Source organism: Microvirga sp. VF16, from assembly GCF_016864375.1.
Classification (GTDB): domain Bacteria; phylum Pseudomonadota; class Alphaproteobacteria; order Rhizobiales; family Beijerinckiaceae; genus Microvirga.
In genome coordinates this window covers 5,308,922-5,366,592 of sequence record NZ_CP069354.1, presented here as the reverse complement: position 1 = coordinate 5,366,592, position 57,671 = coordinate 5,308,922, and the positions used below count along the sequence as shown (strand labels likewise).

The window sequence follows — 57,671 nt, the reverse complement described above, 5'->3', positions numbered from 1 at the left end:
TCGAGGGCGATGGAAACAGAGGTCAGGATGTTGCGATCGTCATCGACAAGGGCGATCGTTGGCATGAACTCTTCCTTAGCTTGGCACGGACGATTGTCAGCGTTCTGACTCGTCTGACAACGCAGAGGGCCCTAAAATGTCCCCAACTGCGCCTTTCTCGTGGCATAAATATGGTTTTCCCCCAGGCCGCGACCAGGGGCAGGCCTGATAGTGGTGTCTAAGGGCGGTGGGTTCAACTGCGGATGAACGCTCCATTACGGTTCGGACAGAACGCCTTCGCCTCCCTCGACCGGCCCTTCGGCCGATGGCTCTGGCGCGAGGAGGGGCGGACTTGCGGCGAAAATAGCTCGTCAATCATACGAAAGAATTCCGAAAATACCTTAAAATTCTAAGGATTGGAGCCGATGGAGGTCTGGCTCTCGAAAAAATAGAATGCGATGAAACGACCTCAGTTGACGACACCGTCAGCTGACCTAAAGAAGGTTCCCATGTTCAAGCGAGACGGCAAAATTTTGCCAGGATTGTTTGACCCTACCCATGTGACGGCCAGCGGACGGCAGCTCATCCGGCTGCGCGGTGGCCGCCAATCAGGAGAAGTCTTCCGTGGAAAATATCGGCGTCTTCAACAGCGCACAGGGCGCAGAGGCCTCCGGCCTCCGCAATCTCAAACGGGTCTATTGGAATCTTGAGGCGCCCGCGCTCTACGAGCAGTCCCTGACCCGGGGCGAGACCAAGCTCGTCCAGGGCGGTGCGCTTCTGGCCGACACCGGCGTCCATACGGGCCGTTCGCCCAAGGACAAGTTCGTGGTACGCGACGAGACCACGGAAAATACCGTGTGGTGGGACAATAACGGCGCCATCACCCCCGGTCATTTCGATACCCTGCTGGCCGACTTCCTGGCCCATGCCGAAGGCAAGGAACTGTTCGCGCAGGATCTCTATGGCGGTGCCGATCCGGCCTACCGGGTCAAGGCGCGCGTCTTCACGGAATATGCCTGGCACTCGCTCTTCATCCGCAACCTGCTGATCCGTCCCGACCGCGGCGAGCTTGCCGATTACGTCCCCGGGCTCACCATCATCGACCTGCCGTCCTTCAAGGCCGATCCGGCCCGCCATGGCTGCCGCACGGAGACGGTGATCGCCTGCGACTTCAAGCGCAAGATCGTGCTCATCGGCGGCACGTCCTATGCGGGCGAGATGAAGAAGTCGGTCTTCACCTATCTCAACTATGTCCTGCCCGCCCAGAAGGTCATGCCCATGCATTGCTCGGCCAATGTGGGCGACAAGGGTGATGTGGCCGTGTTCTTCGGCCTGTCCGGCACCGGCAAGACGACGCTCTCCGCCGATCCGAACCGCGTCCTGCTCGGCGACGACGAGCATGGCTGGGGTCCGAACGGCGTGTTCAACTTCGAGGGCGGTTGCTACGCCAAGACCATCCGCCTGTCCCGCGAGGCGGAGCCCGAGATCTTTGCCACCACCGAGCGCTTCGGCACGGTGCTGGAAAACGTGACGATCGATCCGGTCACGCGCCTTCCCGATTTCGACGACGCGTCGAAGACGGAGAACACGCGCTGCGCTTATCCGCTCGACTTCATTCCCAATGCGAGCGCCACCGGCCGCGCGGGCATCCCGAAGAACATCGTGATGCTCACCTGCGATGCCTTCGGCGTGCTGCCTCCGATCGCGAAGCTGACGCCGGCCGAGGCCATGTATCACTTCCTCTCCGGCTACACCGCGAAGGTGGCGGGCACGGAAAAGGGCGTGAAAGATCCGGAAGCCACCTTCTCGACCTGCTTCGGTGCGCCCTTCATGCCGCGTCACCCGTCCGAGTATGGGAACCTGCTGCGCGATCTCATCGCCAAGCATTCGGTGGATTGCTGGCTCGTCAACACCGGCTGGACCGGCGGCAAATACGGTGTCGGCCGTCGCATGCCGATCCGCGTCACCCGCCGCCTGCTGACGGCGGCGCTGGACGGCTCGCTCTCCCGCGCCGATTTCCGCCGCGATCCTTACTTCGGCTTCGCGGTGCCGACCTCGGTGCCCGGCGTCGAGCCGCATATCCTGTATCCGGTCAAGACCTGGCAGAACAAGGCGGAGTTCGCCGAGACCGCCAAGCGCCTGATCGACATGTTCAACGAGAACTTCAAGCGCTTCGAGAGCCATGTGGATTCGGACGTGCGCTCGGCTGCGCCGCAGACGTCGATCGCGGCTTAAGTTCGAGTCGATCTTGCCCTAACGGAAGGCGGCCTTTGGGCCGCCTTTTTCGTTTGTTTCTCCCACCAGAACGCTTCCCACCCATGCGCTGCGGGAATTCCGACTCTTGGAAAAGAATGTATGATGACCGGCAACTAAGATGGGGCTGCAGCCTCATGAGCCAGGTGGGATACGCCCGTGACCCGATTGACAGGTGTCCTCTTTGCGATCGCCGCAAACGGGCTATTTGCGACCAGCGACACCTTGGTGAAACTCCTCTCTCTGCGCTACCCCATCTTCCAGATCATCGCCATGCAGGCGAGCGTCGCCTGTATCGTGGTGGGTATCGTCATCTGGCGCGACAAGGCGTACAGACTCTCGGCCATCCGTAATCCGAAGATGCTGATCGGCCGCGGCTTTCTCGCCGGCGTCGGTACGGTGTCCGGCTTCTATGCTTTCTCGCTTCTGCCGCTTGCCGATGTCTATGCCATCACCTTCGGCTCGCCGCTCGTCGTCACGGTTGCGGCCGCGTGGTTGCTCGGCGAGCGCACGGGGCCGGCGCGCTGGATCGCCATCCTCGTCGGCTTCTCCGGCATCCTGATCATGGTGCAGCCGGGATATGCCGCCTTGTCCCTCGGACACCTGGCAGCCTTCATGAACGTCTTCGTGGGCGCCGGCGTCATCCTGATCATGCGCACGATCGGCTCGCAGGAAAACCGCGCCATCATGGTCGCGGCGGTCATGGCAGGACTGCTGACTGCGAGTCTGCCCGGCGTGTTCCTCAGCCATGCTCCCGCATGGAGCGATGTCGGCCTGGTCATCGTCGCGGGTCTCGTGATGGTGTCGGCGCAGTTCCTCATGATCGAGTCCCTGCGCTTGGCTCCGGTATCCAGCGTCGCTCCCATGCAATACACCAAGCTCGTCTGGGCGATCCCTGTGGGGTTCTTCGTGTTCGGCGACGAGCCGAAGCTGCATGTGATGGCAGGGGCTCTCGTGGTCATCGGATCGGTTCTGTACCTGCTCAACCATCAACGCAGGTTTGACAATTCGCTCGCGACGGTCAGAAGATCCGACCCTTCCGTGCGTGTGAAATGCATTGAAGGAGACAAGCTCGGGTGACATATTTCGTGTCCACGACGAGCGAAGCTGTCTCGCCTCAAGCGATAAAGAACGGAATGCGCATGATGTGGCGGTAAGTCTCGCCAGGGCGCAGCACCGCCGAAGGGAAGTGTGGAATGTTCGGCGCGTTCGGGAAGTTCTGGGTTTCGAGCGCGAACCCGGCATGTTTCTCGTAAATGGCGCCACCCTTGCCGATGGCGGAAGCCTTGCCGAAATGATTGGCCGTATAGAACTGGACGCCTGGCTGGTTGGTCCAGATCTCCAATCCTCTGCGCGAGACGGGATCGACCGCGCGCGCAGCGCGGCGCAGAGGCTGCCCATTGTCGTTGAGACAGAAATTGTGATCGTACCCGGCTTCGGGAAGCTGGGTGGTATCGTCGATCATTGTGCCGATGGGCCGTGACGATCTGAAGTCGAAGGCCGTGCCGGAGACCGGCGCTAATGCGCCGGTCGGGATCTTGCCGGGCCCGACCGGGGTGTATCGATCCGCGTCGATCAGGAGATGCTGATCGCGGATATGGCCCGAATCGTGACCAGCCAGATTCCAATAGCCGTGATAGGCCATGTTCATCACGGTCGGACGATCCGTCGTTGCCTCCATGACGATCTCGAGTGCCGGATCATCCGTCAGCCTGTAGGTCACGGAAGCAGTGACAGCGCCTGGATAGCCCTCATCGCCGTCAGGCCTGTGCAAAGTCAGCCGAACAGCGTTGTTCGCCGTGTCGGGCTCGCCCGTCCAGATCCTTTTGCTGAAACCGCCAAAGCCGCCGTGGATGTGGTTGGGCGGCTCGTTGGCCGAGAGGGAATAGGTCTCGCCATCGAGCGTGAATCGTGCATCGGCGATGCGGTTGGCATAGCGGCCGCAGATCGCTCCGGCCGAGCCGCGATTCTGAACATAGGATGCCGGATCGTCGTAGCCTAGGACGATGTCGGCCTGCCGTCCGTCACCATCGGGAACGAACAAGCGGCTCAAGACTGCCGCATAAGTGATGATCGTGGCGTGGATCGAGCCTGTCTCGATGTCGAAAGCTTCGACCTCTTGGTCGTCGATGGTGCCGAAGGCGGTTCTCTTGATGCTCATGAGCGGACACAAAAATGCTGACAACTCCGCCGCAAGGCAGTGCTGTCAGCAGTTGGGGAGAATCAGTAAATTTCGGGCTCCGGTACGCCGCCGGATCCTTCCAGGAAGTCGAAGTCGCAGCCTTCGTCCGCTTGGCGAATGTGCTGGGCGAAGAGCTTGTTGTAGCCGCGCGGATAATCGCGCGGCGGCGGTGACCAGGTGCGCAGGCGATCCGTGATCTGCTCGTCGCTCACATGAAGATGGATCGAGCGGTTCGGCACGTCGACCGTAATCAGGTCGCCTGTGCGCACCGCCGCGAGCGGACCGCCGATATGTGCCTCCGGCGAGACGTGCAGGATGCAGGCGCCGTAGCTGGTGCCGCTCATGCGCGCGTCCGAGATGCGCAACATGTCCCGCACGCCCTGCTTCAGGAGCTTCTTCGGGATCGGCAGCATGCCCCATTCGGGCATGCCCGGGCCGCCGATGGGGCCGGCATTGCGCAGCACCATGATATGGTCGGGCGTGACGTCGAGATCGAGATCGTTCACCGCTTTCGTCATCTCGTCATAGGTGTCGAAGACGATGGCCGGACCCGTATGCTGCAGCAGTCGCGGTTCTGCTGCAGGCGGCTTGATCACGCAACCCTTCGGCGCCAGGTTGCCGCGCAGGATGGCCGTGCCGCCGGAGGCGGCGATCGGCTTGTCGAGCGGGCGGATGACATCATCGTTGTAGACCGCCGCGCCGTCGAGCGCGTCGCGCAGGGTTCCGGTCACGGTGCGTTCGTCGAGATGGAGCAGCGGCGCGAGACGTGAAAGAAGACCGCGGATGCCGCCGGCGATGTGGAAATCCTCCATCAACCATTCGCCCGACGGACGAAGATTGGCGATCACCGGCACCTTCTGGGCGAAGTCGTCGAAATCCTGCAGTGAAACCTCGACGCCTGCGCGGCCTGCCATCGCCACGAGATGGATCATAGCGTTCGTCGAACCGGCAAGCGCATTGTGAACCATCAGCGCGTTCTCGAACGAGCGGCGCGTGAGAATGTCGCTAGGTTTCAGATCGTCCCATACCATCTCGACGATCTTCCGGCCGGTGAGGCTCGCCATGCGCGGATGCGCGGCATCGACCGCCGGAATGGAGGCAGCGCCGGGAAGGCTTAAGCCCAGCGCCTCGACGATGGACGTCATGGTGGAGGCGGTGCCCATGGTCATGCAGGTGCCGGGCGAGCGAGCGATGCCGGCTTCCATGTCGTTCCACTGCTGGTTCGTGATGGTGCCGGCTTCCTTCTCGGCCCAGTATTTCCAGATGTCGGAGCCGGAACCCAGGATCGTGCCGGCATGGTGACCGCGGATCATCGGGCCCGCGGGCATGAAGATCATCGGCAGATTCATGCTGATCGCGCCCATCACTGTCGCAGGCGTCGTCTTATCACATCCGCCCATGAGCACCGCGCCGTCGACCGGGTGCGAGCGCAGCAACTCCTCCACTTCCAGCGCGAGGAGGTTGCGATAAAGCATGGTGGTCGGCTTGACGAAGTTCTCCGACAGGGACATCGCCGGCAATTCGATCGGGAAGCCGCCCGCCTGCCACACGCCGCGCTTCACGTCCTCGACGCGCACACGGAAATGGGCGTGGCACGGATTGATGTCGCTCCAAGTGTTGATGATCGCGATGACCGGCTTGCCCATGAAGTCTTCACGCGCATAGCCCATCTGGAGCGTGCGGGACCGATGCCCGAAGGAGCGCAGATCGGTGACGCCAAACCAGCGGTGGCTTCTCAACTGCTCGGGCGATCGCTTGGACATTCTTGTTTCACTCCCCACGCCTTACGGCACAAAGGCCATATATCATACAACTTACAAAATTCGTCGCCGTTTTGGGGCTGACTGTCAAGTGCGGCAGCCCTTTGAATAACTTGTTCTGGCTTAAGCCTTGGCGGCGGCGCGGGCTTTGACGGCCTTGGGGGCAGGCTTGGCAGAGGCCTTCAGAATCCGGGCCGAGTAGCGGTTGCGGCTGTTGGCGAGATGTGCGCGCATCATGGCGGCGGCGAGGTTCGAGTCGCCCATCGCAATGGCATCTCGGATGGCCCGGTGTTCGCGCTCGATCACGCCGAGATAGTCATGTTGATCGTCACCCATCGGGCTCAAGGGGCCGGCGCGGCGCGGCACGGCGAACTCTCCAAGGAAATCCAGGAAGCGGGCGAAATAAGGGTTCTTGGTCGCGCCCGCGAGAATACGGTGGAATTCGAGATCCGCCGCGATACCGTAATCCTCGCCCTTGGTGATGTTCTCGAGAGCCCGGTCGAGCGCGGCCATTTCCTCGTCCGTTCGGCGCACCGCAGCAAGCGAAGCAGCTTCCACTTCCACCGCCAGGCGCAGTTCCAGCATGGCCAGGATATCGTCGACCTCGCCGCTGCTGAGGGAAGCGAAGAAATCGGATTTCGGCGGAGGTGGCAGCACGAAGGCGCCGGCGCCCTGGCGGGTCTGAACGAGCTTGGCGGCTTTCAGCGCCGCCACGGCCTCGCGCACCACGGTCCGGCTGACGCCAGCGGCCGAAGCGAGCTCCGCCTCGGTGGGCAGACGGTCTCCTGCCTGCAGCCGCCCTTCGGCGATCTCGCGCGAGATCGCTTCCGCCAGATCGCTCACGAGATTGCGCTTGCGAGCGACGGTGTTGAGGGACAGGCCGGAGAGGAAAGAGCTTTCGTTCATGGAACCGTTGCGTGCCTCTTGCAAGGCGCTGGAGACTGAAGTGTTTGATGCTGCTTCCGATCGTTCGGAAGCAATCCGCCAAGCCTGCGCCAGGGTCCGGAGCAGTGGCCGGCCTCACAGGTGATTTGCCCGATCCGGCAGGCCAACTTGTCGTATGTCTCACTACTTGCTGGCATCTCCCAAGTCAAAAGAAAATACCGTTGCAGGCGCATCCTCTGGTGGAAAGGTGCTCTGCGTAAGCTGAGTATGGCCACAACCGAACCGGCTTGTCAAAATTTGTATGTTGCCATACAAGATATGCCGCAATTCCAGCGCCGAAACTCAACAAAATGGAATTAGGGAGAGAACATATGAGGAAGTTTCTCGCGGCGGTCGGCCTCTCGCTCCTTGGGCTCGGCGCCGCGCAGGCGCAAAGCCCGGCCTGGCCGCAGAAGCAGGTGACGATCATCGTGCCCTTCGGCGCCGGCGGGACGACCGATCTGTTCGCCCGCATCGTCGCCGAGCAGCTTCAGGCCAAGTACGGCAAGCCGTTCGTCATCGAGAACCGCCCGGGGGCCGGCGGCAATATCGGCACGACGGCGGTCGCGAAGGCGGCGCCCGACGGGCATACGCTTCTTGTCGGTACGGTCAGCACGCATGCTATCAACCCGTATCTCTACAAGAACCTCCCTCATGACGCCGAGAAGGACTTCATCCCGATCACGGGTCTGGCCAAGCTTCCGAATCTCCTGGTCGTGAACCCGAAGATCCCGGCGAAGACCTTCGCGGAATTCGTCGAATACACGAAGCAGAATCCCGGCAAGCTGAACTACGGCTCGTCCGGTGCGGGAACCTCGCAGCATCTCGCGGCCGAGCTGTTCCAGCTCAAGACCGGAGCGAAGATGACTCATGTGCCCTTCCGCAGTTCGCAGGACATCGTCAACGGCCTGATCGGCGGGCATATCGATCTCGCCTTCGACAACATGACCATCGCCTGGCCTCAGGCGCAGGCCGGCACCATGCGGGCGCTCGCCGTCACCAGCCCCGATCGCAGTCCGCAGGCGCCGGAGATTCCGGCCGTGGCCGAGACGCTGACAGGATTCGATGCGACTTCGTGGAATGGGCTGTGGGCGCCGGCCGGCACGCCGCAGCCGATTGTCGACACCATCGCGGCCGATGTGAAGGTCATTCTCGAAAAGCCCGAGGTCCAGAAGAAGGCGGCCGAAATGGCCTCGACTCCTGCGCCGATGACCCCGAAGCAGTTCGCCGATTACATCCAGGGCGAGCGGCAGAAATGGTCTGAAGTTGTCAAGGCTGTCGGCATCCAGCTCGGTCAGTGACAACCCAATTTTTTAATAACGGTGCCGGGCGAGGCTCGGCTCCTCAAGGAACCGCCCTCCAGACAGCGAGACACATCCATCATGCTGACAAAAATCGAAACCTCCGACCTCGCCCGCTCCGTTCTATCGGTTCCGCCTTTTGCCCTGACGTCGGATTTCGAGGTCAACCGAGAGGCCAATGCGAAGCTGATCCGCCATCTCGAAGCCGGCGGAGTTTCGACGCTGCTTTATGGCGGCAACGCCAATGTTCACAACTGGCCCGTGTCGCGCTTCGCCGACTGGCTCGACAGCCTCGAGGAATCCGCTGCCGAGAAGACGTGGCTGATTCCCTCGGTCGGGCCTGACTGGGGCAAGCTCGTCGACGAGGCGGCGATCCTGAAGTCGCGCCGCTATCCGGTTGCGATGGCGCTGCCGATGATCGCGCCGCAGACGCCGGACGGCGTGGTGCGCGGATTGCAGGATTTCGTCGAGCGCTCCGGCGTGCCGCTGATCGTCTACATCAAGACCGATCAGTATGTCCCCGCCAAGGCGATGGCGAAGCTCGTGCAGCAGGGCGCTGTCTTCGGCATCAAATATGCCGTTCCGCGCACTGACCTGACGCAGGATGCCTATCTGCAGGAGCTGATCGATGCGGTCGGTGCGGAGCGCATCGTCAGCGGCTTCGGCGAGCCGCCGGCCTTCCCGCATCTTACGCACTTCAAGCTCGCCGGCTTCACCGCAGGCTGCGTCTGCATCGCGCCGCATCTGTCGATGTCCTACCTGCATGCATTGAAGCGCGGTGACGAGGCAGAGGCCAAGCGTCTCCTCCAGGTCTTCCTGCCGCTCGAAGCCATCCGCGAGCGCCACAATGCGATCCGTGTCCTCCATACGGCGGTGTCGCTCTCGGGCGTGGCCGATATGGGACCGATCCTGCCGCTCCTCACCGAGGCCGATCCGGCGATCCACGGCGAGATCAAGGACGCCGCCAAGGCACTCCTGGCCGCCGAAATGACCGCTCGACAGCAGGCCGCTGCTGCGTAATGTGATCGGCATTGTCGATCCGCCGGCTCCGCGCCGGCAGCATGCAGGGCGTCCGTGACCTCTCAGCCTGAATCCCACTCTGAACTCCTGGGCGTGCTTGCCGCGCGCCTGGGAGACAAGCACGTCATCGTCGATCCCGCCGAAATGGAGGGCTATCTCGTCGAGGAGCGGAAGCTTTATCGCGGCACTGCGCTGGCCGTGGTTCGTCCCGGCAGTGCCGAGGAGGTGGCCTTCGTCGTTGGCGAATGCGCGAGGGCGAATGTCGCCGTCGTGCCTCAGGGTGGCAATACGGGTCTTGTCGGGGGAGGGGTGCCGCACAAGGGCATCGTGCTGTCGCTTGCCAGGCTCGACCGCATCCGCGAGGTCAATGCCTTCAACGCCACCATCACGGCCGAGGCCGGCTGCATTCTGAAGGCGGTTCAGGATGCGGCGAAGGAGGTGGATTGCATCTTCCCACTGTCGCTCGCCTCGGAAGGCTCGTGCCGGATCGGCGGCAACATCGCGACCAATGCCGGTGGCGTGAATGTGCTGCGCTACGGCAATACCCGCGATCTCGTGCTCGGGCTTGAGGTTGTGCTCGCCGACGGGCGGATCTGGAACGGCCTCAAGGGCCTGCGCAAGGATAACACCGGCTACGACCTGAAGAACCTGTTCATCGGTTCGGAAGGAACGCTCGGCATCATCACCGCGGCCGTGCTGAAGCTCTTTCCGCAACCCAAGACACAGGTCGTGGCTTTCGTCGGCTGTGCTTCGCCCCATGCGGCGCTCAACCTCTTCGAAAGTCTACGCCAGACCATGGGAGACGAGCTCACCGCCTTCGAATTCATGCCGCGCTTCGCCCTGGAGATCGTACTTAAGCACGCCCCTGGCGCCGTTCGCCCGCTGAGCGGCGATCACGCCGCTTACGCCTTGATCGAGGTCTCCTCGCCCGATCCCGAACTCAATTTGCGCGAGCTTTTGGAGAAGGCTCTGGAAAGCGCTTTCGAGAGCGGCACCATCGAAGACGCAACCATCGCTGCGAGCGAAACCCAGAACGCGGCGCTCTGGCACCTGAGGGAAAGCCTCTCCGACGTGCAGGGGCTCGAGGGCGGATCGATCAAGCACGACGTTTCGGTGCCCGTCTCGGAGGTCGCGGATTTCATCGTCACGGCGAGCAGGGTTTGCGAGGAGGTGCTGCCGGGTGTGCGCGTCTGCGCCTTCGGCCATTTCGGTGACGGCAACATCCATTTCAACCTGACCCAGCCCGTCGATATGGAAAAGCCGCTCTTCCTCGCCCAGTGGGAGCGCTTCAACCGGATCGTCCATGACATCGTTCATGCCATGAACGGCTCGATTTCCGCCGAGCACGGAGTTGGTCTCATCAAGCGCGACGAGTTGGCGCGCTACAAGGACCCGGTCGCGCTCGATCTGATGAAGACGCTGAAGAGGGCTCTCGACCCCCAGAACATTCTCAATCCTGGAAAGGTCGTTGCCCTGGACGGAGATCTGCCACCTGCCTTGCCGGTGGCGCGCAAAGCCTGAGCACTGTCTTGGTGCCGTTTCGTTTTGGCCGCGATTGAGGTAACAACATTGAACCCGCACGGTAGACGGACAGCCGTCCCGCCGCAAGAATCTGGATCTTCATGAGCGCCCCCGCAGTCAGCAAGCAAGCCGTTCGAGACGCCGAAGCGACGAAAAGGCGGATCCTCGAGGCGGCGACGGCTGAATTCGCCGGCCATGGCTATGGTGGGGCGCGTGTGGACCAGATCGCCGACGCTGCCCGCACCAACAAGCGCATGCTCTATTACTATTACGGGAGCAAGGAGGCGCTGTTCCTCGCGACCCTCGAGGCCGCCTACGACCATATCCGGGCCGCGGAACGGGAGCTGCACCTGGAGGAGCTTTCTCCCCTGCAGGCGCTGGAAGAGCTCGTGCGTTTCACCTGGAATTATTTCGTCCGGTATCCGGAGTTCATGATGCTCCTGAACGCCGAGAATCAGCACCGCGCCAAGCACCTGAAGAAATCCACGCGCGTGCACACCATGAACTCTCCGGTGATCGAGACGATCGGTGTCATTCTCAAGCGCGGCGAGAAGACCGAGACAATCCGCCCCGGCATCGACCCGGTTCAACTTTACGTATCGATTGCCGGGCTCTGCTACTTCTACTTGTCGAACGTCTACACCCTGTCCGTGGCCTTCGGGCGTGAGCTTCTCTCCGCGCCGGCCATGAAGGAGCGGATCGACCACGTGGTCGACTTCGTCCTGGCGGGCGTGCGCGCCTGAATTTTTCAAACGGCGCTTGACATGTCCGACAACCGGGCATCTAATTAACCAGATAGTTACATAGAGCGGCTGAAGCCGCCCCGACATACCCTTTGGAAACGCTCTTGAGGAAGACGCTTCATGACGTCGAAGCTCGCGCGCGCCAGTCAAAATCTGCTGAATTCCGCCTGGATCAAGCCGTTCGGGCTCCTCGTTCTGACGGTCGTGCTCTGGGATCTCACCGTGCGGATCTTCGCGATCCCGGCCTATCTGGTCCCTCCGCCGAAGGACGTGGCGGTGGCCTTCTGGAACGAGGGCGGCATGCTGCTCAGGGAGGCCATTCCCACCACGACGGCCACGCTCGGCGGGTTTATCCTTTCCGCCCTCTTCGGCATCCCGATTGCGATGCTGATTGCCGGATCTCGGACGGTCGAGTCCTACGTTTATCCGCTGCTCGTCTTCTCGCAGTCGATCCCCAAAGTCGCGGTCGCACCTCTCTTCGTAGTCTGGTTCGGCTTCGGCATGGCTCCAAAGGTGATCTCGGCCTTCCTGCTCGGCTTCTTCCCCGTGGTGGTCGCCGGAGTCCAGGGCTTCAAGTCGCTTGATCCCGAGCTGCGAGATCTCGTGCGCTCCATGAAGGCGTCGCGCCTGCAATCCTTCTACATGGTCAGCCTGCCGCACGCATTGCCGGCGATCTTCGCGGGCCTGAAAGTGTCCGTGACGCTCGCCGTGGTCGGTGCGGTCGTCGGCGAATTCGTCGGCGCCAATTCCGGCATCGGCTTCGTGCTGCAGCGCTCCATCGGGAATTTCGAGCTGCCGACCATGTTCGCGGCCCTCGTGATCCTGGCGATGATCAGCGTCATCCTTTTCTGGCTCATCGATCTTCTCGAGCGTTTCACCGTGCCGTGGCACGCCAGCCAGCGGCACGATTTCGCAGCAACCGCCTAAACAAACCATAAGGGCGGAGCATCAACCGGAGGAAGTCCATGAAGAAACGTACATTCCTGAAAGCTACCCTCTTTGCAGCCACCGCTCTCATGCCCTTCGTGTCGCTGCCGGCTCAGGCCGCGGACAAGGTCGTGCTGATGCTGAATTGGTATGTCTACGGCGAGCATGCGCCGTTCTTCTACGGCAAGGAAAAGGGCCTCTACGCGGCTGAGGGCATCGATCTCGAAATCCAGGAAGGGCGCGGCTCGGCCGTAACGGTCCAGGCGGTGGCGGCCAAGACGGTGGACTTCGCCTATGCAGACGTTCCTACCATGATCCGCGCGGCCGTGAAGGGCGCTCCTGTCATGTCTCCCGGCGTGCTGCTGCAGAAGAACCCCATGTCGGTGATGGGCTTCTCCGAGAAGAATATCCGCAAGGCCGAGGATCTGCGTGGCAAGATCGTTGCAACGACCCCGGGTGATTCCATGTCGCAGATCTGGCCGCTCTTCCTGAAGAAGGCGGGCATGAAGGAAAGCGAGATGCGCATCGTGTCCGGCGACGCGCAGACGAAGCTGAACGCCGTCATCAACGGCCAGGCCGACGTGCTCCTCGGCTACGTCATGGATCAGAGCATGAAGATCAAGGACGCGACGGGCAAGAACGTTACGCCGGTCATGTTCGCAGATTACGGCGTCAACCTCGTCTCCTCCGGCATCATTGCGCACAAGGACACTCTGAAGGACAAGGCCGATCTCGTGCGCCGTTTCATGAATGCCACTACCAAGGCGATCGAGGGCGCGGAGAAGGCTCCTGCCGAAGCAACGCAGGCCGTGCTGAAGGCGCTGCCGAAGGCCGGAAAACCCGACACGCTGCAGGAGGGTTTCGAGCTGACGATCCCGCTCTACCGCACGGAAGAGACGAAGAGCCAGCGTCCGTTCAATGTCTCGGATGCCAACATGGCCGAGACGGTCAATCTGCTCATCGAATATGGCGGCCTCGATCCGGCGGCGAAGAACGACCCGAAGCAGTTCTACAGCCGCGACTTCCTGCCGAAGGCAACCCAGTGAGCAGGTCCGCACACGCCATGGCACATCTGCGTGTCATCCCGAAAAGCGAGGCGTCCGCGCCTCGCAACATGATCGAGATTCGCAACCTTGCGAAAACCTATCGTACGCGGGGCGGCGACGTGCCGTCCCTGCGGCCGATCAATCTCGACATCACGGAAGGCGAGTTCGTTGCTGTGGTCGGGCCGTCGGGATGCGGCAAGTCCACGCTGTTGAAGCTGGTGGCCGGCCTCATCCCGCCGACCGATGGCGAGATTCGGATCGGCGGCGTTCCCGTGCAGGATCCGCCGGATGACGTGGGCATCGTATTCCAGAGCCCGGTGCTCCTGCCCTGGCGCTCGGTTCTGCGCAACGTGATGATGCCGGTCGAGGTGCGCAAGCTCGACCGGGAATCGCATCTTGCTCGCGCCCGAAAGCTCCTCTCCATGGCGGGGCTTGAGGATTTCCAGAACAAATATCCCTGGCAGCTCTCCGGCGGCATGCAGCAGCGCACCGCCATCTGCCGGGCACTGGTGCACGATCCGAAGATCGTCCTCATGGACGAGCCCTTTGGAGCGCTCGATGCCATGACGCGCGAGCGCATGAATCTTGAGCTTCAGCGCATTCACCACGAAACCGGCAAGACGATCCTGCTGATCACCCATTCGATTCCCGAAGCGGTGTTCCTGGCGGACCGCGTGGTCGTCATGTCGGAGCGGCCGGGTACGATTGCTGGGATCTACGACGTGACGCTACCGCGTCCGCGCAATCTGGAGATCATGGGACACCCGACCTTCGTCGATCTCACGCAACGGATCCGCGGCCATTTCTATGCCCGCGGCCATCTGGACTGAAGACCATGTCAGGCGCCCGGCTTCGCATTCGTGACATCCAGACCTTCGAGCGGCCGATGCGCTTCGCGCGGCCGTTCCGCTTCGGCCTCGTGACCGTCGACGAGGCGCCGCAGGCGTTCCTGCGGGTTGAGGTCGAGGTGGAGGGAGCAGGTGTCGCGACCGGCGTCACCGCCGAGATGATGATGCCGAAATGGTTCGACAAGAATCCGGATAAGTCGCCGCAGAATACGATTGCAGATCTGAAAGCGAGCCTCGGTGAGGCGGCGCGCAACTATGCCGAGGCGAAGGACTGGGACACCGCCTTCGGCCATCATGCGCGCGGCTTCGCAGCTCAGAAGATGTGGGCTGCCGATTCTGGATTGCCGGGGCTCGTTGCCTCCTTCGGGCCCGCGCTCGTCGACAAGGCGATTGCGGACGCTGTTCTCAAGGCGCTGAAACTTAATTTCGCTGAGGGATTGCGGCGCAATATCTTCGGCATCGATGCGCGGCAGACGCTGGATCTCAGTGAGGAGCGGATACGGTCCTTCCTCGCAGGCGTTGGGCCGGTCGGCGATGTCCTGCTGCGGCACACGGTCGGGCTGCTGGATTCTCTCGATGGGGCGGGTGGCCTCGAAGATGAAATCCGGCTGGCGAATTTGAGACTCTTCAAGATCAAGATCGGCGGCGACGTCGACGCGGATATCGCGCGGCTGAAGGCGATCCACGATCTCCTGTCGCGGCACGTTCCCGACTATCGAGCAACGCTTGACGCCAACGAGCAGTACGACCCGGAGCGTCTGCAGGTTCTCCTTCAGGAGATGAGCGGTGGCGAGCTGCGCGCCTTCCGCGAGCATCTTCTCTATATCGAGCAGCCGTTCGACCGGGCGGGAACCTTCGCGGCGCCTTTGGGCGATCTTGCCGGCGAGATCCCGTTCATCATCGACGAGGCGGATGGCGATTACGATGCCTTTCCGCGCGCGGTCGAGCTGGGTTATCGCGGCGTATCCTCGAAAGCCTGCAAGGGGTTCTACAAGTCCGTCCTGAATGCCGTCCGGGTCTCGGCTTTGAGCGAGGCGAGGCCGGGTCAGTTCTTCATCTCCGCTGAGGATCTCACGTGCCAGGCAGGGCTTGGGATCCAGCAGGACACGACACTCGTCGCGACGCTCGGCCTGACCCATGCCGAGCGCAACGGACACCATTATGTCGAGGGTTTCGGCCCAGCATCGGATGCGGAAGCGGAGCGCTTTGTAGCCGCACATCCCAATCTCTACCGGCAGCACGCAGGAGGCCGCATCGGTCTCGCTTTCGAGCGCGGGTCGCTCCCGACCGCTTCGCTCTTGTCTGCTCCAGGTTTCGCCAGCGGTGCCGAGCCCGACTGGAGCAATCTTGTTCCGCTTACACAACACCATCTTTGATAGGAGATATTCATTATGGCACAGCGCAGATTAGGCATTGTGATGCATGGCATTACTGGCCGCATGGGCATGAACCAGCACCTCATCCGCTCCGTCGCGGCCATTCGTGCCCAGGGCGGCGTGACGCTGTCGGACGGGTCGCGCGTTCAGCTCGATCCGATCCTCGTCGGCCGCAACGCGGACAAGATTCAGGAACTCGCCAAGACCTACGGCATCGACCGCTGGACCACCGATCTCGATGCCGCGATTGCCGATCCGAAGGACGAGATCTTCTTCGATGCCGCGACGACGCAAATGCGCCCGACCCTACTGGAGCAGGCGATCAATGCCGGCAAGCACATCTATTGCGAGAAGCCGATTTCCACGAACCTGCCGGAAGCCCTGAAGATCGTGCGGCTTGCCCGCGAGAAGGGCGTGAAGAACGGCACCGTGCAGGACAAGCTTTTTCTGCCCGGCCTGCAGAAGCTGAAGATGCTGCGCGATTCCGGCTTCTTCGGTCGCATGCTCTCCGTGCGCGGCGAGTTCGGCTATTGGGTATTCGAGGGCGATTGGGGCCAGCCGGCGCAGCGTCCGTCCTGGAACTACCGCTCCGAGGATGGCGGCGGCATGATCCTCGACATGGTCTGCCACTGGCGCTACGTGCTCGACAACCTGTTCGGCGAGGTGCGCTCGGTCTCCTGCATCGGTTCGACGCATATCCCCGAGCGCGTGGACGAAAAGGGCAAGACCTATCAGGCGACCGCCGACGATTCGGCTTACGCCACCTTCATGCTCGATGGCGGCGTGATCGCCCACATCAACATGTCCTGGTGTACCCGAGTCTATCGTGACGATCTCGTCACGTTCCACGTGGACGGCACCCACGGCTCCGCCGTCGCCGGTCTCACCGATTGCGTGATCCAGCCGCGTCAGGCCACGCCGCGTCCGGTCTGGAATCCGGATCAGAAGCAGACCATCGATTTCTACGACACCTGGCAGCCGGTGCCGGACAATACGGTCTATGACAATGGCTTCAAGACCCAATGGGAGATGTTCGTTCGCCACGTGGTCGAGGATGCGCCCTACAAGTACACGCTCGTCGAAGGCGCCAAGGGTGTTCAGCTTGTGGAATGCGCGCTCGAGAGCTGGCGCGAGCGCCGCTGGGTCGACGTGCCGCCGCTGAACGTGGGTGTCGCGAAGGAGAAGCAGCATGAACCGGCCTGAGACCCTCAGCGCCCTGTCGATCCGCCTGCCGCAGGCGGATCGTAGCCTGGAGATCTATAAGCTCTCCGCGCCGAAATCCTTCCCCGATAGGTTAAGCGGCCCGATGAACCGCATCGCGTTCTCGGCCGCTCACGTGGTGGCCGATCCGCTCGCCGATGCGGATCCGTGGCTGCAGGCCGCCATCGACTGGGACAAGACGATCGCTTATCGCGAGCGCCTCTGGGATCTCGGTCTCGGTGTCGCCGAGGCGATGGACACCGCGCAGCGCGGCATGGGCCTCGATTGGCCGACCTCGCTCAAACTGATCCGCCGTTCCGTCGGCGCCGCCAAGGCACGGGGCGATGCCCTCGTGTTCTCCGGTGCCGGCACCGATCATCTGGCCCCCGAAGCCGCGCGCAGCATTGACGACGTGATCCGCGCCTATGAGGAGCAGTTCGCCGCCATCGAGGGCGTCGGCGGCCGCATCATCCTCATGGCCTCGCGGGCGCTCGCCCGCGTCGCCAAATCCGCCGACGATTACGTCAAGGTCTATGACCGCATCCTCAGCCAGGCGAAGGAGCCGGTGATCATCCATTGGCTCGGCGACATGTTCGATCCGGCCCTCGCCGGCTATTGGGGCACGAGCGATCTCGATGCCGCGATGGATACGTGCGTATCGATTATCAACAGCCATGCGGAGAAGGTCGACGGCGTCAAGATCTCTCTCCTCGACAAGGACAAGGAAATCGCCATGCGCCGGCGCCTCGACAAGCGCGTGCGCATGTATACGGGCGACGACTTCAATTATGCCGAGCTGATCGCCGGCGACGACCAGGGTTATTCGCATGCGCTGCTCGGCATCTTCGATGCCATTGCACCGGCAGCCTCATCGGCTCTCGTGAGCCTTGCGGCGGGCAATCTCGACGCGTTCCACGAAGCGCTCGCGCCGACGGTGCCGCTGTCGCGCCACATCTTCCGGGCGCCGACGCGGTTCTACAAGACGGGCGTGGTGTTCATGGCCTATCTCAATGGCCATCAGGACCACTTCACTATGGTTGGCGGACAGGAGAGCGCTCGCTCGACCCTGCATCTCGCCGAACTCTTCCGCCTCGCGGACAAGGCCGGTCTCCTGCGCGATCCGGACCTTGCGGTGGAGCGCATGCGCCACGTCCTCGCTACGCATGGGGTGGAGGCTTGAACCATGCGTGACTTCACACGCGATCACCGCGCTCTGTCGATCAACACCGCGACGGTGAGAAAGCAGGGCGACCTCGTCGCCATCACGGAGGCTTGCGCCAGAGCCGAAATCAAAGCGATCTCGCCCTGGCGCGACCAAGTGGCCGCGGTCGGGCTAAACCGGGCTGTCGCCGCCGTGAAGGATGCGGGACTCGAACTCTCCGGCTATTGCCGCGGCGGCATGTTCCCGGCCGATGCGGCACGCCTGCAGGAGGCCAACGACGACAACCGCCGCGCGGTGGATGAGGCGGTCGCGCTCGGTGCGCCCTGCCTCGTTCTCGTGGTCGGCGGCCTGCCGCAATATTCGCGGCCGGGCTCTGCAGCCTCGAAGGACATCGACGCGGCGCGCGCCATGGTCGAGGATGGGATTGCCACGTTGCTCGAATATTCCCGCCAAGCCGGTTTGCCGCTCGCTATCGAGCCGCTGCATCCCATGTATGCGGCGGATCGGGCCTGCGTGAACACGATGAGCCAGGCGCTCGACATCTGCGATCGGGTCGACCCGGAACGCACAGGGATGCTCGGCCTCGCGGTCGATGTTTACCACGTCTGGTGGGACCCAGAGCTGAAGGAGCAGATCCGCCGCACGGGCCAGGATCGGCTGCTCGCCTATCACGTCTGCGACTGGCTCGTGCCGACGACCGATCTGCTGCTTGACCGCGGCATGATGGGCGACGGCGTCATCGATCTGCGTGGCATTCGCCAAGAGGTCGAAGCGGTCGGTTTTGCCGGCTATTCGGAAGTCGAGATTTTTTCGGAAAACAATTGGTGGAAAAAGCCGATGGAGGAGGTGCTCGCCACCTGCATCGAGCGCCACCGCACGGTCGTCTGAACAGACGACCGTTCGATCTTTGACATCGTGTCTTGAACATTGGCTCCCGCCCACGGGCGGGAACCACAACCCCTCATGCTGCGAGCGCTGATTTCAACAAATACGGTGCGCCCGCAGCTTCTGCGATCTCTCGCACTTTCAGTTTCAATGTCTCGGGGATCGGAATGCCCGTGACGAGACGCTCCTCTCGGGCGGCCCATTCCGGTTCGCCCGGCACTAGAACCGGCTCGTCGTCGCGCCTCGGCTTCGTAGCGTGCAGAGTGTCGATGACGACCTCCACATCGAATTGAAATTCATCGAAGGGCCGGAAGGCGGCCGGATTCAGGGCCATGAAGAAATGGCCGATATTGTCGGGGTCGGATGATGTCTTCGTCCGGTTCCGGACCGGTGAGAAGGATGCACCGGAGAGGCTTCCCGACAGGATCTGCGCGATCAGGCCGAGGCCATAGCCCTTGTGTCCGCCCATGTCACTGCCGTCACCGCCAATCGGCGTGAGGCCACCTTCATGGCCCTCGAAAATCTGGCGGAAGGCCTGGCCGGAATCGGTGACAGGCTGCCCCTGATCGTCGATTACCCATCCGGCGGGAAGGTCCTTGTCCTGCAGGGCGTAGACCTTCACCTTGTTGGCCGCGACGACGCTGGTGGAGATGTCGACGCAAATGTTCGGATGTGATCCTGCAGGCACCGCGATCGCGATTGGATTGGTGCCGAGCACGCGCTCGACCCCGTTCGTCGGCACCACCGAGATCACGCGGGTCGTGGAGGATACGACACCGATCAATCCACGCTCGGCGGCCATCGTTGCGTAGTAACCGGCAGCGCCAAAATGGTGCGAGTTGAAGACGGAGACGACGCCGACATCGTGCGCCAGCGCCTTCTCGATGGCGAGATTCATGCCCATCAGGGCGGCGGGATGCCCCAATCCGGCGCCGCCATCGATCAACGCCGTGCTCGCGCTCTGGCGGACGATCCTGGGTTCGGCCTGCAACTGCAACTGGCCGGCCTTCTGCATCTGCGCATATTGGGTGAGCATCGAGATGCCGTGCGAGTCGATGCCGCGTAGATCGGTCTCGACCATCACCTCGGCGGTCAGGCGAAGCTTTTCCTCGCTCATGCCCCAGGCCCGCAGGATCGCCTCGATCTGGGCGCGAATCACATCCGCCGAGAAATTCTCGCTCGCGATCATGGCGTGTTCTCTTAGGTTCCTTTGGCTGCTCCAATCTGCGGAGCAGGTGGGGAGGCGGCTGATGCCACCTCCCGTCTTTCGTTAGGCGGCAATCGCCTGCGCCGGATCGAGCAGCTTGGAGACGCTGACCATCTGACCCGTCTTCGAGCTCTGCAGCGCCGCAATGCCGCACAGCACCGACATGGCGCCGGCGCGCGAACCCGCTCGCTGCTTCAGCGGGTCGGGCGTGCCCGGCTTGAAGAGCATGTCCTGCAGCTTCGGATCGCCGCCGAAATGGCCGCCTGGCTCGTGCGGCACCTGGATGGTCTCGACGCCGCCGAAGTTTCTGACGAGCTGGATCTCGTCGTGTTCCGGCGTCTCCCAGGGCTGGCGCTCGTATTGGCGCATCTGGATGCGGCCCTTGGTGCCGTCGAAGGCAATGAAATGGCCTTCGATCGGCATGTAGGTGTTCACCGAATAGGTGACCTGCACACCCTTCTTGTAGCGGATCATCGCCGACATCGTGTCGGGGATGTTGATCTCCTCACGGAACACGCAGGCATCGCGCACATAACCGTCCTCCCGGGACGGATCCTCATAGAGGGCCTCGAGCCAGGGATCCTTGCTGATGTCCACGTAGTAATCGCAGTAGCTGGCATGCTCGCAGGTCTTGCAGCGCTCGCCGCGGAAGGGACCGACCTTGCCGTATTTGCGCAGGCTGGCGAAGGCGAAGACATGCTCCGGATCGTCGTCCAGATACCAGTTCATCAGGTCGAAATGGTGGGTGCTCTTGTGCACGAACAGGCTGCCGGAATTCTCCTCCACCGCGTGCCAGCGGCGGAAATAGTCGGCACCATGCTTGTTGTCGAGAAACCAGTGGAAATCGATGGAGGTGACATCGCCGATCACGCCGGAATTCAGCAGTTCCTTGATCTTCCGGACGGTCGGAGCGTAGCGGTAATTGAAGGTGACGTCGACGCGTCGTCCCGTGCGCTTTTCGGCATCGAGGATGCGCCGTACCTTCTCGGCCGTAGTGGTCATCGGCTTTTCGGTGATGACGTCCACGCCTGCCTCGAGCGCCCGCACGATCATTTCGTCGTGATTCGAGTCCCGGGTGCAGACGATGACCTGATCCGGCTTGACCGCTGCGATCATTTCCTGGGCGTCGGCATAAATGGGGGCATCGATTCCCAGAAAGCCCCGGGCCCGCTCGGCGCGAAGGCGATTCTTGTCGCAGAGGGCGACGATTTCGACGTAGTCGCTGTAGTCCTTGACCACGTTGACCCCCCACATGCCCGTGCCGCGATGGCCGGTGCCGATGAGGGCGATGCGTTTCCTGCTTGAGCGATCCATTATCTTGGGTTCTCCTGCTTCTTCGCTCTTTTAGGTGCTTGAGCGTTGAAATTTGTCAGACAAATAAGGGTTTCGGCCATCGATGAAACATCAGCGGGGCTCGGTCCTCGGTGCGGTTGTCTCTTGAAAAGCTTCTTTATGAGAGCTTAGATCGCCAAATTACATCATACAACTGGTTGACATACAACCATTCTAAATTTTAGCTTCATGTCGGACGGCGACATAAGAAAACCGCTTCCGTAACGTATGGCATGAGGGGACCGAAACCTCGGCGGTACGGATGCCAAAGAAAAAGAGCTGTCGTCGAGAGAGGCAACACATTCGGGCGACCGTCGAAGCGGCGCCTAAGAGGGAGAAACGCCACATGACTCACGACCTTAACCGTAGGACCTTGCTGAAGGCGGCCCTTGGGTCCGCCGGTCTCAGCGCTTTTGGAAGCCTTCCGGCTTTTGCGCAGGATGCGCGCATTCGCCTGTATTGGTGGGGCTCGAAGGAGCGCTCCGATCGCACCCTGAAGGCAGTTTCGCTGTATCAGGAGCGGAACCCAAGCGTGAAGATCGACGGTGAGACCCTGGCCTGGGGCGATTACTGGCCGCGGCTTGCCACGCAGGCTGCCGGCCGCAACGCGCCGGACCTGATCCAGATGGATTACCGTTATGTGGCGGAATACGCCCGCCGCGGCGCGCTGCTGCCGCTCGACGAGTTTTTCGGCAAGTCGCTCGATATCGGCGATTTCGACAAGGCTTCCCTCGACAGCTGCAAGGTCGACGGCAAGCTCTACGGCATCAATATCGGCAACAACTCGAACGCCATGATCTACAACAAGGCCGCATTCCAGAAGGCCGGCGTGGCCGAGCCGATCGACGTGACCTGGGACAAGTTCTTCGAACTCGCGGCTGCGGTCACAAAAGCGCATAACGGCGAGTATTTCGGCTCGTCCGATGCCAGCGGGGAAGAGCCGGCTTTCGAGAACTGGCTCCGGCAGCGCGGCAAGGCGCTGTTTACCGAGGACGGCAAGCTTGGCCTCACGGAAAAGGATGCGGCAGACTGGTTCGCCATGTGGGCCAAGGCGCGTGAAACCAAGGCGTGCCCGCCGGCCGATCTCCAGGCGCTCGACAAGAACAACATCGAGACGAACCTGCTCACGCAGGGCCGTGCAGCCTGCGCGTTCAACCACTCGAATCAGTATGTCGGCTACCAAGTGCTCAACAAGAACCCGCTCGGCATCACCATGTATCCGCAGGGCGCAGGCCCGAATCCCGGCCATTATCTCAAGCCGTCGATGATGTGGAGCATCTATGCCCGCAGCAAGGTGGCCGAGCCGGCGGTGAAATTCGCGAACTTCACCGTGAAGGACGTGGATGGCGCGAAGGCTCTCGGCGTGGAGCGCGGCGTTCCGGCCTCGCCGAAGATCCGCGACGCGGTGTCGGCGGATCTCGATGCCCAGGGCAAGCTCGTCGTGGACTTCATTTCGCACGTCACGCCGAAGGTCGGGCCGATCCCGCCTGCTCCGCCGAAGGGCGCCGGCGAGATCCAGACCATGCTGCGCCGCATCTCCGAGCAGGTCGGTTTCGGACGCGTGTCCACGGCCGATGGCGGCAAGCAATATGTCAGCGAAGCACAGGCTATTCTGAGCCGCGCCTGACGTTAGCGCTTTTTGACTCACCAGGCCGACCCAGCCGAACCGGGTCGGCCTGTCCGTCTATCATGACATTGCTGTGAGCCATACTCTATGACAACAACTGCTCAAATTCCTTTGACGATCATCGAGCCGGAGAAGCGCAGCAAGCGTCGGGGAGGATTTTCCCGTGCGCTCGTCTCCTACTCCTTCCTGGCACCCTGGCTCATCGGCTTTCTCGGGCTGACCCTTGGCCCGACACTGGCATCCCTTTATCTGTCCTTTACCAATTTCGACCTGCTGCAGGATCCGCAATTCATCGGAACCGCCAATTACCAGCGCATCATGACCAGTGATGCGAAGTTCTGGCATTCCATGCAGGTGACGTTCGCCTATGTCATCATGGCCGTTCCGCTGAAGCTCGCCTTCGCGCTCAGTCTCGCCATGGTGCTCAATCGCGGCATCGCCGGATTGCCCCTCTATCGCGCCCTGTTCTATTTGCCCTCGCTTCTCGGCGCGAGCGTCGCCATCGCGGTGCTGTGGCGCCAGCTCTTCGCCAAGGACGGTCTCGTCAACGTGGCGCTGGCTCTCTTCGGTATCGAAGGTCCAAGCTGGATCTCCGATCCGAACTACTCCCTGTACACCCTGGTGCTGCTCAGCATCTGGCAGTTCGGCTCGCCGATGATCATCTTCCTCGCCGGGCTGCGTCAGATCCCGCCGGACGTATACGAGGCTGCCAGCATCGACGGCGCCAACAAGGTGCAGCAATTCATCAAGATCACCCTTCCGCTGCTCACGCCGGTGATCTTCTTCAACGGCATCGTGCAGACCATCGACGCGTTCAAGGCCTTCACCCCGGCCTTCATCATCAGCGAGGGCACGGGCGGTCCGATCGACTCGACGCTCTTCTACACCCTCTACCTTTACCAGGAAGGCTTCGCCTATTTCCGCATGGGATACGCGTCAGCCCTGGCATGGATCCTTCTGATCATCATCGCCTGCTTCACCGCCTTCTCGTTCCTCACCTCTCGTTACTGGGTCCATTACAATGATTGATGCAGCAACAGACGGAACGACGCAGAATGTCAGCGGAGCCCGCTCGCTTCTGTACCACGTGATCCTGTGCGGCGTGTCGCTGCTTATGCTCTATCCGCTCCTGTGGATGCTCGCGAGCAGCTTCAAGCCGGACGACGAGATCTTCGGCAACGCCTCGCTCTGGCCGGACACCTTCACCATCGATGCCTATATCCGTGGCTGGTCCGGCCTGACTGTCAGCTTCGGGACCTTCTTCTGGAACTCGCTGGTGATTTCGGTCTTGAGCGTAATCGGCAACGTGGTCTCGTGCTCGCTGGCGGCCTATGCCTTCGCGCGCTTAAGATTCCCGCTGAAGAACTTCTGGTTCGCGCTCATGCTCGGCACGCTGATGCTGCCCTATCACGTGACGCTCATCCCGCAATACGTGCTGTTCCTCAACCTCGACTGGGTGAACACCTTCCTGCCGCTGGTGGTGCCCAAGTTCCTGGCCGCAGACGCCTTCTTCATCTTCCTGCTCTATCAGTTCTTCCGCGGTATTCCGCGCGAGCTCGATGAGGCGGCGATCATCGATGGAGCCGGGCCCTGGCGTATCTTCTGGAGCGTCATGCTGCCCCTGTCGATGCCGGCGCTGGCCACGGCCGCGATCTTCACCTTCATCTGGACCTGGGACGATTTCTTCGGCCCGCTCATCTACCTGAACGATGCGAGCCAGTACACGGTACAGCTCGGCCTGCGCACCTTCGTGGACTCGACGGGTAAGTCCGACTGGAGCGCTTTGTTCGCCATGTCCGTGGTCGCCCTGATCCCGGTCCTGCTGTTCTTCGTGGTCTTCCAGCGCTTGCTGATCGAAGGCATCGCGACCACTGGTCTGAAAGGTTAAGGACAGGCGAATGTCAGCATCCGGAATTCGCTTCGCCGTCATCGGCATCAATCACAACCATATCCTCGGCCAGGTTGATGCCCTTCTCGGCGCCGGCGGTGAGTTCGTGTCCTTTTTTGCCAAGGAGGACGACCTCGCCGCTCCCTTCGCGGAACGCTACCCGCAAGCCAAGCGCGTCGATGACGCGCGCCGGATCCTGGAGGACGACAGCATCGCTGTTGTCCTCAGTGCCGCGATCCCCAAGGACCGCGCGCGCATCGGCATCGAAGCGATGCGCCACGGAAAGGACTACATGGTCGACAAGCCGGGCATGATCACGCTCGACGAACTGGCTGAGGTGCGCCGGGTTCAGAAGGAGACCGGGCGCATCTACTCGATCTTCTATTCTGAGCATTTCAGCAGCCGCGTCACCGACAAGGCCGGCGAGCTGATCCGTTCTGGTGCCATCGGCAAGGTCGTGAATACCTTAGGTCTAGGCCCGCACCGTCTGAACGCACCCATCCGTCCGTCCTGGTTCTTCGAGCGCGAGGCCTATGGCGGAATCCTGACCGATATCGCATCCCATCAATGCGAGCAGTTCCTGTTCTATGCGGGTGCGAAGGATGCCGAGGTCACCTATGCGCTGGTGGCCAACCGCAACAATCCTCACACGCCGGGTCTGCAGGATTTCGGCGAGATGACCCTCAGGACGCCTGACGCCACCGGTTATATCCGCGTCGACTGGTTCACGCCGGATGGTCTGCCGATCTGGGGCGACGGACGCGTCATGGTCGTCGGTACCGAGGGCACTATCGAGATGCGCAAGTACATCGATGTCGCCGGTCGCGAAGGCAAGGATCACCTCTTCCTCGTGGATAAGACCGGTATGCGTCATCTCGACTGCTCCAACGAGGACCTGCCTTACGGGCGCAACTTCCTCAACGATGTTCGCGACCGCACCGAGACCGCCATGAGCCAGGAACATTGCTTCAAAGCCATGGAACTGACTCTCAAGGCGCAGGCGCTGGCGGAAGCCGCGTTAGCCGGGCAGGGGGCCCGCTGATGCTCGACTTCCGTCTGCTCAAGGATGTTCGCTGCGGAGTTGGTGAAAGCCCCGTCTGGGACGACCGCCGCGAGGTTCTGTTCTTCATCGACATCAAGGCTCCGGCCATTCACTCGATCCGGCTCGACGGTACGGAGCATCGCACCTGGACGATGCCGCGGGTCGTTGGCTCTATCGGTCTCGGGGCCAGTGGTCGTCTGGTCGTGGCGCTTGAGCGCACGATCGCCGTCTTCGACCCGGAGAGCGCGAGCCTGGACATCATCGCGGAGGTGCCGGGCGAGCCAACCTGGCACCGTCTGAACGACGGAAAGGTGGGACCGGACGGTGCATTCTGGGTCGGCTCGATGGATGACCGTCCGCAGAAGGAACCGCGCGGCTCTCTCTATCGCGTCGACGGGCGCGGTCAGGTGACACGCGTGCTGGAGCACGTGTGCCTTGTCTCTAACGGACTGGCCTGGTCTGCCGACGGACGCACCATGTTCCATTCGGATTCCCGTGGGCCCTGGATCGACCGCTACGATTTCGATGCTTCGTCAGGCCGTCTCGCGAACCGGGCTCGCATCGCCACGCTCGATGAAGCCACCGGCCGGCCGGATGGCGGGGCCTGCGATGCAGAGGGATTTTACTGGAGTTGCGGCGTGTCGGCCGGACGTCTGAACCGCATCACGCGGGACGGGGAGATCGTTTCGTCTCATCCCGTTCCGGTGCCGGCCCCTACCATGCCGTGCTTCTGCGGTGACGATCTGAAGACTCTGGTCATCACGTCCCTCAAGCCGGACAATCCCGATGTGCTGGCTTCCGCCCCGCAATCCGGCAGCCTGTTCATCGCGTCTTCCCCGGTGGCCGGGGTACGGATCGAGCGTTGGGCAGACGCCTGACGGTTGCCGTCCCGGTGCTGTCCTGGGGATTCCGACAGATTTTCTGGATTAGTCCGCCGGCAGAAACGGTATGATTCATCATATATCGTATAAATACACCTATCGCCATCAGCACTGCGAACCAGCCATGACCTCGAAACGAATTCTGCTCACCGGAGCCGCCGGCCTTCTCGGAGACGTTCTGCGCCGCTCCTTCGCTGGACAGTTCCAGTTGCTGCGGCTTTCCGACATTGTCTCTTTGGGGACGGCAGGTAAGGGCGAGGAGATCGTCGCCTGCGATCTTGCCGACGCTGCTGCCGTCGAAGCCATGTGCCAGGGGGTAGATGCCATCATCCACCTCGGCGGCATCCCGTATGAAACCGGATGGCCCGAACTGCTCCGGTCCAACATCATCGGCACTATCAATCTGTATGAGGGTGCGAGGCGCGCAGGTGTCGACCGTGTGATCTTCGCGAGCAGCAATCATGCCACCGGCATGCACCCGAACGACAGAATGCTTTCGGGCGAAAGCCCTGCCCGACCCGATTCGAGGTACGGGTTGACGAAAGCTTTCGGGGAGGATGTGGCGGCGCTTTATGCCTACAAGCATGGCATCCGCAGCTTCTGCCTGAGGATCGGTTCGTGCTTGCCCAAGCCGGACGACAAAAGGGCTTTGTCCACGTGGTTATCCCAGGACGATTTCGTGCGTCTGATCCAGGTGGGTTTGAGTGCCGATTACGTGCACGAAATCGTCTATGGCGTCTCCAAGAACACCCGTTCCTGGTGGGACAATTCCGCAGCCTACCGTCTCGGCTACGAGCCGCAGGACAACGCGGAAGTCTATGCGGCGGACGTCGGGGATATCGAGCTCAAGACGGAGCTCGCCCGCCAGTACCAAGGCGGGAATTTCGTAGCGGATGAGTTCGAAGGCCGGAAGGAATGGCTAGGCTGAGGTTCCGTTGAGCGTGTAACGGACTCGCTCAACTGGCTGAACAAAAGTAAAAGCCCGGGGTGCACCGCAAGCACCCCGGGCTTTTCATGAGGTGATGACTAGCGCATCGTGCGGAAAAGTGGATCCGGTTTTCCGCGCCCAACGATGCGCTCTTCAAAGAGTGGAGCATCGGACCCAAAAGTGGATCCACTTTTGGGTCCGATGCTCTAAGCCCGAGCAGCGTAGCGCAGGATGTCGGCGCCTTTGTTGGCAAGGCTCCAGTTTGCGTAACGCGGATGATCGGAACCGACCTGAACGGGCTGCGGACGCTCGGTCTCGATGGACTGATAGAAGGCCGTCAGCAACTCCAGCGAGCGGCGCGCATCGGCCAGGGTGATGGGGAGTTCTCCGCCTGTGACAAGCGCCTCGTGATAGGGGGCGAACAATCCCTCGAAGCGCGTCGGAACGAAATTCCATCCTTCGAAGGCTTGGTCGATCCGGGTCTGCACCTCGGGAGAGGCTGGAATGATCTTCCACGGATCGTCGCCGGGGGCGTAAGGCTTCTGGCAGCTCTCGAAAGTCACGTTCTCGAAGCAGAAACGCAGGCGGCTGATCTCGTCCTGCGAGCCCAGGGTCGCTGCCGTGGAGGCCAAGGCCCCGTTCTGCATCTCCAAGCTGCCGACGACGCAATCCTCCACCTCGATGTTGTTCACGCGCGTGGCAGCGCGCGCAAACACGGATTTCACCGGACCCATGACGAAGGTGAGAAGGTCGTGCAGGTGGATCGCGTGCGTGACGAGAACGCCGCCAAGCTCGGTTTCCCAGCGCCCGCGCCAAGGATTGTCATAGTACTTCGCGGTGCGCTTCCAGAACACCTCGACGGAAGCGAGATAGGGCTTTCCGGCAATGCCATGGTCGATGATGTGCTTGGCCTTCATAATGCCGTTGCCGTAGCGATACTGGAAGATCGGCAGAACTCGGCCTTTGGATTGCTTCTCAGCCTGGATCACCTTGTCCACATCGGCCACGGAGCCCACGAGCGGCTTCTCGCAGACGACGTTCTTGCCGGCGGCGAGAGCCGCCAGGATCTGCTCGAGATGGGCCGCCGGAGGCGTGCAGACATCGACGATATCCACATCGTCCATCCGGAGAATCTCGGCGTAATCCTTGATCCGACGCTCAATGCCGAACTCATTGCCGATGCTCGCCAGACGCTCATCATTGAGATCGCAGATGGCGACCACACGGAACTTGTCCGGATGGGCCGCATAGGATTCGATATGAGTGCGGCCGATTCCGCAGCCAACGACCGCAACATTCTTGATCATGAGCGCTTTTCTCCCTTCGCTCTGAGCCGTGCAGGCTGTTCAGAGCTTGACGATGCAAACCCGGTTCCTGTGTGACGACAGACGATCCGCAAACGGATGGAAGCGACTCATCGTGGCTGAGCGTCAGGAGCCGTAATCTTCGCGATGCAACGGCACTCCGGCTTGCATGTCAAGATTTGTCGTGCAACATGATATGTGCTTAACTTGATCAAGTTGTAGAAACACCTACGATAGCGTAGCCATATCAAGGTTCTAGCAGGGCACCCTGAGAGTGCCGAGAACGCACAAAGTTTTGGAGGAAGCCCCGTGGCCTCAGTCGAGATCCGCAACATCCGTAAGAATTTCGGAACGGTTCCGGTCATTCATGGCGTATCGATAGACATCCAGGACGGGGAGTTCGTCATCCTCGTCGGGCCGTCGGGATGCGGCAAATCCACCCTCCTGCGCATGATCGCAGGTCTGGAGAACATTTCCGGCGGCGAGCTTCGGATTGGCCCGAAGGTGGTGAACGACGTTCCGCCCAAGGAGCGCGACATCGCCATGGTGTTCCAGAACTATGCGCTCTATCCGCATATGACGGTGGCCGACAACATGGCCTTCTCGCTCAAGCTGAAGCGGGCGCCCAAGACCGAGATCAAGGCCCGGGTCGACCGCGCCGCCGAAATCCTCGGCCTCGGCAAGCTGCTCGACCGCTATCCGCGCCAGCTCTCCGGCGGCCAGCGCCAGCGCGTGGCCATGGGCCGTGCCATCGTGCGCGATCCGCAGGTCTTCCTCTTCGACGAGCCGCTCTCCAACCTCGACGCCAAGCTGCGCGTCGCGATGCGCACCGAGATCAAGGCCCTGCACCAGCGTCTCAAGACCACCACCATCTACGTCACCCACGACCAGATCGAAGCCATGACCATGGCCGACAAGATCGTGGTGATGCATGACGGCGTGGTCGAGCAGGTCGGCGCACCGCTCGAACTCTATGACAGTCCGGCCAATCTGTTCGTTGCCGGCTTCATCGGCTCCCCGGCCATGAACTTCCTCAAAGGGCATCTGCAGGGCGGCAGCTTCGTCGCCGAGGGCGGCATCTCCCTGCCGGTGGCCAATGCGCCGGCCGCCTCGGACGGCAAGCCGATCATTTACGGCATCCGGCCGGAGCATTTCATCCTCGATGAAACCAACGGCCTGCCGGCGGAAGTGGCCGTCGTCGAGCCGACGGGATCGGAGACGCAGGTCTTCGCCAAGCTCGGAGGCACCGATATCGTCGGCGTGTTCCGCGAGCGCGTCGATGCCCAGCCAGGCCAGCAGATCCGCGTCACGCCGGATCCGAAGCTGGTGCATCTGTTCGACGAGCAGACCGGCAAGCGCCTCTGATCACAAGTCACCTGATGGCGGCCCGCATCTGCGAGGCCGCCTTTTTTGTGAGACCAGCAGCGCTGTCATTGCTGGGTTGAAATGGCAGCCCTGGATGGCGGTCGAACGCCGTTGTATGCCCCGGCCTGATGAACTCACAGAGTTGGGAGGCGGTCATAGACGTCCTGGTAATTGGCGCAGGAGTCGTCGGGCTTGCTGTCGCGCGCGCTCTCGGCCTTCGCGGTGATAGCGTGATCGTGGCTGAGGCGACCGGCGGCATCGGCAATGGTGTCTCTTCGCGCAACAGCGAAGTGATCCATGCCGGGATGTACTATCCCTCCGGCTCCTTGCGTGCACGTCACTGCGTCAACGGACGACGGATGCTCTACGCCTTCTGCGAGAGCCACGGCGTGCCTCATGCCAAGTGCGGCAAGCTCATCGTCGCTACGAATGATCTCGAGCAGGCCAAGATCGAGGGCATCTACGAGCAGGGGTTGGCGAATGGCGTCGAGGGGCTCGCCTGCCTGACGGGTGAGGAAGCGCGAGCTCTGGAACCGAACCTTGCCTGCACGGGTGCCGTGCTGTCGCAGGAGACGGGGATCGTCGACAGCCACGCCCTCATGCTGGCGCTGCAGGGCGATCTCGAGAACGCTGGCGGCGTGATTGCCTTTCATGCGCCGGTGGAGCGGATCACGCGGAGCGCACAAGGATGGAACGTTCAGGTCGGTGGAGCGGAACCGACTGAACTCACCGTCGATGCGGTGGTCAATGCGGCAGGGCTCGGCGCCCAGGCACTTGCCCGCGCGACGGAAGGCTATCCGGCCGATCGCGTGCCGCCCCTGGTCCTCGCCAAGGGTAATTATTTCGGCTGTCTCGGCAAGCCCGCCTTCTCTCGCCTCATCTACCCCGCGCCCGTCGATGGCGGATTGGGCACTCATGTGACGCTCGATCTTTCCGGCCGCATGCGCTTCGGGCCCGATGTGGAATGGATCGAGCGCGAGGAATACGAGGTCGATCCGCGCCGGGCAGAAAGCTTTTATGCCTCCATCCGCCGTTACTGGCTCGGGCTCCCCGATGGATCACTTGTTCCCGATTATTCCGGCATTCGTCCCAAGCTCACCGGAGCAGGCGAGAAGGCTGCCGACTTCATGATCGATGGACCGGCAGAGCATGGATTATCAGGGCTCGTGCAGCTCTTCGGCATCGAGAGCCCAGGGCTGACCTCATGCCTTTCGATTGCCGACGATGTGGCGGAGAGGCTGGTCGTTTGAAGACGATTGTCATCCCGGGGCTGCGTAGCAGAACCCGGGATCGCATGACGAGAATGGCGCCTTATTCTGCTTGCGATCCCGGATCGCCTGCGGCGCCCGGGATGACGCGTTGGCTATCCCCTGAAGAAGAGCAGCGTGAGCAGCAGGAAAGTCGGAAGCAGGATCGCGCCCGACCAGAGCAGATAGCCGAAGAAGCTCGGCATCTTCACGCCGCCTGCGCGGGCAATCGCGTAGACCATGAAATTGGGGGCGTTGCCGATATAGGAGTTGGCGCCCATGAACACGGCGCCGGCGGAGATCGCCGTGAGTGTCAGCGCGCCCGTCGTCATGAGTTGCTGCGGATCGCCGCCAGCGAGTTCGAAGAACACAAGATAGGTCGGCGCATTGTCGAGGAACGAGGACAGGCCGCCGGAAAGCCAGAAATAGGCGGCATTGTTGGCACTGCCGTCCAGATTGGTCACGAGCGGCGCGAAGGCGCCGTCCGCGCCGGCGCGCAGCATGGCCAGCACCGGAATGATGGCGATGAAGATGCCGGCAAAGAGCTTGGCCACCTCCTTGATCGGGTCCCAGGAGAAGCCGTTCTCGATCCGGTTGGCCTTTGGCGTGGTCTTCAGCGAAGTGATGGTGACCGCAATCATGATGAGATCACGCAAGCCATTGGCGAATTCGATTTCTGTGCCGAACACGGTCATGCGGCCGAGATCGACGGTGGCGCTCATGAGAATGGCGCCGATGATGACGGCGATCAGCAGGACGTTGATGCCGCCCGTGATGCGGACCGGATTGTCCGGCGTCGGATCGGGACGGACGCGGCCTTCCTTCTTGTAGACGATGAAATCGATCACGAAGAAGAGAGCGAGCAGGAGCAAGCCGGCAGTCAGCGCCAAGCTCGGAAGACGAAGCATGTCTTTTCACGTCCCCATGCTGGTCCCACCGGCTCGTTATAGAGTGCTTGCCGATGTTTTTATGAGACTAAGCATGCGCTCGCCAAGAGAAGAAGCATCGGAATTGACCCCAAAAGCGCATTCCGCTTTTAGGTCCGATGCTCTGCCGTTAACCGGCTATTCACCATAAGTCAAAGATAGTACAACAGGGTTACAAAAAACTGCCGCGTTAGGGGGCTGTCCAGTCGATGTGCCGCTTTCTCGCCTATCAGGGGGAGCCGATCTTCCTCGACGAACTCGTCTGCGCCCCGGCCCATTCTCTGGTCCATCAATCGCTTCACGCGGTGGAGGCCAAGACCGAGACGAACGGCGACGGATTCGGCATCGGCTGGTACGGGGAGCGCAGCGAGCCGGGGACCTATCGCGAGGTCCGCCCCGCCTGGTCGGACGAGAATTTGAGAAGCCTGTGCGAGCAGGTGCGATCGCGGCTCTTCTTCGCCCATGTGCGCGCTTCCACCGGCACCTCGACCACGCGGGCCAATTGCCATCCCTTCGCCCATGGCCGTTATCTCTTCATGCATAACGGCCAGATCGGCGGCTACGGGCGCATCAAGCGCCGGCTGGAAGCCCTGATCCCCGACGATCTCTACGACCGCCGCCTTGGCACCACAGATTCGGAGGCGATCTTCCTTCTCGCTCTCGCCAATGGATTGCCCGAGGAACCTGTCACCGCCATGGCGCGGACCCTCAAGCAGGTGCGCGGCCTGATGGATCAGGCGGGCATCGAGGAAGCCCTGCGCTTTACCGCCGCCTTCACCGATGGCGAGAACCTGTGGGCCTATCGCTGGGCCTGCGATGCGAAACCGCCGACCCTGTATTTCCGCGAGGATGACGGTAACCTGCTTGTGGTCTCCGAGCCCATCGACGACAAGACCAGGGGCTGGCGCGAGGTGCCGAAAGGTTGCAGCCTCGTCGCCAAGGCAGGCCACGTCACGGTGGAATGCCTGAACGAGGCCATGGGATGTCTGGCGGCCTGAAAGGGACGCCGGCCAGTGTTCACGAATTCAGGCTATCGGCCGGCCGCGCGATCAGGGACATCAGCGCGCCCTTGAGCGCTTCCATCTGAAGTTCGGTCTCGGTTTGGGCTGACCCGGCATCCGGATTATTAAGGGCTCGTAACCGGGCATTCTCGCTGGCGAGCCGGTCATTCTCGGCCATGAGAATGGCAATCTTCTCTTCGGCGATCCGGAGACGAGCCTGAATTTCGTTCCGCTCCTGTTCGCGCAATTGTGCCCGGTCGCGCCAGAGACGGTTCGCAACGCTTTCAGTTTCCTCACTCATGGCCTGCTCCTGATCCTTCCATAAGATCTATAAGCAGAATGGAATAAATGAGGCGTGTATCAGTCCGATCCATATCTCGGAAGGGATCGGCACCAGCATATCGTGCGGACCTCCGGTTCCGCGCCCAACGATGTGCTCATCAAAGAAGGGAGCATCGGATGGATCCCAAAAGTACAGATCCACTTTTGGGTCCAATGTTCGAGCAGACGAAAGGCCCCTGTATGAGCAGGGGCCTTTCGCTGAAGTCATGATCGGTATGTCGATCAGATCACGAAGAAGTCGCTGTGGGTGAGGCTGAGGCTCTTGTTGAGCGTACCGATCTTCACCTGGGCCTTGGCGCCGGTACCGTCCTGATCGTAATAGAGCGCGCCCGTCTTGTTGTCGTAGACGATCCGGTCCTCCCGGTCCTGCGCCTTGGCGCCCTTGATGAACATGTCGGAGGTGAACTTCTTCGGCTTCGAGGCCGAGCCGGAGCCGAGCTTGGTGAAGACCTTGTTGTCCAGGTAGATGCTGTCATCCCGCACGCTGAAGTCGAAGATCCGGTCCACGTTCGTGCTGTTGTTCGCCTTGGTGTCGAACACGAAGGTGTCCTTGCCGGATCCTCCGCGCAGGATATCGTTGCCGAGGCCGCCATAGATCTTGTTGGCGCCGGCATTGCCGGTGATCGTGTTGATCAAGGCATTGCCCGTGAGAGAGACATTTGCGGCACCGGTGGCGTTCAGCCGCTCGACATCGGTGGTCGAGCCGAGCGCGAAGCTGACGGAGGTCTGAATTGTATCCGAACCGCCTCCCGCGACCTCGGTCACCACATCGTCCGCATTGTCGACGATGTAAGTGTCGTCTCCTTCCCGCCCGGCCATGCGGTCGGCGCCGGCGCCACCATCGATGACGTTGCCCGCTGCCGTTCCGGTGATCGTGTTGACGAAGGCATTGCCCGTCAGATCGATCGATCCGCTGCCGGTGGCCGTGAGCACTTCCACTTCCGTACCCGCGGCAAGCGTGAAGCTGATGCTGGTCCGAACGGTATCGGTGCCGCCACCCATAGCCTCGATAATTCTATCGAGAGCGTTGTCGACGATATAGGTATCGTTGCCGCCGTTGCCCTGAAGGACGTCGGCACCGGCATCGCCATCGATAAGGTTGCTGGCCATATTGCCGACGAGCGTGTCGTTAAAGGCCGAGCCCCGCATGTTCTCGATGGAATTATAGGTGTCGCCTGCAGCCTCGCCGGTATTGACGAGAGGGGCGTCGAGGCTGGCCGTCACGCCCGAAGTCGCGCCGACATAGGAGACATAGTCGATGCCCTCGCCGCCATAGAGGCCGTCCGCGCCTTCGCCACCGAGCAGGATGTCGTCACCAGCATTGCCTTCCAGGTAATCGCGCCCGGCACCGCCAAGCAGCACGTTGGCGCTTCCGGTGCCGATCAGCGCATTGCTGCCGCCATCGCCACCGATATTGGGATTGTTGATCGTCGCGCGCGTGACCTTGAAGGTCGAGCGCGCCACGAGCGCATCGTGGTCGCTCACCTGCTGGTTGGCGTCGAACTCGGAGTTGATGCGCACGATGTCGAAGGCCTCCATGCGGGCTCGCAGGGCGGCCGAGACATAAATGTGGTCGAGAGACTGGGAATTGCCTTCGTAGATGTAATCGGTGCGGTTGCGCGGATCAGCGATGAAGTCCTCGGCCATGTTCCAGAGCACCTGCTGACCGCTGTTGATGGTGCCGTCGAGAGTCTTGAGCGGGTTGCTCCAGGAAAAGTCGTTGAGGTCGCCGAGAACGACGACATTTTGTGTAAGAGGATTTTCCAGAAGCTCATCTACATAGGCATTGATGATCTTCGCCTGCTCGATACGCTGGGCTTGGCTTCTAAGAACAGGGGGTTGAGTCGTGCCAAAGATTCCGCCGTCACCGCTCTTGGAGTTCAAATGGTTATTGATGAAGGTGTAGCGCTCGCCCTGAAAATCGAATTGTGCGACCAGTGGCTTGCGGCTGGCCTCGAATGCGTCGCCATCGACTGTAGGCTGATCGTCGACGATGCGTTTTAATGATCCGGCGACGAAATCCACCACATCATCGTTATAAAGGAAGGCTTGACGGATATTACCACCGGTTTGTCCGCCATCTTTATTGTTCACGGGCTCCAGATAGGCGAACTTGTACTCTGGGCCTCCTGCGGCCTTGATGTAGTCCACCAGCTTCTGCAGAGTTTTGTGGGAAGATGTCACGCCATTGTCGACGGAGCCGGAGTCGTCCTGGACCTCCTGAAGGGCCAGCACAGCCGGCGCACCCAGGTTGTTGACGATTTGGTTGGCGACGGCAGCGAACTGGCCTCCATCGATATCGGCGTCGCCGTCATCATCGTTGATGTCGAGATTCTCTACGTTGTAGTTACCAAAGGTAAGGAAAAACTCGTTAGGCCTTGTGACGCTGGTGACCTCCGGTTGAAGGTTCGAGGTTTGTGTTACGACAGGCGTAGTGCTGATCAAGACCTCATAGTTGCTGAAGCCGTAGGACATGATACCGGTCTGTGCACCCAGCCGGGCACCGACATCGACCATCGGCATGTTGAGCGAATCGCGGATATTATCGAACTGAATCCGCTCTGGATTGAAGTCGCCTTCCTCTGATATCGAGAGCCCGCCACGGTCATTGAGGCTATCGGAGTCGTATGCTCCTTCGATAACCGTATAGACCTCGCCGAAGTTGTTAGTTGCGCCGACGACCCGTGTCGGCTCGACCGTTACGCGCATGCCTTCCAGAGCTTCGTAGAACGCGATTGCATTTGCAACTGTATCGGTCGGGGGCGTTATGCCGTTAGGCCCAATCAGAACGGCCTCAGGAAGCGCGTTGCCTCTGTCGATGAGACTGACGGTAACAGGAATTGTATCGCTGACTTTAGTGATTTGTGTCAGGCCATTAAATTCAGTGACCTTGCCATTAACGAAAACTTCGTCTCCCACCTCGAAGTTTGGTATCCAATCGGATCCCATGAACACAAAGATGCCGTCGGAAGTCGCCGTATTGCCGTCACCTGTTGCATCCTGGATATAGAAACCTCGGCTCTCGCCAATCATCTGGATGCCGGTGATGATACCAGTAGTCATGACCACTTGGTTATTTCTTGCAGCCGTCAGGCCAGAGCCCTGAATATCGTAAATCCGCACCGGATCATCGTTCATGATCGTCGTGGTTGCGGACGACTGTATGACTGTCACGCCGGGGGTGACATTTGACAGAGCAACAGAGAATCGCTCATTCAATTCGTATAGCTTGTCAGTACTAACCGTAACGGTAATGTCGTAGGTGGTTCGGGTTCCCGTAAAGGTAAAGCTTCCGCTGGTAGGCCCTGTGAAATCGTCAGTTGATGCCCAACCATCTTGACCAAGGCCTGCCAAGCTCCAGTCGAATGTAACGTCTTCACCCGGGTTGAAGCGCGTAACTGTGAATGTAACCGTTGTCGTACCGTCGCTGCCTTCGGTGATGGCAGTATCAGCTGAAATTCTAAGACTTTGGCCTGCTGGAAGCTCAAATGTTTGGCCGGTATTCACATCGCCTTTTGTCGCCGTACCGACAGCGCTAAAAGCGGTCCATAAATCGAAATCCTCCGAGTCATAGCCAACTCCCTGGCGCTGGAGCGACCCTGTGGACGAGCCGCCGCCATTTTCGAAAGCTCCGATATTTGTGCTGTCCATTCCAGCTGCAGCGCCGTCAGTGGCTTTAAAAGCTCCCTCATAACTCAAAAACTCGACGACGTTTCCGGCCGCGTCGATCAATGCGATTCCGTCGGGTCCGCCGTTCTGAATGAAATTCGTGCTGGGTGGGTCGATACCGATGAAACCAAAAGCGCTTTCAGACGGTCCTTGGATCGTACCAGTCAGGTCGAACGTATGGTAAACTTGACCATTGCTGCCATTGTAGAGCTGAATCTTCCAACCATTCAGATTGGTGCCCACAAAGCCTGCAATTTCGATAAATTCGTTCGGGTCATTTGCGGCACTATTATCGTAGTGAAACTCGTTGATCCAGACATTAGCCATGACAGGGTCCTCGCATATCGATCAGCGTTCTAGGCTTCCGCGTGAAAGCATTTAGCCATGAAACGATGTATTGTTAGGATGCGCAAGTCCTACGGGTCGGAGATGACAGTCTTATGAAAGGCAAAGGCTGCCCGATGATCGGCCCAGGTGAATTTTTACGAGCGTTTCGAGGCGCTTACCCGTCAAGCTCGGGGTAGCGGCGGAAAATCCCTTCCTCGTTGAAGGGGATGCGCCGGGGGCTTGCGAGATAAGCCTTGATGCGCGGCCTTTCCGCTACGGCATCGTGCAGGGCTGCCACATGGGGAGCGCCCTTCAGGGTCCGCCTCGTCGCCTTGGGGAAGGCGTAGGTCAGCCCTTCGATGACCTGGAACAGGGACAGATCGGCATAGGTGAGGGCGCGGCCGACGAGATGGCCGCCTTCAGGATTGCGGGTGAGGATGGTCTCGAACCAGTTCAGGAATTTCGGAATACGGCTGCCGCGGAATTCTTCCGAGCGCCGGAGCGCCTCTTCCTTCTGATCTTCGTAATAGAGGTCGGCCCCGACCGGATGATGCGTGTCATGCGCTTCAGTGACGAAATCGCCGATGGTGAGCTGAATCTGATGCGTCCAGAGCCCGCCTTCCGGATCCTTAGGGGCAAGCCCATGTCGGGCACCGAGGTAAAGCAGGATCGCTGCCGTCTGGCCGACGATGGTCTCGCCATCCTTGAGAAAGGGCGGCGCAAAGGGCGGCCGCTCCGCACTCCCCATCAGGCGCGCCATGGCGGCCGTGCCCTTGGGCTGCCGCGCCACGTCGACATAATCGGCTCCGGCCTCTTCCAATGCCAGCCGTACGAACTCGCCGCGTCCCTGGATCGTCGGCCAGTAGTAGAGTTCGTAAGGCATGAGGCGTTTCCATTCTCTTCCAACGATGCATCGCCTGAAGAGGGTGGAGCGCGGGGCCTGAATGTCAAAGGGAGGTCTGAGCCAGACGCTCCAGGGCCGCGCCTTCCAGTCGCATATGACGATGATGCAGGTCGTGCATGCCGATGGATTCGTAGAAGCGGATCGCCGGTCGCTCTTCCTCGACGAAGAGTTCGACGCGGATCCAGTCCCGCTCCAGCGCGACCCTTGCAACGGCTGCCATCAATGCGCGTGCCGCACCCGTACGGCGTGCTTCAGGTACGACATACAAGGCATGAACGATACCCATGGGTTTGCCGCGCCAGCCGGCATAGCCGCGAAAGAACGAAACGAAGCCGACAGCCTTTCCGTCGCGTTCCGCAATGAGCGCTTCGAACAGCGGATCAGGCCCGAACCCATCGGCCCTGACTCGCTCGACAGATGTCCAGGGCGTTTGACCGGGACGATGATCGTCGACTGTCGCCGACCGGATCCTGAGAGCGGAATCCTTCATGGTTGTGCAGTCATCCGCCCGCCTAATGCGCCTCGTCCCAGTTCTGCGCGGCCCGCGCTTCCACGGCGAGCGGCACTTTGAGCGTCACGGCAGGGAACGGGGCTTCCGTCATCACGCGCGAGATCACCGGCAGTGTCGCCTCGACCTCGTCGTCGGGCGTCTCGAACACCAGTTCGTCGTGCACCTGCAGCAGCATGCGGGCGGAGAGGCGCTCGGCTTTGAGCGCGTCTTCCATGCGGACCATGGCGCGGCGGATGATGTCGGCGGCAGTGCCTTGAATGGGCGCATTGATCGCCTGGCGCTCCACGCCCGCACGTTCGGACGGGTTCGACGACTTGATCTGCGGATAATGGCAGACGCGCCCGAACAGCGTCGTTACGTAGCCCTTGTCGCGGCAGAACTTCTTGGTTCCATCGATATAGGTGCGGATGCCGGGGAAGCGCTCGAAATACTGCTTGATGAAGGCCGAGGCTTCCGCATTGCCGATGCCGAGGCGCGTGGCGAGGCCGAAGGCGGAGATGCCGTAGATGATGCCGAAATTGATGGTTTTCGCCTGACGGCGTAGATCGCCCGTCATCTGATCGAGCGGCACGCCGAACATGGCAGAGGCGGTGGCGGCGTGAATGTCGATTCCTTCCGCGAAAGCCTCCTGCAATTGCGGAATGTCGGCGATATGCGCCAGGATGCGCAGCTCGATCTGGCTGTAATCGGCCGAGATGATCTTGTGGCCTTCCGGCGCGATGAAGGCGCGGCGGATCTTGCGGCCGGCTTCCGTTCGGATCGGAATGTTCTGCAGGTTCGGATCGGACGACGAGAGACGTCCCGTCGTCGTCGCTGCCAGCGCGAACGACGTGTGCACCCGCTTGGTCTCGGGATGCAAGTGCTCCTGCAGCGTATCGGTATAGGTCGATTTCAGCTTGGAGAGCTGCCGCCATTCGAGAATTTTTGCGGGCAGCTCGTGGCCGGCCTGCGCCAGTTCGTCGAGGAGGGTTGCAGGCGTGGCCCATTGGCCGGACGGCGTCTTCTTCGCGCCGGGCAGGCCCATCTTGCCGAAGAGAATGTCGCCGATCTGCTTCGGCGAGCCGAGCGCGAATTTTTCGCCCGCCATCTCGTGGATCTCGTCCTCGAGCCGCGCCAGCGTCTGCGCGAAATCGCCCGAGAGACGGCTCAGGATCTGCCGGTCGACCATGATGCCGCGCATCTCCATGCGGGCCAGCGTATCGACCATGGGGCGCTCGAGCGTCTCATAGACCGTGGCGCGGTGCTCGGAGACAAGCCGCGGCTTCAGCACCTGCCACAGGCGCAAGGTCACGTCCGCATCCTCCGCCGCATAGGCGGTGGCCTTCGAAATCTCGACCTTATCGAAGGTCACCTTGTTCCGGCCCGTGCCCGCGACCTCCGAGAAGCTGATCGGCGAGTGGCCGAGATGGCGGCGCGAGAGCTCGTCCATGCCGTGCGAGCCCTTGCCGGCATCGAGCACGTAGGAGATCAGCATCGTGTCGTCGAACGGGCGTACGTCGATGTTGTGGCGCTTCAACACGACCCAGTCGTATTTCAGATTCTGCCCGATCTTGAGAACCGATGGATCTTCGAGAAGCGGGCGGATGGTGTCGAGCGCGTCGGTGATCGGGATCTGTCCCTTCACGAGACCGCCGCCGAAGAGATCCGATTCATCACGGTGCTGCAGCGGCACGTAACAGGCCTTGCCGGCCTCAACCGAGAGCGAGAAACCGACGAGATCGGCTCGGTTCGCATCGAGATCGCTCGTCTCCGTATCGACCGCGACAAAGCCCTGCTCGCGCGCCAGAGCGACCCATTCCTTCAGGCGCTCCAGGCTTGTGACGGTCTCGTAAGCCGTGACGTCGAAGGGCGCGGATGAGGCTTCCGTCACGCGCTTTCCCGCAAGCTGCGAGGGCGTGCCGAGACCCTCGACAGATTTGCGCAAGGTGCTGGTCTCCGGCAGGTCGAGACCGGCGAAGGGATCGACCTCGCCCGCTACCGTATCGACCTTCCCGAAGAAGGGCACGGCATCGTCGGTGGGTGCCGTTACGCCGGTGCCGTTGCCGGTCCAGCGGATCGCCTCGCCGCCGGGCATGAGGCGTTGATCCGGCGCGATCGCGGCCGGATCGGCATCGTAGAGCTCCGCCACCCGCCGGGTCAGCGTGTTGAACTCCATGGCCTTCAAAAAGCCGATCAGCGTCTTGGCATCGGGCTCGGGCAGGCGCAGGTCGTCGAGCGGCACCGGCACCGGGGCCTCGCAATCGAGCGTCACGAGCTTCTTCGAAAGACGCGCGGCTTCCGCATTGTTGATGAGCGTCTCGCGGCGCTTGGGCTGCTTGATCTCGGGCGCGCGCTCCAGCAGCGTTTCGAGATCGCCGTATTCCTTGATCAGCTGGGCTGCGGTCTTCAGGCCGATGCCCGGCACGCCCGGCACGTTGTCCGAGGTGTCGCCCATGAGAGCCAGCACGTCGCCGATCTTCTCCGGCGGAATGCCCTCCCACTTCTCGATGACGGCGGCCTCGTCGAGATTGCGTTCGGGCCGGTAGCCGGGCTTGCCCTTGGAGCCCGATTCGAAATCGTAGAAGCAGACCTTGGGCCCCACGAGCTGCATCAGATCCTTGTCGGACGAGATGATGAGCACGTCCGCCCCGCGGACCTTGGCCTGCTGGGTATAGGTGGCGATGAGATCGTCCGCCTCGTAGCGCTCCAGCTCCACGGGCTCGAGCCCGAAGGCGCGGATCGCCTCGCGCATGATCGGCATCTGGACCTTCAGGTCCTCCGGCGCATCCGGCCGGTGGCCCTTGTAATCCTCATAAAGCTCCTTGCGGAACGAGCCTTCGGACTTATCGAGCACGATGGCGAGATGCGTCGGCTTCAACCCCGCCGCCCCGTCGCGCATGAATTGCAGGAGCTTCGACACGAAGAGCCGCACGGCCCCCGACGGCATGCCGTCCGAAGAGCGCGCATTGTACTTCTGGTCCTGGTTCATGGACTGGAAGTAGGCCCGGAAGATGAAGGAGGAGCCGTCGACGAGAAAGACATGGTCGCCGGCTTGGACGGGACGGGAGGACGAGGACATCGGGTCTCGGGGGCTTGAAGGGCTGCTCACGGGGAAGAGATAGCGGGTCCCGGGACGGATGGCTATGGCATCGCCGCTTTGGACCACTCCGAAGGATGCGCGCTCGGTTTCAATCCGGCATGCCCTTGAGACCAGGATGCTTCCATCATGCGGGAACAGATTTCGATGCCTGGATCGCTGAGATCTCGTGGTCACGGAAGTGTTTGAAATTCAATACTATTTTCCCATGACGTAACGAATGCCGGCTCCTGATGGTCGATCTCAAGCTTTGCCATGTGCGTCAACGCACCAGACTACCCCTTTACAAGCTATAACCTTGCATTAAATCTCGCCGCTGCATACTACAACATCACAATGGTCGCCGTGATTCCATTGCAGGGCAGGCCGGGGCGTTGGCAATTTTAGGGAGAAGAATTATGGCGATCGAGAAGTGGGGCAATCCTAAAACGGTTACAGGTCCAAATGGTGCGGATGAGAGCACTGTGGCGGCCCTGCCTAACGGTGGCTACATCGTTGTTTGGGATTCAAGGGGCGTTACCTGCGTGCAGGTTTATGACGGCTTGGGGAATCCTGTCGGTGCCAGACAGGATCTTGCAAGTACGGTCGGGACGCCGAGGGCCCCCAAGGTGACAGTCCTCGACGATGGCAGCTTTATCGTTGGGTGGAGCGGCGCCAATGCAACGGTCCAAGCTCAAAAGTTTTCGGTTACGGGCGCGAAGGACGGTGGGCTTTTTACCATTGCGTCGCCGACCACCACTGGGCTTCCCAGAAATGACTTTCCGTCCTTTGCATCGGACGGTAACGAATGGGTCGCTGTCTGGGCTGCAAGCAATGACACGCAAGATGTCATCCATTTCAAGCGGCAGGATGGCACTCAATTCAACATTGTAACAGGTTCAGGCGTCACCCAGCCCGATGTCACGGAGCTTGCGGATGGCAGGCATGCGGTCACGTGGGAAGAAAGTGGCGTTATCAAGGTCGCCCTTGTAGGGGCCAACAACACAGTCACTGTGCTAACGGGGAATGCCAGCGGTCAAAATGCAAATGAGCCTAAAATAACGGCGTTGTCCAATGGCGGCTTTGTCGTCAGCTGGCAGGAGGGGAATGCAAGAAAGTTTTCCACGCAGGTCTATGATGCCAATGGAGGCAAGGTAGCGACAGGCTCCTTGCAGCAAAATGGAACATGGACGGAATATCCTCCTGAAATCGTTGCCCTGACAAAAGGTGGTTTCGCAGGCGGATACGCCGTCATCTATGAGGATTGGGTCGGGAACGACAACGGCGATATTTATCTGCAACTGGTCAAGGCCGATGGAACAATCGTCGGGCCCAAGCTGATTAATGACGGTGCTCTTCAAAAAGGAGACCAAGGTGGGATCACCTCGGTCACGGAGCTTCCCGACGGGCGCATCTCGATTGTTTGGGATGACGGAACCGATGGCAATGGCGTGATCCGTAATCAGATCATCGACGCTCGCGAAATCGCCGTCACGGTGAACGGAACCTCTCACAACGACATCTATGTCGGAACGGATATCGTGGGCCAGGTCGATACCCTGAATGGGAAGGCCGGCAACGACTCGCTCTATGGCGGCGCCGGAGACGATTTCCTCAACGGCGGCGCCGGTGCGGATCGCCTCGATGGCGGAGCCGGATTCAATTGGGCCGATTACGTTGATGCCGTGGCGGGTGTGACCGCCAACCTCAAGGGCTCAGTGGGAAATACAGGTGAGGCCCTTGGCGATACCTACGTCAACATCCAGGGTATGCGCGGCTCAAGCCACAATGACGTGCTGACCGGGCGTGACGGGGGAACCCAGCTGTCTGGTATGGGTGGCAATGATACGCTGAATGGTGGCACCGGAAACGATCATCTCCAGGGCGCAGACGGGGATGACTGGCTGTACGGCGGAGCCGGTAGAGATATTTTGAGCGGCGGTTTCGACAACTTGTCGCCGTCCGACACCAAGGCCCGCGCCAATGTCGGCGATACGGCCTCCTATCAGGGCGCCGCAGCCGGAGTGACCGCCAGCCTGAGGCCTGGGGATGCCAACGACAATGCCGGCGACGCCGCGGGCGACACTTACGACAGCATCGAGAACCTGGTCGGCTCCGAACATTCGGATGCCCTGACGGGCACCGAAACATACAACTGGATGGCCGGCAACGACGGAAACGATCTGATCAAAGGCCTGGGCGGCGACGACCTGATCTGGGGCCAGGGTGGCAATGACACGCTCGTGGGCGGCGCTGGCAACGACACACTGAACGGAGGTGATCGCTTTGACTATGCATCCTACCAGGACGTCACTGTCGGAGGGGTGGAGGCTTCACTCGATGATTCTACTCAGAATGAGGGCGACGCAGAGGGCGATAGCTACGACTCGATCGAAGGGTTGATCGGCTCGGCGCAGGCTGATGGTCTTACAGGTGATGCGAACAACAATGTGCTGATCGGCGGCGCTGGGGCCGACACTCTCCGAGGGGCTGAAGGTTCCGATACATTGGTAGGCGGCGCTGGAGGTGATACTCTCCGTGGATATGACGGCTTTGACTATGCCAGCTATGCTAATGCGGATGCAGGTGTAACCGCAGACTTGAGCAATCCTGTGATATTTGACCTCGCGCCGGTCGGCTTCGCGAGCGTCGCAGGAACCGGTGAGGCGGCGGGCGATACTTACGAGGACATCGAAGGTCTGATCGGTTCCAACGCTGGCGATACATTGTATGGCAGTAGCATTGACAACCATATCCTGGGCGGAGATGGCAATGACATTCTGACGGGCAGAGCCGGCAACGACACGCTGGACGGAGGTTCAGGCCTCAACACGGCGGTGTTCTCAGGCAGCCGTGCGCAGTCCAGTGTGACCCGCAATGCCGACGGCACCGTCACGGTCACAGGTCCGGATGGCATCGACTTGCTCAAGGATGTCCGGCAGTTGCAGTTCGCCGATGGGACGGAGTTCGTCAATGCCGCGCCAACAGGGCTGACGCTGTCGAACGCCAGCATCCGCGAGAACGCCCCCGGGAACGCGGAGGTGGGCACGCTGGCGGCTACGGATCTGGACGGGGACAGGATCACCTACAGCCTGGCGCCGGGCTCGAGCGGGTCCTTCGGCATCATCGGCAACAGCCTGGTGGTGACCGGGCCGCTCGACTTCGAGACGAGGCCCTTGAACCAGGTGACGATCCTGGCCAGCGATCCCTATGGCGGCGTGGCGAGCCTGACGGTGAACATCACCGTGACCAACTACACGGGCGAGACGACGCCGTTCACGCTCCGCGGCACCTCGCGGGCGGATACGCTCCGCGGCGAAGCCGGCAACGACACGATCTACGGCAGCAACGGCAATGACACGCTCTATGGCGAGTTCGGCAACGACCGTATTTTCGGCGGGACCGGCAACGACAAGCTGTATGGCAGCTCGGGCAAGGACGTGTTCGTGTTCGATACACGGTTGAACAAGAGCACGAACGTGGATCGGATCTACGATTTCAGGTCTTCGGATGACAGCTTCTACCTCGACAACAAGTATTTCACCAAGCTGGGTTCGGGCTCGCTCTCCAAGCCGAAGAAGTTCAAGTCCGACATGTTCATCGAGGGCAAGAAGGCGCAGGATCGCGAGGATCGCATCGTCTACGACAAGAAGACCGGCGCGCTCTACTACGACCAGGACGGCACCGGCTCGAAGGCCCAGGTGAAGATCGCCACCATCTCCAACAAGGTAAAGCTCTACTACCACGACTTCTACGTGATCTGATCGGAGCACGCGGAGGTTTGAGCGAGATGTGCCGCCCAGAGAAGGCCGTGGCGGCACTTTCTTTTGGGATGAGCCTCAGGCGGCCTTCGAGCGTGCGAGATCAAGGTCGAGTTCGCGCAGGGCCTGCATGACGACGCCTTCGGTCAAAAGGTCCATGGAAGATTCCACCACGTGGATGGCGGCGAGCGCTCTCAGCTCGGGAATGGTCTGCGATTCGAGCGCTGCCTCGAAGGAGGGGCGCAGCAGGTCCATGGCGCGGGTGCCGGGACCGCAGATCACGATGTGATCGGGCTCCAGGGTCTGGATCAGGATGCCGACCGCATCGCCCAATACTTCGCCGGCGGCCTGGAAGAGGTTGAGGAGGGCGGGATCGCCCGCTCTCGCCTGCTCGACGATAGAACCCATGGCGTCCTCGCTCGGCAGCAGCAGGGTCGGGGCCGGTCGGTGGTCGATGAGCTGCGCATCCCGATGGAGCGCGTAATCGGCGAGATAGGCCTCGATGCAGCCGCGTCCGCCGCAGCGGCATTGCGGGCCGCTTCGGCGCAGGCGCACATGGCCGAACTCGCTGCCGCCGAAGCGCGCGCCGCGATAGAGCTCGCCCTGGATGAGAAAGCCGAGGCCGACGCCGTCGCCGATCATCAGGCAGGCCGTGCGGCCCGATCGCAGATCCGAGTTCCGCTGCGTGATGGCAAAGGCCATGGCGCTGGCATCGTTCTCGATCAGAACGGGCTTGCCGAGCCTTTCACCAAGCCCGGAGGCCAGAGGCAGATCGCGGGTGCCGAGCACCGGGCTCCAGGCGACGATGCCGTCCCGCGTGTCCACATAGCCCTGGCAGGCGAGGCCTACGGCCTTCACGTTGTGTGCGCCGGTCTCCTCGGCGAAGACGGTGATCGTCTCCGCCAGCACATTCATCAGTTCTTCCGCCCCGAGATTGCGCAAGGGCCGTTCGATGTGCCGGCTGGCCCGGTTGCGTCCCGCGCTGTCCACCAGCCGCAGCTCGATGCGGTTGAAGCCGGTCCAGACGCCGATCACCGATCCCAGGGTTTCCGCAAAGTAAAGGCGCGTCTTGGGACGCCCGCGAATCAGGCTCGAGGCCGGGTCCGTCGTCTCTTCCGCAACCAGGATGCCCTCATCGAGGAGGCTGGCCGTCAGGTCGGAGACGCTCGCCGGACTCATGCCGAGATGCTGGCCGATCTCCACCCGCGCCATGGCGCCTTCCCGGCGCAGAGCATCGAGCAGGCGCCGCCGGGCCGTTTCACGAGGAGAGAGGGAAAGCATGGTCATCGCGTTCATTTGTTCGGTTTATGAATAAAACAATTCCAAGATAGATGGGTATCAGACGAAAATATAAGCCTGAAGGTGCTTGAAGCCAGGAACGGCTGAGATAATTATTTCCGCGCTCGAAATATAAAGCATGGCAGAGCGAGCCATATCGTCGATCCGCCTCGGACCGACAGCCTGTCATGAGCAAGGGACTTGTAAAGGGAACGCAAGGTCCAGGAGGAAGCCGATGCTATCGAAGAAACACGCACTGATCAGTCTTGCCGCTCTGGCTCTGTCCGCCACCGCCGCCTTCGCCCAGAAGGGCCCGGTCGTCGGCGTCAGCTGGTCGAACTTCCAGGAAGAACGCTGGAAGACCGACGAGGCCGCCATCAAGGCCGCCGTCGAGAAGGCCGGCGGCACCTATGTGTCGGCGGATGCGCAATCCTCGCCGTCCAAGCAGCTCACCGATATCGAGAGCCTCATCTCCCGCGGCGCCAAGGCGCTGATCGTGCTGGCGCAGGACGCGGATGCGGTGCGCCCGGCCGTCGAGAAGGCGGTCGCAGAAGGCATTCCGGTCGTCGGCTATGACCGCCTCATCGAAATCCCGCAGGTCTTCTATCTCACCTTCGACAATGTCGAGGTCGGCCGCCTCCAGGCCCGTGAGGTGTTCAAGCTGAAGCCGGAAGGCAACTACGCCTTCATCAAGGGCTCGGGCGCCGATCCGAACGCCAACTTCCTGTTCCAGGGCTCGATGGAAGTGCTTAAGAGTGCGATCGATTCCGGCAAGATCAAGAATGTTGGCGAGGCCTATACGGATGGCTGGCTCCCCGCCAATGCGCAGCGGAACATGGAGCAGTTCCTCACCAAGAACAACAACAAGATCGATGCGGTGATCGCCGCCAATGACGGCACCGCGGGCGGCGCGATTGCTGCTCTCGCGGCGCAGGGCCTCGCCGGTTCCGTGCCGGTCTCCGGTCAGGACGCCGACAAGGCGGCTCTGAACCGCGTGGCGCTCGGCACGCAGACCGTCACGGTGTTCAAGGATGCCCGCGAACTCGGCCGCAACGCAGCAGAGATCGCCGTGCAGCTCGCAGGCGGCAAGAAGCTCACCGAGATCCAGGGTGCAAAGCCTTGGAACCTCGGTCCGAAGAAGCAGAACATGACCGCTCTCTTTCTCACGCCCGTTGCGATCACGAAGGATAATCTCGACGTGGTCATCAATGCCGGCTGGGTCACGAAGGACGTGGTCTGCCAGGGCGTGAAGGCGGGCGCTGCGAAGGCCTGCAACTGATCGGGGCTTGCTCCTTGTCGTCCCCGGCGAGCCTTTAGGCAAGGGAAGGGGATCCATTCAACGCTCTGCGCAATGGATCCCTTCTCCTCCGCTGACACTTCGGCCGGGGATGACATTTTTCATGAGACTTTTCATTCGCCTTTCAGCGTGACGTCATGACTGCACCTGTTGCCACGACTGCCCCGCCGAGCGCCGCTTCCGGCTCGCTCCTGTCGAAACTCGAGATCGATGTCCGCATGCTCGGCATGCTGGCGGCGCTTGCCGTGATCTGGATCGGCTTCGACATTCTCTCCGGCGGCGTTTTTCTCACTCCGCGCAATCTCTGGAACCTGTCGGTCCAGACCGCTTCCGTGGCGGTCATGGCGACCGGCATGGTGCTCGTCATCGTCACGCGGAACATCGACCTCTCCGTCGGCGCGATCCTCGGCGTCGTCGGCATGATCATCGGCGTTGCGCAGGTGCAGTGGCTGCCGGCCTATCTCGGGCTGGAACATTGGCTCACCGCACCGCTCGCCGTGCTGATCGCGCTCGTTGTCGGCGGATCGATCGGCCTTTTCCAGGGCTGGCTCATCGCCTATCTCGGCATTCCCTCCTTCATCGTCACGCTCGGCGGCCTGCTCGTGTGGCGCGGCGCGGCCTGGTGGGTCACGACCGGTCAGACCATCGCGCCCATGGATACCCGCTTCAAGGCCTTTGGCGGCGGTGTGGAAGGTGCGCTCGGCGCGACCGCCACCTGGGTCATTGCCGCGATTGCCTGCGGCGGCATCATCGTGGCTTTGGGCCTTGCCCGCCGCCGCCGCCTGAGCTTCGGCTTCCCGGTGCGTCCCGGTTGGGCGGATGCGGTGATTGCCGGTATCGCCTGCGTCGCCGTGCTCGGGGCCGCCGCCATTGCCAATGCCTATCCGCTGCCCGCTGGCACGGCGCGCCGCTGGGCGGAAGCGAACGGCATCGCGTGGCCCGAAGGCGGATTGTTCATTCCGCATGGTGTCGCATTGCCGGTGCTGATCGCGGTCGTCGTTGGTCTGGTGATGACCTTCATTGCGACGCGCCGACGCTTCGGCCGTTATGTCTTCGCCATCGGCGGCAATCCGGAAGCGGCGGAACTGTCGGGCATCAACACCCGCTGGACGCTGATGAAGGTGTTCGGCCTGATGGGCCTGCTCTGCGGCATCTCTGCCTGCATTTCGACCGCGCGTCTGAACGCGGCGACCAATGCGGCCGGTACCCTCGACGAGCTTTACGTGATCGCGTCCGCGGTGATCGGCGGTACGTCGCTCGCCGGCGGCATCGGCACCATCGCTGGCGCTATGCTCGGCGCGCTCGTCATGCAGTCACTGCAGTCGGGCATGGTGCTGCTCGGCGTGGACACACCGCTGCAGAACATCGTCGTCGGCGCGGTTCTCGTGCTGGCGGTGTGGGTCGATAGCCTCTATCGCCGTCGCATCAAGTAAGGGACGCGCATCATGCACACGAATGGAACGGCGTCTCTCGTCGAGATGCGCAACATCTCCATCGCTTTCGGTGGTATCAAGGCTGTCGACGACGTGTCCGTCGATCTGCGCCCCGGCGAGGTGGTGGGTCTGCTCGGCCATAACGGCGCCGGCAAGTCGACGCTGATCAAGATCCTCTCCGGCGCCTACAAGGCGGATGCGGGCGAGATCTACGTGAATGGCGAGCACGCCGACATCTCGACGCCCCGCGATGCCAAGCGCTACGGCATCGAGACGATCTATCAGACGCTCGCGCTCGCCGATAACATCGACGCAGCAGGAAATATCTTCCTTGGACGGGAAGTCCTCACGCCCTATGGCACCCTCGACGATGCGACGATGGAGGCCGAGACGCGCAAGGTCATGGCGCGTCTCAATCCGCATTTCCGCCGCTTCAAGGAGCCTGTTAAAGCGCTCTCCGGCGGTCAGCGCCAATCGGTGGCGATTGCGCGCGCGATCTACTTCAATGCCCGCGTGCTAATCATGGATGAGCCTACAGCGGCGCTCGGTCCCGCCGAGACGCAGCAGGTGGCCGATCTTGTGCTGCAGCTGAAGAAGGAAGGGATCGGCATCTTCCTCATCAGTCACGACATCCACGATGTCTTCGGCCTCGCCGACCGCGTCAGCGTGATGAAGAACGGCAAGCTCGTCGGCTCGGCCAATGTGCAGGACGTCACGCAGGACGAGGTGCTCGGCATGATCATCCTCGGCAAATGCCCGCCCGGAGCTACGCCAGGACCGGGTGCGATCTGATTCCGTTCGCATCATTCCGGGCCAAGCGTGAGCGGAGGTCCGGGACAGGTCGCAGAACTAAGGTGCCAACCTCGTCAAGCAATCCCGGGTTCTGCTATGCAGTCTCGGGATGACAGCACGTTCATTGGAATAAGGTGAAGATTGATGACCCAGACGATTTACGGCTCCCTGAAGGACAAGGCTGTTCTCATTACCGGTGGCGCGAGTGGTATCGGCGAGAGCATCGCGCGTTCGTTCCATGCGCAGGGCAGCAAGGTCGCCATCCTCGACTACAATGCTGAAGCGGGACAGGCTCTGGCGAAGGAACTCGGCGAGCGCGTGCATTTCGAGCATAGCGATGTGCGCGACATTCCCGCCTTTCAGGCGGCAATCCAGCGCGCCAGCGATGCGCTCGGGCCGATCACGATCCTCGTCAACAACGCCGCGCGCGACGACCGCCACACGATCGATCAGGTCACGCCGGAATATTGGCGGGAGCGCTTCGCCACCAATCTCGATCATCAGTTCTTCGCCGCCCAAGCCGTGCTGCCGGACATGGAGAAGGCGGGCGGCGGCTCGATCATCAATATGGGCTCGACGAGCTACATGGTGAGCGACGATTCCTTTGCCGCTTACAAGACCGCGAAATCCGCCGCCGTTGGTCTCACCCGCGCGCTTGCGCGGGAACTCGGACCAAAGAATATCCGCGTCAATTGTCTCGTTCCTGGCTGGATCATGACCCAGCGCCAGATCGACCTCTGGCTGACGCCGGAAGGCGAGAAGGAACTGCTCAAGCGCCAATGCGTGAAGCGCAAGCTCGTGCCGCAGGATATCGCCAATTTCACGCTTTTCCTCGGCTCGGACGATTCCAGCGCCATGTCCGCCCAGACCTATCTCGTGGACGGCGGGTGGGTTTAATTGCAGTTTCAACGAGCGTCATCCGGATGGCGAAAGCCGATCCGGGATCGTCATCAGGATACTCTTCCGTCATGGCCGGGCTTGTCCCGGCCATCTCACTTCTGAAGGGCACCGAGCCTCATCACTCGGGATCACCGGCACAGGGCCGGTGATGACTTGGAGGGTATCATTACGGACGGCCTTCGTCGGAATGACAGTGCTGGAACGGTTTAAGCGATCCCGGATCTTCGCTTCGCTCCGTCCGGGATGACGTTTGAATTTATGCCCTCGATCCGGCACCGACCGGCGTTCCGGTCATCTCGGCCGCTTCCTCTTTTTCCTCAACCGTCTTCATCGTATCCCGCCGTACGATGAGGCACAGGAAGATCAACGGGATGCCGATGGCGGCGGTGCCGGTGAAGAGCAGCGGGTAGCCGAAGGCATCCACTACCGCGCCTGAGGCGCCGCCGATGAGTTTGCCGGGCAGAGCGTAAAGCGAGCTCAGAAGGGCGTACTGCGTCGCGGCGAAGCCCGGCGAAGTCAGGCCCGACATGTAGGCGACGAGCGCTGCGCCCGCGAAGCCTTGCGCGAAATTGTCGACGCTGATCGTGAGCGTCAGGCCCATGATCGTAGCGTTGCCGGCGGCAAGCCAGGAGAACATCAGGTTGGAGCCGGCGGCGATGGACGCGCCGATGAGTAGGGTCCACCACAAGCCAAGACGGGTCAGCGCGAGGCCGCCGCCGAAGGCACCGATGATGCCGATCCAGACGCCGTAGAGCTTCGATACATTGGCGATGTCGGCCTTGGAGAAGCCGAGGTCGATATAGAGCGGGTTCGCCATGATCCCGGCGACGAAATCGGGCAGGCGGTAGCAGGCGATGAGCGCCAGGATCGGGATCAGCATCATGCCCTTGCGCCGGAACAGATCGGTCAGAGGCTCGATGATCGCCTGGACAAAGGGAAGATGTTTGCGTGCCGGCCCTTCGTCGATGCGCGGGGCGAGCAATGTGCCCACGAGACCGACGCCCATGAGCGCTGTCATGGCGAAATAAGCGCTGGGCCAGCTCGCGAACTGGGCGATGTAGAGCGCACCGGCGCCGGCACAGATGAGGGCGAGGCGATAGCCCAGCAGAAGGCTTGCCGCCATCATGCCCTGGCGTTCCGTCGGCGCGGCATCGATGCGCCAGCCGTCGATCACCACGTCCTGGGTCGCCGACGAGAAGGCGATCAGCACGGCCGCCGCGATCGTGAGCGGCATGCTTATCTGGGGGCCCGTGAGGGCCATGCCGATCAGGCCGGCCATGACGCCAAATTGCGACAGGGCCATCCAGCCGCGGCGGCGACCGAGCAGGCGGGAGAGGCCCGGAACATCGTAGCGGTCGACGATGGGAGCCCAGAGGAATTTCAGGGAATAGGCCAGCGCCACCCAGCTCAGCATGCCGATGATCGTCAGCGAGATGCCGGCCTCCCTGAGCCAGGTTGACAGGGTGCTGAAGACGAGCAGGAAGGGGAGCCCCGAGGAGAAGCCTAGCGGCAGCATGAGCGCGATGCGTCCATCGGTCAGAACATCGCGAAGGGAAAGACGGCGTTTGGTTGAGGCGGCCATGAAGTCATCTTGGAAATGAGAAAGGCGCCACATTGGCACAAGGCCGTGCCGATGCAAAATCAGCCACTGTCCTCCCCCCGTTCAACGGCTTCGCTCAACTTGGCGAGAAATCTCTCAAGCGCCTGCTCTGGTGGGCAGTCCTTCTCCGTCAGGACCTGCAGACCCCATTGCTCCAGAACCGCCTGCTCGACAGGGTTCGGACGCAGCACGAACACATAGGATTGCGGCCTGTCCCGCTCGTATCCGGAATCAGCCCAGGTCTTCCAAAGCCTGTGCAGCAGGAAGCGGATGTTGAGATCCCTCATGCTGTAGCCGATGAACAGGATGGTCTTGCCGAGCGCGTCCGAGCGGAACTTGATGTCGAGGGGCGACTCGAAGGAGAGACGTTCGAGATAGTCGGTCTCCGCGATGACGATGGACCCGTCATCGTCGAAATCGCCATGGTACTTCACGATCTGCGGAATGCCCGAGCGGATCCGGGCGATGTCCTTGGCATTGACGATCTTCACGTATTCCTTGCCCTGCAGCTCGAACGAGGTCTCCAGGTTGCGATCGAAGTTCGTGGTGTAGATGATCGGGAAGTCGAGCTTGCAGATGATCTCGTGGACGCGCGAGCATTGCAGGGCTTCCTCCGGAATGCTCCAGTTCCGGTCCATCCAGCTGCGCAGCGGGCCGATGCTGCCCTGTTTGATGCGATAATATTCCGCAAGCGTCAGATGGTTGAGTTCGGCTCCCCGGAATTCCGACAGATCGATCTTCAGCTCATCGGCAATGTGTTCGATCAGAGTGCTCCATGAGGGCAGGCCGACCGTCATGGAGACCCCGGCGCCGGCGAACAGAATGGCCTGTCGTTTCCGGATGGCGGCTACCAGATCCTCATGCACGCAACTCTCCTCCACCATTGCCTGCCCTTAACGCACGAACCCGCTACTCTGCTTCAAAGAAACCTGCGGAATAACTTGAGCGTTTCGCGGGTTGTCTTAAGCTTTGGAACGTCGAACAGGAGAGAGCAGGACGTGGCAGGCTACCGGATCAAACAGGTCGAAACTCTCTATGAGGGGTGGCGCAAGCTCCTCAAGATCACGGTCCAGATGCCGGATGGCCGAATCATGTCGCGGGAGGTTCTGAACAGCACCGATGCTGCCGCCGTGCTTCCCTACGATCCGGAGCGGCGGACTGTCATCCTGATCCGGCAGTTCCGCGCGCCCGTCATGCATGTGGAGGGCCACGCAGACCTCCTGGAAGCCGTGGCGGGCCTGCTTGATGGAGACGGGCCTGAAGCCTGCGCCAAGCGTGAGACCATGGAGGAAGCGGGCCTCCGCATTGCCAAGCTGGAGCCGGTGGGAATGGCTTGGTCAGCCCCAGGCATGACGACAGAGCGCCTGCATCTGTTCCTGGCGCCCTATACCGCCGCCGACCGGGTCGGCGAAGGTGGCGGGCTCACCGAGGAGCACGAGGAAATCGAGGTGCTGGAAATCAGCGTCGACGAGCTTGTCGGCCTGCTGAATCAGGGCTCCATTGCCGACATGAAGACCCTGGCCCTGATCCAGGCCTTGCAACTCCGGCATCCAGAGCTGTTCGACAGGGCCTGAAGACGGCTTGTTACAAACTAAGCCGTTCGGCATGCCAGCGCAGATGATCCTCGATGAAGGTCGCGATGAAGAAGTAGGAATGATCGTAGCCTTCCTGCATCCGCAGGGTTAAAGGCTGGCCAGCCTTGGCGCAGGCCTCCGCCAGGAGTTGGGGCTTGAGTTGGCTCTCGAGAAAGCTGTCGGTCGTGCCCTGATCGACCAGCAGATCAGGCACACATGCGCCGCCTTCGATTAATGCGCAGGCATCGTATTCGCGCCAGGCGAAGCGATCAGCCCCGATATAGGTCGACAGTGCTTTCTCGCCCCAAGGACAATTCACGGGCGAGGCAATGGGTGCGAAGGCGGAAACGGCCTTGAAGCGGCCGGGATTGCGAAGCGCAATCGTGAGCGCTCCGTGGCCACCCATGGAATGGCCGGTGATGCCCTGGCGGCTCATGTCGGCGGGCAGGTTCTCGGCGATGAGAGCCGGCAGCTCGCGCTCCAGATAGGAGCGCATGCGGTAGTTTCGTACCCAGGGCTCCTGCGTCGCATCGACATAGAAGCCAGCCCCGAGACCAAAATCGTAAGCTCCCTCGGGATCATCCGGCACACCTTCGCCGCGCGGGCTCGTGTCCGGAGCCATGAGCATCAGGCCGAGCTCCGAGGCCACCCGCTGCGCGCCCGCCTTCACGGTAAAGTTCTCCTCCGTGCAGGTGAGCCCGGAGAGAAACCACACCACCGGCACCTTAGCGTTCCTTGCCTGCGGCGGCACGAAGACCGCCACGCGCATGGGCGTGCCAGTCTCTTGTGAGGCATGGCGATAGACGAACTGCGTGCCGTTAAAGCAGCGCGATTGCGAGACGACCTCGAAACTCAACGATCCGCTCCTTGATCAGTAGACGATGACCGAGCGGATTGACTTGCCTTCATGCATCAGGTCGAAGGCGGTGTTGATCTCGTCGAGCGGCATCTTATGGGTGATCAGATCGTCGATGTTGATCTTGCCCTCCATGTACCAGTCGACGATCTTCGGCACATCCGTGCGGCCACGCGCACCGCCAAACGCCGTGCCCTTCCAGACGCGGCCGGTGACGAGCTGGAACGGACGCGTGGAGATCTCCTTGCCCGCTTCCGCCACGCCGATGATGATGCTCTCGCCCCAGCCGCGGTGGCAGCATTCGAGGGCCTGGCGCATCACGTCCACATTGCCCGTGGCATCGAAGGAGAAATCCGCGCCGCCGCCGGTGAGATCGACGATCGCCTGCACCACCTTGTCGGTGCCGATCTCGTTCGGATTGATGAAATCCGTCATGCCGAATTTCTTGGCCATTTCGACCTTGGCCGGGTTGATGTCGACGCCGATGATCTTGTCGGCACCGACCATGCGCGCACCCTGGATCACGTTGAGGCCGATGCCGCCGAGACCGAACACCACCACATTCGCGCCGGGCCACACCTTCGCGGTGTAGATCACTGCGCCGATGCCGGTGGTGACGCCGCAGCCGATGTAGCAGATCTTGTCGAAGGGCGCGTCCTCGCGCACCTTGGCGAGCGCGATCTCCGGCAGCACGGTGAAGTTCGCGAAGGTCGAGCAGCCCATATAGTGGAACACCGTCTCGCCGTCGCAGCGGAAGCGGCTGGTGCTGTCCGGCATGAGGCCCTGTCCTTGCGTGGAACGGATGGCGGTGCAGAGATTGGTGCGGCGCGACAGGCAGGATTTGCAGTTGCGGCATTCGGGCGTGTAGAGCGGGATCACGTGATCGCCAGGTTTCAAGGTGGTGACGCCGGGGCCGACCTCGCGCACGATGCCCGCGCCCTCATGGCCGAGGATCGCTGGGAACTTACCCTCAGAATCAAGACCCGACAGCGTATAGGCGTCCGTGTGGCACACGCCGGTTGCCATTACTTCCACGAGCACCTCGCCGGCCTTCGGGCCCTCGATGCGAATGGTCTCGATGGTGAGCGGCTTGCCAGCCTCCCACGCCACGGCGGCCCTGGTTTCCATGCTCGTGTCCTTACCTCATGATTCGGTGAGGGGACTATGTGAAGCCGGGCTCCGTCAGGTCAATAGAGGCATGCCTTTCCAGGAACCTCCGCAACGCCTATGTGTGGATGCGACAGATGAAGGAATCTCCTGTGCCAGACGTCCGCGCCACCCTCATTCCCGTGACGCCTTTCCAGCAGAACTGCACATTGCTGTGGTGCGAGAAAACGAAAAAGGCTGCCGTGGTCGATCCCGGCGGCGATCTCCCCCATATCCGCGAAGCTATCAAGCAAGCAGGCGTGAGCGTGGAGAAGATCATCCTCACGCACGGCCATATCGATCATGCTGGCGGAGCAGCCGAGCTGCGCGAGGAGCTCGGTGTCCCCATCG

46 protein-coding genes and 1 pseudogene (2 of these 47 running past the window's edge) are annotated in these 57,671 nt (G+C 61.5%); 29 read left to right on the top strand and 18 right to left on the bottom strand.

All coding sequences use genetic code 11. The features are described from left to right. Positions 1–65 carry the 5' portion of a response regulator transcription factor gene (locus JO965_RS25210; protein WP_036354150.1) on the bottom strand. The gene continues 634 nt to the left of window position 1, outside the view, so 65 of the gene's 699 nt are visible here — the first part of the coding sequence; the start codon lies at positions 63–65; its stop codon lies off the left edge, out of view. 538 nt (positions 66–603) lie between these two features. On the opposite strand from JO965_RS25210, the gene JO965_RS25205 reads away from it, so the two are divergent. Continuing rightward, positions 604–2,214: a phosphoenolpyruvate carboxykinase gene (locus JO965_RS25205; RefSeq protein WP_203441658.1), complete on the top strand. Its 1,611-nt coding sequence runs from the start codon at positions 604–606 to the stop codon at positions 2,212–2,214. A gap of 177 nt (positions 2,215–2,391) precedes the next feature. Beyond that, on the top strand, positions 2,392–3,312 hold the full coding sequence (locus JO965_RS25200; RefSeq protein WP_203441657.1) for a DMT family transporter: 921 nt from the start codon (positions 2,392–2,394) through the stop codon (positions 3,310–3,312). Between the two features lie 37 nt (positions 3,313–3,349). On the opposite strand, the gene JO965_RS25195 is transcribed toward JO965_RS25200, so the two are convergent. The 3 genes from JO965_RS25195 to JO965_RS25185 form a co-directional block, all read right to left on the bottom strand. Beyond that, positions 3,350–4,393, bottom strand: a complete 1,044-nt coding sequence (locus tag JO965_RS25195; protein ID WP_203441656.1) for an aldose epimerase family protein — start codon at positions 4,391–4,393, stop codon at positions 3,350–3,352. A 62-nt stretch (positions 4,394–4,455) separates the two neighbouring features. Further along, on the bottom strand, positions 4,456–6,177 hold the full coding sequence (gene araD / locus JO965_RS25190; RefSeq protein WP_203441655.1) for an L-arabinonate dehydratase: 1,722 nt from the start codon (positions 6,175–6,177) through the stop codon (positions 4,456–4,458). A gap of 120 nt (positions 6,178–6,297) precedes the next feature. Then, positions 6,298–7,080, bottom strand: a complete 783-nt coding sequence (locus JO965_RS25185; protein ID WP_203441654.1) for a FadR/GntR family transcriptional regulator — start codon at positions 7,078–7,080, stop codon at positions 6,298–6,300. 350 nt (positions 7,081–7,430) lie between these two features. On the opposite strand from JO965_RS25185, the gene JO965_RS25180 reads away from it, so the two are divergent. The 11 genes from JO965_RS25180 to JO965_RS25130 all read left to right on the top strand — a co-directional run bounded on the left by JO965_RS25180 (position 7,431) and on the right by JO965_RS25130 (position 19,130). Then, on the top strand, positions 7,431–8,399 hold the full coding sequence (locus tag JO965_RS25180) for a tripartite tricarboxylate transporter substrate binding protein (protein WP_203441653.1): 969 nt from the start codon (positions 7,431–7,433) through the stop codon (positions 8,397–8,399). Positions 8,400–8,480: 81 nt separating this feature from the next. Beyond that, the gene (locus tag JO965_RS25175) at positions 8,481–9,419 is read left to right on the top strand and encodes a dihydrodipicolinate synthase family protein (protein WP_203441652.1); all 939 of its coding nucleotides are present in this window, start codon (positions 8,481–8,483) and stop codon (positions 9,417–9,419) included. 54 nt (positions 9,420–9,473) lie between these two features. Continuing rightward, a complete protein-coding gene (locus tag JO965_RS25170) occupies positions 9,474–10,940 on the top strand; it encodes an FAD-binding oxidoreductase (protein ID WP_246776686.1) in 1,467 nt (488 codons plus the stop codon). Between the two features lie 101 nt (positions 10,941–11,041). Continuing rightward, complete coding sequence (locus JO965_RS25165) at positions 11,042–11,683, top strand: TetR family transcriptional regulator (RefSeq protein WP_203441651.1); 642 nt, start codon at positions 11,042–11,044, stop codon at positions 11,681–11,683. 120 nt (positions 11,684–11,803) lie between these two features. Then, the gene (locus tag JO965_RS25160) at positions 11,804–12,610 is read left to right on the top strand and encodes an ABC transporter permease (protein ID WP_203441650.1); all 807 of its coding nucleotides are present in this window, start codon (positions 11,804–11,806) and stop codon (positions 12,608–12,610) included. Between the two features lie 38 nt (positions 12,611–12,648). Continuing rightward, a complete protein-coding gene (locus JO965_RS25155) occupies positions 12,649–13,656 on the top strand; it encodes an ABC transporter substrate-binding protein (protein ID WP_246776685.1) in 1,008 nt (335 codons plus the stop codon). Between the two features lie 17 nt (positions 13,657–13,673). Continuing rightward, a complete protein-coding gene (locus JO965_RS25150) occupies positions 13,674–14,486 on the top strand; it encodes an ABC transporter ATP-binding protein (protein ID WP_203441649.1) in 813 nt (270 codons plus the stop codon). 5 nt (positions 14,487–14,491) lie between these two features. Next, on the top strand, positions 14,492–15,880 hold the full coding sequence (locus JO965_RS25145; protein ID WP_203441648.1) for an enolase: 1,389 nt from the start codon (positions 14,492–14,494) through the stop codon (positions 15,878–15,880). Between the two features lie 15 nt (positions 15,881–15,895). Beyond that, the gene (locus JO965_RS25140) at positions 15,896–17,083 is read left to right on the top strand and encodes a Gfo/Idh/MocA family protein (protein WP_203441647.1); all 1,188 of its coding nucleotides are present in this window, start codon (positions 15,896–15,898) and stop codon (positions 17,081–17,083) included. Continuing rightward, positions 17,070–18,260 carry a dihydrodipicolinate synthase family protein gene (locus tag JO965_RS25135; protein ID WP_203441646.1) on the top strand — a complete coding sequence of 397 codons (1,191 nt, stop codon included), beginning with the start codon at positions 17,070–17,072 and terminating at the stop codon, positions 18,258–18,260. The genes JO965_RS25140 and JO965_RS25135 overlap by 14 nt, the downstream gene beginning before the upstream one ends. Before the next feature lie 3 nt (positions 18,261–18,263). Then, positions 18,264–19,130 (top strand): sugar phosphate isomerase/epimerase, encoded by an 867-nt coding sequence (locus tag JO965_RS25130; RefSeq protein ID WP_203441645.1) that lies wholly within the window; start codon positions 18,264–18,266, stop codon positions 19,128–19,130. Between the two features lie 73 nt (positions 19,131–19,203). Here JO965_RS25130 and JO965_RS25125 read toward each other — a convergent pair whose 3' ends face one another. Beyond that, entirely contained in the window at positions 19,204–20,316 is a 1,113-nt protein-coding gene (locus JO965_RS25125) for an Ldh family oxidoreductase (protein ID WP_203441644.1), read from the bottom strand. A gap of 81 nt (positions 20,317–20,397) precedes the next feature. Next, the gene (locus JO965_RS25120) at positions 20,398–21,648 is read right to left on the bottom strand and encodes a Gfo/Idh/MocA family protein (RefSeq protein WP_203441643.1); all 1,251 of its coding nucleotides are present in this window, start codon (positions 21,646–21,648) and stop codon (positions 20,398–20,400) included. A gap of 364 nt (positions 21,649–22,012) precedes the next feature. On the opposite strand from JO965_RS25120, the gene JO965_RS25115 reads away from it, so the two are divergent. The 6 genes from JO965_RS25115 (at position 22,013) to JO965_RS25090 (ending at position 28,032) form a co-directional block, all read left to right on the top strand. Continuing rightward, positions 22,013–23,293, top strand: a complete 1,281-nt coding sequence (locus JO965_RS25115; protein ID WP_203441642.1) for an ABC transporter substrate-binding protein — start codon at positions 22,013–22,015, stop codon at positions 23,291–23,293. 87 nt (positions 23,294–23,380) lie between these two features. Beyond that, positions 23,381–24,322: a carbohydrate ABC transporter permease gene (locus JO965_RS25110; RefSeq protein ID WP_203441641.1), complete on the top strand. Its 942-nt coding sequence runs from the start codon at positions 23,381–23,383 to the stop codon at positions 24,320–24,322. Then, positions 24,315–25,181 (top strand): carbohydrate ABC transporter permease, encoded by an 867-nt coding sequence (locus JO965_RS25105; protein ID WP_203441640.1) that lies wholly within the window; start codon positions 24,315–24,317, stop codon positions 25,179–25,181. The genes JO965_RS25110 and JO965_RS25105 overlap by 8 nt, the downstream gene beginning before the upstream one ends. Before the next feature lie 10 nt (positions 25,182–25,191). After that, positions 25,192–26,223 carry a Gfo/Idh/MocA family protein gene (locus JO965_RS25100; RefSeq protein ID WP_203441639.1) on the top strand — a complete coding sequence of 344 codons (1,032 nt, stop codon included), beginning with the start codon at positions 25,192–25,194 and terminating at the stop codon, positions 26,221–26,223. Continuing rightward, positions 26,223–27,101 carry an SMP-30/gluconolactonase/LRE family protein gene (locus JO965_RS25095; protein ID WP_203441638.1) on the top strand — a complete coding sequence of 293 codons (879 nt, stop codon included), beginning with the start codon at positions 26,223–26,225 and terminating at the stop codon, positions 27,099–27,101. The genes JO965_RS25100 and JO965_RS25095 overlap by 1 nt, the downstream gene beginning before the upstream one ends. 127 nt (positions 27,102–27,228) lie before the next feature. Further along, positions 27,229–28,032, top strand: a complete 804-nt coding sequence (locus tag JO965_RS25090; protein ID WP_203441637.1) for an NAD(P)-dependent oxidoreductase — start codon at positions 27,229–27,231, stop codon at positions 28,030–28,032. 206 nt (positions 28,033–28,238) lie between these two features. Here JO965_RS25090 and JO965_RS25085 read toward each other — a convergent pair whose 3' ends face one another. Next, complete coding sequence (locus tag JO965_RS25085) at positions 28,239–29,339, bottom strand: Gfo/Idh/MocA family protein (protein WP_203441636.1); 1,101 nt, start codon at positions 29,337–29,339, stop codon at positions 28,239–28,241. A gap of 306 nt (positions 29,340–29,645) precedes the next feature. Between JO965_RS25085 and JO965_RS25080 the strand changes: the two genes are divergently transcribed. Both JO965_RS25080 and JO965_RS25075 read left to right on the top strand, forming a co-directional pair. Next, positions 29,646–30,701, top strand: a complete 1,056-nt coding sequence (locus JO965_RS25080) for an ABC transporter ATP-binding protein (protein WP_203441635.1) — start codon at positions 29,646–29,648, stop codon at positions 30,699–30,701. A 155-nt stretch (positions 30,702–30,856) separates the two neighbouring features. Then, positions 30,857–31,951, top strand: coding sequence for an NAD(P)/FAD-dependent oxidoreductase (locus JO965_RS25075; RefSeq protein ID WP_203444348.1), 1,095 nt, complete (start codon positions 30,857–30,859; stop codon positions 31,949–31,951). Positions 31,952–32,064: 113 nt separating this feature from the next. Here JO965_RS25075 and JO965_RS25070 read toward each other — a convergent pair. Then, a pseudogene (locus tag JO965_RS25070) lies at positions 32,065–32,832 on the bottom strand (sodium:proton antiporter); the annotation flags it as partial. A gap of 251 nt (positions 32,833–33,083) precedes the next feature. Here JO965_RS25070 and JO965_RS25065 point away from each other — a divergent pair. Further along, positions 33,084–33,872, top strand: a complete 789-nt coding sequence (locus JO965_RS25065) for a class II glutamine amidotransferase (protein WP_203441634.1) — start codon at positions 33,084–33,086, stop codon at positions 33,870–33,872. 19 nt (positions 33,873–33,891) lie between these two features. Here JO965_RS25065 and JO965_RS25060 read toward each other — a convergent pair whose 3' ends face one another. The 5 genes from JO965_RS25060 to polA form a co-directional block, all read right to left on the bottom strand. Beyond that, positions 33,892–34,176, bottom strand: coding sequence for a hypothetical protein (locus JO965_RS25060; RefSeq protein WP_203441633.1), 285 nt, complete (start codon positions 34,174–34,176; stop codon positions 33,892–33,894). Between the two features lie 263 nt (positions 34,177–34,439). Then, positions 34,440–38,213: an endonuclease/exonuclease/phosphatase family protein gene (locus tag JO965_RS25055; protein ID WP_203441632.1), complete on the bottom strand. Its 3,774-nt coding sequence runs from the start codon at positions 38,211–38,213 to the stop codon at positions 34,440–34,442. A 175-nt stretch (positions 38,214–38,388) separates the two neighbouring features. Beyond that, positions 38,389–39,096, bottom strand: coding sequence for a glutathione S-transferase (locus JO965_RS25050; protein ID WP_203441631.1), 708 nt, complete (start codon positions 39,094–39,096; stop codon positions 38,389–38,391). Positions 39,097–39,160: 64 nt separating this feature from the next. Beyond that, positions 39,161–39,607, bottom strand: coding sequence for a GNAT family N-acetyltransferase (locus JO965_RS25045; protein WP_203441630.1), 447 nt, complete (start codon positions 39,605–39,607; stop codon positions 39,161–39,163). Positions 39,608–39,629: 22 nt separating this feature from the next. Then, positions 39,630–42,686: a DNA polymerase I gene (polA, locus tag JO965_RS25040; protein WP_203441629.1), complete on the bottom strand. Its 3,057-nt coding sequence runs from the start codon at positions 42,684–42,686 to the stop codon at positions 39,630–39,632. Positions 42,687–43,102: 416 nt separating this feature from the next. On the opposite strand from polA, the gene JO965_RS25035 reads away from it, so the two are divergent. Next, positions 43,103–46,447, top strand: coding sequence for a cadherin domain-containing protein (locus JO965_RS25035; protein WP_203441628.1), 3,345 nt, complete (start codon positions 43,103–43,105; stop codon positions 46,445–46,447). Positions 46,448–46,522: 75 nt separating this feature from the next. On the opposite strand, the gene JO965_RS25030 is transcribed toward JO965_RS25035, so the two are convergent. Next, positions 46,523–47,731 (bottom strand): ROK family protein, encoded by a 1,209-nt coding sequence (locus JO965_RS25030; RefSeq protein WP_203441627.1) that lies wholly within the window; start codon positions 47,729–47,731, stop codon positions 46,523–46,525. A gap of 226 nt (positions 47,732–47,957) precedes the next feature. Between JO965_RS25030 and xylF the strand changes: the two genes are divergently transcribed. The 4 genes from xylF (at position 47,958) to JO965_RS25010 (ending at position 52,141) form a co-directional block, all read left to right on the top strand. Beyond that, positions 47,958–49,001 carry a D-xylose ABC transporter substrate-binding protein gene (gene xylF, locus JO965_RS25025; RefSeq protein WP_203441626.1) on the top strand — a complete coding sequence of 348 codons (1,044 nt, stop codon included), beginning with the start codon at positions 47,958–47,960 and terminating at the stop codon, positions 48,999–49,001. A 155-nt stretch (positions 49,002–49,156) separates the two neighbouring features. After that, on the top strand, positions 49,157–50,452 hold the full coding sequence (locus tag JO965_RS25020; protein ID WP_203441625.1) for a sugar ABC transporter permease: 1,296 nt from the start codon (positions 49,157–49,159) through the stop codon (positions 50,450–50,452). Positions 50,453–50,464: 12 nt separating this feature from the next. Then, positions 50,465–51,244 carry an ATP-binding cassette domain-containing protein gene (locus tag JO965_RS25015; RefSeq protein WP_203441624.1) on the top strand — a complete coding sequence of 260 codons (780 nt, stop codon included), beginning with the start codon at positions 50,465–50,467 and terminating at the stop codon, positions 51,242–51,244. Between the two features lie 144 nt (positions 51,245–51,388). Next, a complete protein-coding gene (locus JO965_RS25010; protein ID WP_203441623.1) occupies positions 51,389–52,141 on the top strand; it encodes an SDR family NAD(P)-dependent oxidoreductase in 753 nt (250 codons plus the stop codon). A 259-nt stretch (positions 52,142–52,400) separates the two neighbouring features. On the opposite strand, the gene JO965_RS25005 is transcribed toward JO965_RS25010, so the two are convergent. Then, on the bottom strand, positions 52,401–53,726 hold the full coding sequence (locus JO965_RS25005) for an MFS transporter (protein ID WP_246776684.1): 1,326 nt from the start codon (positions 53,724–53,726) through the stop codon (positions 52,401–52,403). 59 nt (positions 53,727–53,785) lie between these two features. Further along, complete coding sequence (locus JO965_RS25000) at positions 53,786–54,610, bottom strand: SIR2 family protein (RefSeq protein WP_246776683.1); 825 nt, start codon at positions 54,608–54,610, stop codon at positions 53,786–53,788. 132 nt (positions 54,611–54,742) lie between these two features. On the opposite strand from JO965_RS25000, the gene JO965_RS24995 reads away from it, so the two are divergent. Then, entirely contained in the window at positions 54,743–55,318 is a 576-nt protein-coding gene (locus JO965_RS24995) for an NUDIX domain-containing protein (RefSeq protein ID WP_246776682.1), read from the top strand. A 10-nt stretch (positions 55,319–55,328) separates the two neighbouring features. On the opposite strand, the gene fghA is transcribed toward JO965_RS24995, so the two are convergent. Together fghA and JO965_RS24985 are read right to left on the bottom strand one after the other, a co-directional pair. Then, positions 55,329–56,174, bottom strand: a complete 846-nt coding sequence (gene fghA / locus JO965_RS24990) for an S-formylglutathione hydrolase (RefSeq protein ID WP_203441620.1) — start codon at positions 56,172–56,174, stop codon at positions 55,329–55,331. Between the two features lie 15 nt (positions 56,175–56,189). Continuing rightward, entirely contained in the window at positions 56,190–57,302 is a 1,113-nt protein-coding gene (locus JO965_RS24985; protein ID WP_203441619.1) for an S-(hydroxymethyl)glutathione dehydrogenase/class III alcohol dehydrogenase, read from the bottom strand. A 116-nt stretch (positions 57,303–57,418) separates the two neighbouring features. On the opposite strand from JO965_RS24985, the gene JO965_RS24980 reads away from it, so the two are divergent. Beyond that, on the top strand, positions 57,419–57,671 hold the 5' portion of the coding sequence (locus JO965_RS24980; protein ID WP_203441618.1) for an MBL fold metallo-hydrolase. Its footprint extends 413 nt past the window's final position; 253 of the gene's 666 nt are visible here — the first part of the coding sequence; its start codon is at positions 57,419–57,421; its stop codon lies off the right edge, out of view.

What these genes read in the sequence shown, in the direction of transcription:
- JO965_RS25020 (WP_203441625.1), top strand. Translation starts at nt 49,157, where the DNA reads ATGACTGCACCTGTTGCCACGACTGCCCCGCCGAGCGCCGCTTCCGGC.
- JO965_RS25155 (WP_246776685.1), top strand. Translation starts at nt 12,649, where the DNA reads ATGAAGAAACGTACATTCCTGAAAGCTACCCTCTTTGCAGCCACCGCT.
- JO965_RS25065 (WP_203441634.1), top strand. Translation starts at nt 33,084, where the DNA reads ATGTGCCGCTTTCTCGCCTATCAGGGGGAGCCGATCTTCCTCGACGAA.
- JO965_RS25010 (WP_203441623.1), top strand. Translation starts at nt 51,389, where the DNA reads ATGACCCAGACGATTTACGGCTCCCTGAAGGACAAGGCTGTTCTCATT.
- JO965_RS25060 (WP_203441633.1), bottom strand. Translation starts at nt 34,176, where the DNA reads ATGAGTGAGGAAACTGAAAGCGTTGCGAACCGTCTCTGGCGCGACCGG.
- polA (WP_203441629.1), bottom strand. Translation starts at nt 42,686, where the DNA reads ATGTCCTCGTCCTCCCGTCCCGTCCAAGCCGGCGACCATGTCTTTCTC.
- JO965_RS25110 (WP_203441641.1), top strand. Translation starts at nt 23,381, where the DNA reads ATGACAACAACTGCTCAAATTCCTTTGACGATCATCGAGCCGGAGAAG.
- JO965_RS25140 (WP_203441647.1), top strand. Translation starts at nt 15,896, where the DNA reads ATGGCACAGCGCAGATTAGGCATTGTGATGCATGGCATTACTGGCCGC.
- JO965_RS25090 (WP_203441637.1), top strand. Translation starts at nt 27,229, where the DNA reads ATGACCTCGAAACGAATTCTGCTCACCGGAGCCGCCGGCCTTCTCGGA.
- JO965_RS25120 (WP_203441643.1), bottom strand. Translation starts at nt 21,648, where the DNA reads ATGGATCGCTCAAGCAGGAAACGCATCGCCCTCATCGGCACCGGCCAT.
- JO965_RS25115 (WP_203441642.1), top strand. Translation starts at nt 22,013, where the DNA reads ATGACTCACGACCTTAACCGTAGGACCTTGCTGAAGGCGGCCCTTGGG.
- araD (WP_203441655.1), bottom strand. Translation starts at nt 6,177, where the DNA reads ATGTCCAAGCGATCGCCCGAGCAGTTGAGAAGCCACCGCTGGTTTGGC.
- JO965_RS25095 (WP_203441638.1), top strand. Translation starts at nt 26,223, where the DNA reads ATGCTCGACTTCCGTCTGCTCAAGGATGTTCGCTGCGGAGTTGGTGAA.
- JO965_RS25030 (WP_203441627.1), bottom strand. Translation starts at nt 47,731, where the DNA reads ATGACCATGCTTTCCCTCTCTCCTCGTGAAACGGCCCGGCGGCGCCTG.
- JO965_RS25105 (WP_203441640.1), top strand. Translation starts at nt 24,315, where the DNA reads ATGATTGATGCAGCAACAGACGGAACGACGCAGAATGTCAGCGGAGCC.
- JO965_RS25035 (WP_203441628.1), top strand. Translation starts at nt 43,103, where the DNA reads ATGGCGATCGAGAAGTGGGGCAATCCTAAAACGGTTACAGGTCCAAAT.
- JO965_RS24985 (WP_203441619.1), bottom strand. Translation starts at nt 57,302, where the DNA reads ATGGAAACCAGGGCCGCCGTGGCGTGGGAGGCTGGCAAGCCGCTCACC.
- JO965_RS25045 (WP_203441630.1), bottom strand. Translation starts at nt 39,607, where the DNA reads ATGAAGGATTCCGCTCTCAGGATCCGGTCGGCGACAGTCGACGATCAT.
- JO965_RS25085 (WP_203441636.1), bottom strand. Translation starts at nt 29,339, where the DNA reads ATGATCAAGAATGTTGCGGTCGTTGGCTGCGGAATCGGCCGCACTCAT.
- JO965_RS25185 (WP_203441654.1), bottom strand. Translation starts at nt 7,080, where the DNA reads ATGAACGAAAGCTCTTTCCTCTCCGGCCTGTCCCTCAACACCGTCGCT.
- JO965_RS25195 (WP_203441656.1), bottom strand. Translation starts at nt 4,393, where the DNA reads ATGAGCATCAAGAGAACCGCCTTCGGCACCATCGACGACCAAGAGGTC.
- JO965_RS25130 (WP_203441645.1), top strand. Translation starts at nt 18,264, where the DNA reads ATGCGTGACTTCACACGCGATCACCGCGCTCTGTCGATCAACACCGCG.
- JO965_RS25055 (WP_203441632.1), bottom strand. Translation starts at nt 38,213, where the DNA reads ATGGCTAATGTCTGGATCAACGAGTTTCACTACGATAATAGTGCCGCA.
- JO965_RS25165 (WP_203441651.1), top strand. Translation starts at nt 11,042, where the DNA reads ATGAGCGCCCCCGCAGTCAGCAAGCAAGCCGTTCGAGACGCCGAAGCG.
- JO965_RS25125 (WP_203441644.1), bottom strand. Translation starts at nt 20,316, where the DNA reads ATGATCGCGAGCGAGAATTTCTCGGCGGATGTGATTCGCGCCCAGATC.
- JO965_RS25050 (WP_203441631.1), bottom strand. Translation starts at nt 39,096, where the DNA reads ATGCCTTACGAACTCTACTACTGGCCGACGATCCAGGGACGCGGCGAG.
- JO965_RS25175 (WP_203441652.1), top strand. Translation starts at nt 8,481, where the DNA reads ATGCTGACAAAAATCGAAACCTCCGACCTCGCCCGCTCCGTTCTATCG.
- JO965_RS25015 (WP_203441624.1), top strand. Translation starts at nt 50,465, where the DNA reads ATGCACACGAATGGAACGGCGTCTCTCGTCGAGATGCGCAACATCTCC.
- JO965_RS25150 (WP_203441649.1), top strand. Translation starts at nt 13,674, where the DNA reads ATGGCACATCTGCGTGTCATCCCGAAAAGCGAGGCGTCCGCGCCTCGC.
- JO965_RS25180 (WP_203441653.1), top strand. Translation starts at nt 7,431, where the DNA reads ATGAGGAAGTTTCTCGCGGCGGTCGGCCTCTCGCTCCTTGGGCTCGGC.
- JO965_RS25100 (WP_203441639.1), top strand. Translation starts at nt 25,192, where the DNA reads ATGTCAGCATCCGGAATTCGCTTCGCCGTCATCGGCATCAATCACAAC.
- JO965_RS25135 (WP_203441646.1), top strand. Translation starts at nt 17,070, where the DNA reads ATGAACCGGCCTGAGACCCTCAGCGCCCTGTCGATCCGCCTGCCGCAG.
- JO965_RS25145 (WP_203441648.1), top strand. Translation starts at nt 14,492, where the DNA reads ATGTCAGGCGCCCGGCTTCGCATTCGTGACATCCAGACCTTCGAGCGG.
- xylF (WP_203441626.1), top strand. Translation starts at nt 47,958, where the DNA reads ATGCTATCGAAGAAACACGCACTGATCAGTCTTGCCGCTCTGGCTCTG.
- JO965_RS25005 (WP_246776684.1), bottom strand. Translation starts at nt 53,726, where the DNA reads ATGGCCGCCTCAACCAAACGCCGTCTTTCCCTTCGCGATGTTCTGACC.
- JO965_RS25160 (WP_203441650.1), top strand. Translation starts at nt 11,804, where the DNA reads ATGACGTCGAAGCTCGCGCGCGCCAGTCAAAATCTGCTGAATTCCGCC.